The sequence below is a fragment of the Vibrio sp. CCB-PB317 genome (genome assembly GCF_022808245.1).
Taxonomy (GTDB): Bacteria; Pseudomonadota; Gammaproteobacteria; order Enterobacterales; family Vibrionaceae; genus Vibrio; species Vibrio diabolicus.
The window spans coordinates 1-56,704 of the sequence record NZ_JALGNU010000002.1 but is presented as its reverse complement, the minus strand read 5'-3'; the positions used below and the strand labels follow the sequence as shown (position 1 = coordinate 56,704).

Annotated in this window: 56 protein-coding genes and 1 riboswitch (1 of these 57 cut by a window edge); of the genes, 25 read left to right on the top strand and 31 right to left on the bottom strand. The window is 47.0% G+C overall.

The genetic code is table 11. The features are described 5' to 3' along the window. The 4 genes from MTR11_RS09430 to MTR11_RS09415 all read left to right on the top strand — a co-directional run. On the top strand, positions 1-510 hold the 3' portion of the coding sequence (locus MTR11_RS09430; RefSeq protein ID WP_005482845.1) for an oligogalacturonate-specific porin KdgM family protein. Its footprint begins 168 nt before the window's first position; the window shows 510 of its 678 coding nt (coding positions 169-678); the start codon falls outside the window, past its left edge; it ends in the stop codon at positions 508-510. A 15-nt stretch (positions 511-525) separates the two neighbouring features. Continuing rightward, positions 526-2,754, top strand: a complete 2,229-nt coding sequence (locus tag MTR11_RS09425) for a right-handed parallel beta-helix repeat-containing protein (protein ID WP_243327385.1) — start codon at positions 526-528, stop codon at positions 2,752-2,754. A 300-nt stretch (positions 2,755-3,054) separates the two neighbouring features. After that, positions 3,055-4,827 (top strand): sodium:solute symporter family protein, encoded by a 1,773-nt coding sequence (locus tag MTR11_RS09420; RefSeq protein ID WP_005487072.1) that lies wholly within the window; start codon positions 3,055-3,057, stop codon positions 4,825-4,827. 56 nt (positions 4,828-4,883) lie between these two features. Then, on the top strand, positions 4,884-6,050 hold the full coding sequence (locus MTR11_RS09415; protein ID WP_005460795.1) for an oligogalacturonate lyase family protein: 1,167 nt from the start codon (positions 4,884-4,886) through the stop codon (positions 6,048-6,050). 86 nt (positions 6,051-6,136) lie between these two features. On the opposite strand, the gene MTR11_RS09410 is transcribed toward MTR11_RS09415, so the two are convergent. Further along, complete coding sequence (locus MTR11_RS09410) at positions 6,137-6,910, bottom strand: siderophore-interacting protein (protein ID WP_140085477.1); 774 nt, start codon at positions 6,908-6,910, stop codon at positions 6,137-6,139. A gap of 179 nt (positions 6,911-7,089) precedes the next feature. Beyond that, positions 7,090-7,674 carry a LysE family translocator gene (locus MTR11_RS09405; RefSeq protein WP_005482872.1) on the bottom strand — a complete coding sequence of 195 codons (585 nt, stop codon included), beginning with the start codon at positions 7,672-7,674 and terminating at the stop codon, positions 7,090-7,092. 114 nt (positions 7,675-7,788) lie between these two features. Between MTR11_RS09405 and MTR11_RS09400 the strand changes: the two genes are divergently transcribed. Together MTR11_RS09400 and MTR11_RS09395 are read left to right on the top strand one after the other, a co-directional pair. Continuing rightward, on the top strand, positions 7,789-8,229 hold the full coding sequence (locus MTR11_RS09400) for an Lrp/AsnC family transcriptional regulator (RefSeq protein WP_005482841.1): 441 nt from the start codon (positions 7,789-7,791) through the stop codon (positions 8,227-8,229). Between the two features lie 214 nt (positions 8,230-8,443). Then, positions 8,444-9,622 carry a lytic polysaccharide monooxygenase gene (locus tag MTR11_RS09395; protein ID WP_243327384.1) on the top strand — a complete coding sequence of 393 codons (1,179 nt, stop codon included), beginning with the start codon at positions 8,444-8,446 and terminating at the stop codon, positions 9,620-9,622. Between the two features lie 116 nt (positions 9,623-9,738). Here MTR11_RS09395 and MTR11_RS09390 read toward each other — a convergent pair whose 3' ends face one another. From MTR11_RS09390 to MTR11_RS09380, 3 genes are read right to left on the bottom strand one after another with little or no spacing between them, the layout of a single operon-like run. Then, complete coding sequence (locus tag MTR11_RS09390; RefSeq protein WP_046875594.1) at positions 9,739-10,359, bottom strand: HAD-IB family hydrolase; 621 nt, start codon at positions 10,357-10,359, stop codon at positions 9,739-9,741. Positions 10,360-10,397: 38 nt separating this feature from the next. Then, positions 10,398-10,709, bottom strand: a complete 312-nt coding sequence (locus MTR11_RS09385) for a cupin domain-containing protein (protein WP_243327383.1) — start codon at positions 10,707-10,709, stop codon at positions 10,398-10,400. Positions 10,710-10,718: 9 nt separating this feature from the next. Next, positions 10,719-11,369 carry a Qnr family pentapeptide repeat protein gene (locus MTR11_RS09380; RefSeq protein WP_047009754.1) on the bottom strand — a complete coding sequence of 217 codons (651 nt, stop codon included), beginning with the start codon at positions 11,367-11,369 and terminating at the stop codon, positions 10,719-10,721. Positions 11,370-11,865: 496 nt separating this feature from the next. Here MTR11_RS09380 and ompW point away from each other — a divergent pair, with 496 nt between their 5' ends. The 3 genes from ompW to MTR11_RS09365 all read left to right on the top strand — a co-directional run bounded on the left by ompW (position 11,866) and on the right by MTR11_RS09365 (position 15,234). Next, complete coding sequence (gene ompW, locus MTR11_RS09375; protein WP_243327382.1) at positions 11,866-12,507, top strand: outer membrane protein OmpW; 642 nt, start codon at positions 11,866-11,868, stop codon at positions 12,505-12,507. A 214-nt stretch (positions 12,508-12,721) separates the two neighbouring features. Then, positions 12,722-13,747 (top strand): HlyD family secretion protein, encoded by a 1,026-nt coding sequence (locus MTR11_RS09370; protein WP_243327381.1) that lies wholly within the window; start codon positions 12,722-12,724, stop codon positions 13,745-13,747. After that, positions 13,744-15,234 (top strand): MDR family MFS transporter, encoded by a 1,491-nt coding sequence (locus MTR11_RS09365; protein ID WP_243327380.1) that lies wholly within the window; start codon positions 13,744-13,746, stop codon positions 15,232-15,234. The genes MTR11_RS09370 and MTR11_RS09365 overlap by 4 nt, the downstream gene beginning before the upstream one ends. Before the next feature lie 96 nt (positions 15,235-15,330). Here MTR11_RS09365 and MTR11_RS09360 read toward each other — a convergent pair whose 3' ends face one another. Further along, the gene (locus MTR11_RS09360; protein ID WP_005460845.1) at positions 15,331-15,576 is read right to left on the bottom strand and encodes a Rho-binding antiterminator; all 246 of its coding nucleotides are present in this window, start codon (positions 15,574-15,576) and stop codon (positions 15,331-15,333) included. A gap of 180 nt (positions 15,577-15,756) precedes the next feature. Here MTR11_RS09360 and MTR11_RS09355 point away from each other — a divergent pair, with 180 nt between their 5' ends. From MTR11_RS09355 to ygjK, 3 genes are all read left to right on the top strand, one after another. Further along, entirely contained in the window at positions 15,757-16,893 is a 1,137-nt protein-coding gene (locus tag MTR11_RS09355; protein ID WP_243328107.1) for an MBL fold metallo-hydrolase, read from the top strand. 456 nt (positions 16,894-17,349) lie between these two features. After that, complete coding sequence (locus MTR11_RS09350; RefSeq protein WP_085344594.1) at positions 17,350-18,117, top strand: transcriptional regulator; 768 nt, start codon at positions 17,350-17,352, stop codon at positions 18,115-18,117. 115 nt (positions 18,118-18,232) lie between these two features. Continuing rightward, positions 18,233-20,923, top strand: coding sequence for an alpha-glucosidase (ygjK, locus tag MTR11_RS09345; RefSeq protein ID WP_243327379.1), 2,691 nt, complete (start codon positions 18,233-18,235; stop codon positions 20,921-20,923). A gap of 133 nt (positions 20,924-21,056) precedes the next feature. Here the strand turns inward: ygjK and MTR11_RS09340 are convergent, their stop codons facing one another. From MTR11_RS09340 to MTR11_RS09325, 4 genes are all read right to left on the bottom strand, one after another. Beyond that, the gene (locus tag MTR11_RS09340) at positions 21,057-21,569 is read right to left on the bottom strand and encodes a macro domain-containing protein (RefSeq protein WP_243327378.1); all 513 of its coding nucleotides are present in this window, start codon (positions 21,567-21,569) and stop codon (positions 21,057-21,059) included. Positions 21,570-21,628: 59 nt separating this feature from the next. Next, complete coding sequence (locus tag MTR11_RS09335) at positions 21,629-22,054, bottom strand: VOC family protein (protein ID WP_164666022.1); 426 nt, start codon at positions 22,052-22,054, stop codon at positions 21,629-21,631. A gap of 154 nt (positions 22,055-22,208) precedes the next feature. Continuing rightward, a complete protein-coding gene (locus tag MTR11_RS09330) occupies positions 22,209-23,051 on the bottom strand; it encodes a LysR family transcriptional regulator (RefSeq protein ID WP_243327377.1) in 843 nt (280 codons plus the stop codon). A gap of 151 nt (positions 23,052-23,202) precedes the next feature. Next, positions 23,203-24,510 (bottom strand): DUF1254 domain-containing protein, encoded by a 1,308-nt coding sequence (locus MTR11_RS09325; protein WP_243327376.1) that lies wholly within the window; start codon positions 24,508-24,510, stop codon positions 23,203-23,205. Positions 24,511-24,651: 141 nt separating this feature from the next. On the opposite strand from MTR11_RS09325, the gene MTR11_RS09320 reads away from it, so the two are divergent. Beyond that, positions 24,652-25,566 carry a LysR family transcriptional regulator gene (locus MTR11_RS09320; RefSeq protein WP_006740978.1) on the top strand — a complete coding sequence of 305 codons (915 nt, stop codon included), beginning with the start codon at positions 24,652-24,654 and terminating at the stop codon, positions 25,564-25,566. A 72-nt stretch (positions 25,567-25,638) separates the two neighbouring features. On the opposite strand, the gene MTR11_RS09315 is transcribed toward MTR11_RS09320, so the two are convergent. From MTR11_RS09315 to MTR11_RS09295, 5 genes are all read right to left on the bottom strand, one after another. Next, complete coding sequence (locus MTR11_RS09315; RefSeq protein WP_029846111.1) at positions 25,639-26,124, bottom strand: VOC family protein; 486 nt, start codon at positions 26,122-26,124, stop codon at positions 25,639-25,641. Between the two features lie 138 nt (positions 26,125-26,262). Further along, on the bottom strand, positions 26,263-26,580 hold the full coding sequence (locus tag MTR11_RS09310; protein ID WP_046875586.1) for a DUF4144 domain-containing protein: 318 nt from the start codon (positions 26,578-26,580) through the stop codon (positions 26,263-26,265). A gap of 96 nt (positions 26,581-26,676) precedes the next feature. Further along, on the bottom strand, positions 26,677-27,387 hold the full coding sequence (locus MTR11_RS09305) for an HAD family hydrolase (RefSeq protein WP_243327375.1): 711 nt from the start codon (positions 27,385-27,387) through the stop codon (positions 26,677-26,679). A gap of 25 nt (positions 27,388-27,412) precedes the next feature. After that, the gene (locus MTR11_RS09300) at positions 27,413-27,949 is read right to left on the bottom strand and encodes a DUF924 family protein (protein WP_145472523.1); all 537 of its coding nucleotides are present in this window, start codon (positions 27,947-27,949) and stop codon (positions 27,413-27,415) included. A 65-nt stretch (positions 27,950-28,014) separates the two neighbouring features. Next, positions 28,015-29,862, bottom strand: coding sequence for a M3 family metallopeptidase (locus MTR11_RS09295; protein ID WP_243327374.1), 1,848 nt, complete (start codon positions 29,860-29,862; stop codon positions 28,015-28,017). Positions 29,863-30,145: 283 nt separating this feature from the next. Here MTR11_RS09295 and MTR11_RS09290 point away from each other — a divergent pair, with 283 nt between their 5' ends. Then, entirely contained in the window at positions 30,146-30,508 is a 363-nt protein-coding gene (locus MTR11_RS09290) for a hypothetical protein (protein ID WP_006740983.1), read from the top strand. A 69-nt stretch (positions 30,509-30,577) separates the two neighbouring features. Here the strand turns inward: MTR11_RS09290 and MTR11_RS09285 are convergent, their stop codons facing one another. Then, a complete protein-coding gene (locus tag MTR11_RS09285; protein ID WP_005391896.1) occupies positions 30,578-30,751 on the bottom strand; it encodes a hypothetical protein in 174 nt (57 codons plus the stop codon). A gap of 234 nt (positions 30,752-30,985) precedes the next feature. On the opposite strand from MTR11_RS09285, the gene MTR11_RS09280 reads away from it, so the two are divergent. The 3 genes from MTR11_RS09280 to MTR11_RS09270 all read left to right on the top strand — a co-directional run bounded on the left by MTR11_RS09280 (position 30,986) and on the right by MTR11_RS09270 (position 34,792). Further along, a complete protein-coding gene (locus tag MTR11_RS09280; protein WP_139060502.1) occupies positions 30,986-32,128 on the top strand; it encodes a sugar diacid recognition domain-containing protein in 1,143 nt (380 codons plus the stop codon). A gap of 158 nt (positions 32,129-32,286) precedes the next feature. Next, entirely contained in the window at positions 32,287-33,639 is a 1,353-nt protein-coding gene (locus MTR11_RS09275; RefSeq protein WP_005391886.1) for a GntP family permease, read from the top strand. Positions 33,640-33,655: 16 nt separating this feature from the next. Beyond that, positions 33,656-34,792, top strand: coding sequence for a glycerate kinase (locus tag MTR11_RS09270; RefSeq protein WP_048625545.1), 1,137 nt, complete (start codon positions 33,656-33,658; stop codon positions 34,790-34,792). A 96-nt stretch (positions 34,793-34,888) separates the two neighbouring features. Here the strand turns inward: MTR11_RS09270 and MTR11_RS09265 are convergent, their stop codons facing one another. Further along, positions 34,889-36,325 carry a PLP-dependent aminotransferase family protein gene (locus MTR11_RS09265; protein WP_186437921.1) on the bottom strand — a complete coding sequence of 479 codons (1,437 nt, stop codon included), beginning with the start codon at positions 36,323-36,325 and terminating at the stop codon, positions 34,889-34,891. Between the two features lie 92 nt (positions 36,326-36,417). Between MTR11_RS09265 and MTR11_RS09260 the strand changes: the two genes are divergently transcribed. From MTR11_RS09260 to MTR11_RS09250, 3 genes are all read left to right on the top strand, one after another. After that, positions 36,418-37,317, top strand: coding sequence for a DMT family transporter (locus tag MTR11_RS09260; protein WP_150917253.1), 900 nt, complete (start codon positions 36,418-36,420; stop codon positions 37,315-37,317). 67 nt (positions 37,318-37,384) lie between these two features. Continuing rightward, entirely contained in the window at positions 37,385-37,672 is a 288-nt protein-coding gene (locus MTR11_RS09255) for a hypothetical protein (protein WP_243327373.1), read from the top strand. Between the two features lie 153 nt (positions 37,673-37,825). Then, positions 37,826-38,416, top strand: a complete 591-nt coding sequence (locus MTR11_RS09250) for a type II secretion system protein (protein WP_413777595.1) — start codon at positions 37,826-37,828, stop codon at positions 38,414-38,416. On the opposite strand, the gene MTR11_RS09245 is transcribed toward MTR11_RS09250, so the two are convergent. The 5 genes from MTR11_RS09245 to MTR11_RS09225 all read right to left on the bottom strand — a co-directional run bounded on the left by MTR11_RS09245 (position 38,400) and on the right by MTR11_RS09225 (position 41,260). Next, positions 38,400-38,912, bottom strand: a complete 513-nt coding sequence (locus MTR11_RS09245; RefSeq protein ID WP_074190229.1) for a GNAT family N-acetyltransferase — start codon at positions 38,910-38,912, stop codon at positions 38,400-38,402. The genes MTR11_RS09250 and MTR11_RS09245 overlap by 17 nt on opposite strands. Positions 38,913-38,945: 33 nt before the next feature. Further along, positions 38,946-39,413: an HAD family hydrolase gene (locus tag MTR11_RS09240; protein ID WP_243327372.1), complete on the bottom strand. Its 468-nt coding sequence runs from the start codon at positions 39,411-39,413 to the stop codon at positions 38,946-38,948. 118 nt (positions 39,414-39,531) lie between these two features. Continuing rightward, positions 39,532-40,002 (bottom strand): GNAT family N-acetyltransferase, encoded by a 471-nt coding sequence (locus tag MTR11_RS09235; protein WP_065645278.1) that lies wholly within the window; start codon positions 40,000-40,002, stop codon positions 39,532-39,534. Between the two features lies 1 nt (position 40,003). After that, a complete protein-coding gene (locus MTR11_RS09230) occupies positions 40,004-40,735 on the bottom strand; it encodes a glucose 1-dehydrogenase (protein ID WP_243327371.1) in 732 nt (243 codons plus the stop codon). Positions 40,736-40,744: 9 nt separating this feature from the next. Next, positions 40,745-41,260 (bottom strand): GNAT family N-acetyltransferase, encoded by a 516-nt coding sequence (locus tag MTR11_RS09225; protein ID WP_243327370.1) that lies wholly within the window; start codon positions 41,258-41,260, stop codon positions 40,745-40,747. Positions 41,261-41,530: 270 nt separating this feature from the next. Here MTR11_RS09225 and MTR11_RS09220 point away from each other — a divergent pair, with 270 nt between their 5' ends. Next, positions 41,531-42,625 (top strand): NapC/NirT family cytochrome c, encoded by a 1,095-nt coding sequence (locus tag MTR11_RS09220; RefSeq protein ID WP_005391870.1) that lies wholly within the window; start codon positions 41,531-41,533, stop codon positions 42,623-42,625. Between the two features lie 22 nt (positions 42,626-42,647). After that, positions 42,648-45,095, top strand: a complete 2,448-nt coding sequence (locus MTR11_RS09215) for a trimethylamine-N-oxide reductase 2 (RefSeq protein ID WP_104972195.1) — start codon at positions 42,648-42,650, stop codon at positions 45,093-45,095. A 70-nt stretch (positions 45,096-45,165) separates the two neighbouring features. On the opposite strand, the gene MTR11_RS09210 is transcribed toward MTR11_RS09215, so the two are convergent. The 8 genes from MTR11_RS09210 to thiD form a co-directional block, all read right to left on the bottom strand. Continuing rightward, complete coding sequence (locus MTR11_RS09210) at positions 45,166-45,891, bottom strand: phosphatase PAP2 family protein (protein ID WP_170902862.1); 726 nt, start codon at positions 45,889-45,891, stop codon at positions 45,166-45,168. Between the two features lie 182 nt (positions 45,892-46,073). Further along, positions 46,074-46,688: a thiamine phosphate synthase gene (gene thiE, locus MTR11_RS09205; RefSeq protein ID WP_243327369.1), complete on the bottom strand. Its 615-nt coding sequence runs from the start codon at positions 46,686-46,688 to the stop codon at positions 46,074-46,076. 63 nt (positions 46,689-46,751) lie between these two features. Then, the gene (gene thiM / locus MTR11_RS09200) at positions 46,752-47,543 is read right to left on the bottom strand and encodes a hydroxyethylthiazole kinase (protein ID WP_243327368.1); all 792 of its coding nucleotides are present in this window, start codon (positions 47,541-47,543) and stop codon (positions 46,752-46,754) included. 18 nt (positions 47,544-47,561) lie between these two features. Further along, positions 47,562-48,224 (bottom strand): thiaminase II, encoded by a 663-nt coding sequence (gene tenA, locus MTR11_RS09195; RefSeq protein WP_006740999.1) that lies wholly within the window; start codon positions 48,222-48,224, stop codon positions 47,562-47,564. 54 nt (positions 48,225-48,278) lie between these two features. Further along, positions 48,279-49,229: an ABC transporter substrate-binding protein gene (locus MTR11_RS09190; RefSeq protein ID WP_243327367.1), complete on the bottom strand. Its 951-nt coding sequence runs from the start codon at positions 49,227-49,229 to the stop codon at positions 48,279-48,281. Positions 49,230-49,251: 22 nt separating this feature from the next. After that, a complete protein-coding gene (locus MTR11_RS09185; RefSeq protein ID WP_243327366.1) occupies positions 49,252-50,052 on the bottom strand; it encodes an ABC transporter permease in 801 nt (266 codons plus the stop codon). Further along, the gene (locus tag MTR11_RS09180) at positions 50,045-50,803 is read right to left on the bottom strand and encodes an ABC transporter ATP-binding protein (protein WP_243327365.1); all 759 of its coding nucleotides are present in this window, start codon (positions 50,801-50,803) and stop codon (positions 50,045-50,047) included. Before MTR11_RS09180 ends, MTR11_RS09185 begins: the two co-directional genes overlap by 8 nt. Then, a complete protein-coding gene (thiD, locus tag MTR11_RS09175) occupies positions 50,793-51,650 on the bottom strand; it encodes a bifunctional hydroxymethylpyrimidine kinase/phosphomethylpyrimidine kinase (RefSeq protein WP_243327364.1) in 858 nt (285 codons plus the stop codon). The genes MTR11_RS09180 and thiD overlap by 11 nt, the downstream gene beginning before the upstream one ends. Positions 51,651-51,747: 97 nt before the next feature. Further along, positions 51,748-51,855: riboswitch (TPP riboswitch) on the bottom strand. A 311-nt stretch (positions 51,856-52,166) separates the two neighbouring features. Between thiD and MTR11_RS09170 the strand changes: the two genes are divergently transcribed. Next, positions 52,167-53,552 carry a TldD/PmbA family protein gene (locus MTR11_RS09170; RefSeq protein ID WP_243327363.1) on the top strand — a complete coding sequence of 462 codons (1,386 nt, stop codon included), beginning with the start codon at positions 52,167-52,169 and terminating at the stop codon, positions 53,550-53,552. Continuing rightward, entirely contained in the window at positions 53,552-54,895 is a 1,344-nt protein-coding gene (locus tag MTR11_RS09165; RefSeq protein ID WP_243327362.1) for a TldD/PmbA family protein, read from the top strand. The genes MTR11_RS09170 and MTR11_RS09165 overlap by 1 nt, the downstream gene beginning before the upstream one ends. Positions 54,896-54,976: 81 nt before the next feature. Here the strand turns inward: MTR11_RS09165 and trmY are convergent, their stop codons facing one another. Continuing rightward, positions 54,977-55,576, bottom strand: coding sequence for a tRNA (pseudouridine(54)-N(1))-methyltransferase TrmY (gene trmY / locus MTR11_RS09160; protein ID WP_053809662.1), 600 nt, complete (start codon positions 55,574-55,576; stop codon positions 54,977-54,979). 160 nt (positions 55,577-55,736) lie between these two features. On the opposite strand from trmY, the gene MTR11_RS09155 reads away from it, so the two are divergent. Further along, positions 55,737-56,261, top strand: a complete 525-nt coding sequence (locus tag MTR11_RS09155; protein ID WP_053809661.1) for a DUF3087 domain-containing protein — start codon at positions 55,737-55,739, stop codon at positions 56,259-56,261. Positions 56,262-56,704 lie beyond the last annotated feature (443 nt).

The window sequence follows — 56,704 nt, the reverse complement described above, 5'->3', positions numbered from 1 at the left end:
GTGGAAGCAAAATGGAACTATAAAGATGGTCATATGGGTAATGCAGGCCATGAAACTGGCGTGAGCTACCGTTGGAAAGCGACCGACAATTTCTCTCTAACGCCGGGCATTAACATTGATGCCAGCCCATCGGGTGCGTCAGTGTTCAAGTACAACTTGACGGGCGCGTACAAAATCAATGACGAGTGGGATGTCGCTGCGCGTATTCGTCATGGGTACAAAAACACGGACGACTCGCGTTACAACCAGCTCAACCTTTACGCAAACCGTAAGTTTGAATGGGGCAAGCTTGGCGTAGAAGCGGAGTACAAAGATATTCATGGCGGTGAAGGTGGCTGGAAAGACAAAGGTCATGATCAGCTTATCGACTTTAAAGGCGAATACACCAAGCTGGAAAGTGGCGTGATTCCATTCTTCGCTATCGCGGCTATCACGCACAAGGGTGACGGCTCAGAGTTTAAAGATGAATATGTTCCTCGTTTCCGTGTCGGTTTGAAATACAACTTCTAACAAGGAAAAGTGACCATGAAAAAACACACTTTAGCCTTGTGTCTGGCGGCCATATTGGCCCCAGCCGCACACGCTGCTGAGATTAAGGTCGAAGACCTGACTTGGAAAGCGATCACTTTTGGTCAATCGACCGACATGAACTTTGGCTCAACCATTTTGCCGGAAAAAGTCGGCGTGAACCAAGTGACGGTCAATGGTGATGCTGTCGCTGCTGGCAAGTTAGCGTCCACATTTACCATTGAAAGCCGCGGTGGCAAGTTAGCCAACTCGCATGAAGGACTCACCTTTTACTACACCGAGCTACCAACCGATGTGAACTTTACCCTCAGTGCGGATGTGGTGCTTGAACAGCTTGGCCCGGAAACAGGCGCGACACCAAACCGCCAAGAAGGCGCAGGTTTGATGGTGCGCGACATTCTAGGTGCCGAGCGTTTAGTGCCGCAACCAGAGGGCCATGAAGAGTTTCCGTCTGCATCGAACATGGTGATGAACCTAATGCGTTCTCACACCCGCACGAACGATGGCATGACCAACATCAACGCATCATTTCGTGAAGGCGTTTATCAACCTTGGGGAACGCCGGGTAACCGTTTAAGCCGTGTCGATTATGTGGAAGGGGTGCCTTACGGCACGGCTGAAACCTACCGCATGACGCTGACACGCACCAATGATGGTTTCAAAGTCAGCTACCGTAATGGCGAAAAATTCGTTGAGCAAGCGGTAAAAGGCGCGAATGCCAATATCGTTGAAATGCAAAACTCAGACTCGCAATACGTCGGCTTCTTTGCGTCACGCAATGCAAAAATGACGGTGAGCAATGTCGATTTGCAGCTTGCTGCGGCGGATACCGTGGACGCTCCAAAATACGCGGCCAAGCAGGGAGAATTGGTATTCCAAATCGCTTCTTCACCTCGCTCTGCAACCAAGGAGTATCCGGTTCAAGCTCGTGCCAACTACTCGGGCGAATTTGAAGTTCTGCACAATGGCAAAGTGGTAGCGAAGCAAACCGTGACGGCGGGTGAGCTGTTCAGCCAGTGGCTGACACTTGATAGCGGCGCGAATCAAATGGAAGTGAGATTCACCGCCATTGACGGCCCAAACAAAGAGACACAAGCGCACCGTTACAGCGTTGACGTTGTTTCTCTGCCAGACCCAATGACGCTGTATGTTGCACCAAACGGCAGTGACAAAGGCAACGGATCTCAAGCGCAACCGCTTGATTTAGCTACCGCAGTAGAACTGCTTCCTGCTGGCGGTACCATCATTTTGAAAGATGGCGACTACCAAGGGATGGAAATCCCGCTGACAGCGAGTGGCAGTGTCGACAAGCTCAAGCACCTACGTGCGGAAGGAGACAATGTTCGCTTTGTTTCGGAACTTCGTCACGAGGCAAATTACTGGCATTACCAAGGTATTGAAGTTGCGGGTGCGCAGTTCATTGTTCATGGTAGCCACAACACCTTCGAAAAAATGGTGACACACGGCGCGCCAGATACTGGTTTCGTGATCACCTCTCCTGAAAACATTGGCCGCGCACTATGGGCAAGTTACAACCAAGTGATTGAAAGCGAAAGCTACAACAACATGGATCCTTCGCAGATCAACGCAGACGGTTTTGCGGCCAAGATGCGCATCGGCGATGGCAACACTTTCATCCGTTGTTTGTCTCACCACAACATTGATGACGGTTGGGACTTGTTCAACAAAGTGGAAGATGGCGCAAACGGTGCGGTGACCATTTTGGATTCCATCTCGTTCAGCAACGGTCGCACACTCGATGTTGCCAACAAGGGTGGCACGATTGGTAACGGCTTCAAGCTAGGCGGCGAGGGGATTCCGGTTCCACATGTGGTGAAAAACAGCTTGTCTTTCAATAACAATATGGACGGATTCACGGACAACTTTAACCCTGGTGCACTGGTATTGAGCGACAACGTGTCGATTGATAACAAGCGCTTCAACTACTTGTTCCGTAAGAGCCCATATTCCGGCGAGATTGAGCAAGGCACGTTCACCAATAACCGTTCTTACCGATTCCATGTCAGCAGCAAATATGACGACGTGATCAACAGTGCGAAATCGACTGGCAATGCGTTGGTCGAAAATGGCACGACTTACACCAGTGATGGCAAAGCGGTCGATAGCAAAACGCTCGCGCCATTAAAGCAAGCGTCGGTGATTGATACCCAACAAGCCATTCCGGGTAAGCAAGAGGCGATGCAGCTTAAGCAACTTATTCACTAACGAGTAACCACGGGCTCTCAGGAGCCCTTTTTTTCGTCAAAACTCACCTTACAACGGTCGCATTTTTACGCTTTTCGACTTGTCAGTGACAATCTCTTTTTGGTTCTAAGATTAACTAAGGGAATGCAGCAACGACGAGTATGGATCCGCAATTATTTACAAGACGCTCACTATTGATCTTCATCACGTTTGAGCGCAAAAAATAAAAAATGAACCGTTGTTTTGATTTTTGTCTCAGTTAGTTTTGTTTTTTGAAAATATAATTTATCTAAATTAAAACAGCGTTTCGAGGTTTCTATTATGGAATACGATTACTTAGTAATAGCAGGCTACTTTGCCCTAATGGTGGCAATCAGCTTGCTGTTCAAAAAAATGGCAAGCAATAGTACCAGCGACTATTTCCGCGGGGGCGGTAAGATGCTTTGGTGGATGGTTGGTGCCACAGCATTTATGACTCAGTTCTCTGCATGGACGTTTACCGGTGCAGCGGGTAAAGCGTTTAACGATGGCTTCGCGGTATTGGCCGTGTTTGTTGGCAACATGGTGGCGTACGTTTTCGCTTACTTCTACTTTGCTCGCCGCTTCCGCCAAATGCGAGTCGATACACCAACTGAAGGGGTAAAACGCCGCTTTGGTAACACTAACGAGCAGTTTTTCACTTGGGTAATCATTCCGTTAAGTGTGATTAACGCGGGTGTTTGGCTAAATGGTTTGGGTGTGTTTGCTTCTGCGGTATTTAATGCCGACATCGTGACTACCATTTGGGTGACGGGCCTTGCGGTATTGGCTATCTCATTGCTGAGTGGTGCGTGGGGCGTAGTGGCGTCGGACTTTATTCAAACGCTGGTTGTTGCGGTTATCTCCATTGCTTGTGCGGCAGTTGCATTGTACGTCGTTGGTGGCCCTGGCGAGATCGTTGAGAACTTCCCTGGTGGCTTCATCATGGGCCCAGATATGAACTACCCACTACTGTTAGTTTGTACGTTCATCTTCTTCGTAGTGAAACAGCTGCAAAGTATCAACAACATGCAGGAGTCTTACCGTTTCCTTAACGCGAAAGATTCGAAAAACGCAAGCAAAGCTGCGCTGATGGCGCTTGTGATGATGCTATTTGGCGCGGTAATTTGGTTCATCCCACCTTGGGCTTCAGCAATCCTGTACCCAGATGCAGCAACGCAATACTCATCATTGGGTGCGAAAGCAAGCGATGCGGTTTACCTTGTCTTCGCTCGTGAAACAATGCCTCTAGGCACCGTTGGTCTGCTCATGGCAGGTCTGTTTGCGGCGACCATGTCTTCGATGGACTCTGCACTAAACCGTAACTCAGGTATTTTCGTTCGCAGCTTCTACTCAAACATCGTGCGTAAAGGCCAAGCTTCGGATAAAGAGCTACTGCGTGCTGGTCAAATCGCATGTTTGGTGAACGGCATCCTCGTTATCATGATGGCTCAGTTCTTCAACTCATTGAAGCACCTAAGCTTGTTTGACCTAATGATGCAAGTGGCGACGCTACTTCAATCACCAATCCTAGTTCCATTGTTCCTTGGCATCATCATTCGTAGAACGCCGAAATGGGCACCATGGGCAACAGTTGTGGTTGGTATGTTTGTCTCTTGGTCAGTGGTGAAAATCTTCACTCCAGAATTTGTTGGTAGCTGGTTCGGTATGGATGAGCTAACACGCCGCGAAGCAGGTGAAATGCGCACAATGATCACCATTGCTGCTCACCTTGTCTTTACTGCTGGTTTCTTCTGCCTATCGACTCTGTTCTACAAAGAAGAAACAGACACGCACAAAGAGACAACGGCGGAATTCTTTAAAGATGTGGACACCGAGTGTGTTGCAGAAGAAGGCCAAGACATTGTTGACCGCATGCAACGCGCGAAATTGGGTACGCTGGTTATCTACATGGCCGCAGGTTTAACACTGATGGTGTTGATTCCAAACCCACTATGGGGCCGCTTATTGTTCCTTGCCTGTGCAGCGTCAGTCTTTGCTGTGGGCTACGGCTTGAAGAAGAGTGCCAAGCTAGACACGCAGCCCTCTAAAGTAGCCGCGACAACGACCCAATAATCTGAATTTTTGTTTTGGCTGCCCTCGCTTGGGCAGCCCTTTTGTGGAGATATATTATGGCTAAAGGTGATGTGATTACTCTCAACTTCGAAACGTTTGTTGATAGTGATACCCAAGTGAAAGTGACGCGATTAACGCCAACGGACGTGATTTGTCACCGTAACTACTTTTACCAGAAGTGCTTTACTCAGGATGGAAAAAAGCTGCTGTTTGCAGGTGATTTCGACGGAAATCGCAACTATTACCTGCTTGACCTTGAAACGCAACAAGCAGTCCAACTGACGGAAGGTAAAGGTGACAACACCTTTGGCGGTTTCATTTCGACGGATGAGCGTGCATTTTTCTACGTGAAAAACGAACTGAATTTGATGAAAGTCGATTTAGAAACGCTGGAAGAACAAGTCATTTATACGGTCGATGAAGAGTGGAAAGGCTACGGTACTTGGGTGGCAAATTCTGACTGTACCAAGTTAGTCGGCATCGAGATTTTAAAACGTGATTGGCAACCGCTGACATCTTGGGAAAAGTTTGCCGAGTTCTACCACACCAATCCAACTTGTCGCCTAATTAAAGTGGATATCGAAACCGGTGAGCTGGAGGTGATCCATCAAGACACTGCGTGGCTAGGTCACCCGATTTACCGTCCGTTTGATGACTCAACGGTTGGTTTCTGTCATGAAGGTCCACATGATTTGGTGGATGCGCGCATGTGGCTGGTCAATGAAGATGGCAGCAACGTTCGTAAAATCAAAGAGCACGCAGAAGGTGAATCGTGCACGCACGAGTTCTGGATTCCAGATGGCAGCGCAATGGCGTACGTTTCTTACTTCAAAGGTCAAACTGATCGCGTGATTTACAAAGCCAACCCAGAGACATTAGAGAATGAAGAAGTGATGGTGATGCCACCTTGTTCTCACCTTATGAGTAACTTCGATGGTTCTTTGATGGTTGGTGATGGTTGCGATGCGCCAGTTGATGTTGCAGACGCGGACAGCTACAACATCGAAAATGACCCGTTCTTGTATGTATTGAACACAAAAGCGAAATCGGCGCAAAAACTGTGTAAGCACAGCACATCTTGGGATGTGTTGGATGGCGATCGCCAAATTACTCACCCGCATCCGTCATTCACACCGAACGATGATGGTGTGTTGTTTACCAGTGACTTTGAAGGCGTTCCTGCGATTTACATTGCGGACGTGCCGGAGTCTTACAAACACTGATTACGTCAAACATGATGATGAAAAACGCCCGGTGATGCCGGGCGTTTTTATTAGGATGAGAGCTGGAATCGAAAAGACATGAACCACTATTGGTTGGATTCCGCGTCTTCACGTTTAATCACTTTGTGCCCATCTTCAGACACGCCTTGCTTCCAATAGCTGCTGATGTAGATATTCTCGCGATCGACTTCTTTCTCATTGCGGAAATATTGGCGCAGTGCACGCATTGAATCGAACTCACACGCACACCATATCGAAGCGTTACCATCTAACCACTTGAGTTCGCGAACGCCATCAGCCAAGGCTTGCCCTTCGGTTAACCAAATCAACTCCATGCCTGCTGGCGCGTGTAGAGGTTGGATGTCGGCTGGAGACATCACGCAGATCACTGCATAGCCTTTGGCCTCTTCTGGCAACGTACGAATTTTCGCAGAAAGCGCTGGAAGTGCGGTCATATCGGCAGCCATGAAGAACCAATCCGCCTCCGTATTTAAGTTGGAGATGCTACCTGGCCCAACAATGCTGATCGTGTCGCCTTTTTGCGCGGCCATTGCCCAACGTGCGGCAAATCCGCATTGCAGATCTTGCGTTACGTGTCGGACGAAATCCACTTCGATTGAGCTGGTTTCTGGATGAAAGCGTCGAATTGTGTAGGTGCGCATTATTGGTCGGTCGTCTTCTGACAGGATGCTCAGATCCGCGCCGCCCATATCGTTAAACAGTAATTTGATGTAACTGCCTTCGCAGTCACGAGGAAAGTGGCTCAGCGCCTCACCTTGCAAGGTAATGCGCTGCATGTTTGGAGTGATGGTTTCTGTGTCTGTGACAACAAGCATTTTAGGTTGAGGCTTCTTTTTCATTGTTACTTTACTCGATAATTATTCTCTTTCTCATTTAAAGATTATCAAGTTCCCTAACAAGAGGGTAGCGTCTTTAAACAAATTTACACTGTGAATTAACGCCAAAGCCTCAAGAAAAATATTACCTTTATCCTTTCTCTAACCGCGTAAAGTGAGTCGTTTTTTAACCATAGATGGACTTATATCATTGGAATCGTAGACAAAAGCAACAGAGCGGCCATGCTGTAGTTGAACCCCTTAACGCGTTTATCGGTGGTCAACCAACGCTGCAATTGCATGCCTGCCGCCGTCCAAAATGTCACCGATGGCAAGTTGGCTAAACAGAAGATACCGGCGATAAAAGTCAGTTCAAGCCAAGAACCGCCGCTGGTGTATACCGTAATCGCCGTCAACGCCATCGACCAACCTTTTGGGTTCACCCACTGGAATGCGACAGCCCCTAAAAAAGACATCGGGCGAAAATCGTGTTTTGCTTCGGTTTTGTCGCTGGTGGCGATTTTGTACGTCAAGTACAGCAAATAACTCAAGCTCAATACTTTCAAAATGGAGTGGGTGAGCGGGTAGGCATGGAACAGGCTCATCAAGCCAATGCCCACCAAAATTAACATGGCACCAAAGCCGAAGGTAATGCCCAACATGTGTGGGATAGTGCGTTTAAAGCCGACATTTGCCCCTGAGGTCATCAACATAATGTTATTGGGACCCGGCGTAAAAGTGGAGACAAAAGCGAACAACGCCAAAGCGCCCAGTTGATGATATTCCATAGATTGTTCCTTGAATCAGTTCTCGATAAGTTGAGAACAACTATAAGTAGAACTGAGGTCAATATTGTGCTTTTATTTGATGATTAGAAACTAAATAAGCAATGAAACATCATCATGGATAGATTTGACGAAAGAATATTGCAAGTACTCAAACGAGACGGAAGAATCTCCAATGTGGAGCTGTCGGAACGCGTTGGTTTATCTCCGTCTGCAACCTTACGCCGAGTGCAAGATTTAGAGCGTAAAGGCGTGATCAAAGGCTACCGAGCGGTACTGGATAATCAGCAACTTGGCGTGGGTTTTGTCGCTTATGTGTCGATTGGTTTGGCCTCGCACTCTAAGCAGGCGCAGTTGGGTTTCGAAGAGCATGTGCGTTTTGTAAACGAGGTGGTGGAATGTCACAACATCACTGGTGCGAACGAGTATTTGCTGCGTGTGGAAACGCAAGATCTCGCCGCTTATAAAGCGTTTCACGCTGATGTGTTGGGTGAGTGCGAACACGTCAAGTCGATCACAACCATGGTGGTGATGGACACACCAAAAGACGAGCGCTAGCCAAACGAGAGTGACAGTTTTTGTGGCGCACGAATTTGAAGTGACTCGAAAGAGTCAGTCGAGTATGAGAATGGTTCACAACAAATGCTGGAAAGCAGATGGCACTCTTACAATTTCCATATTTATTCTCACCTTCTAAATAATCCCATCCTGCTAGTTTTGCTTAAACCGCTTGTGTTTCAGAGCGGCGAGTCAGCAAAATTAAGGATGAACGATGAAATCACATGTAACACTTCCTCTTTTGAGCTTAAGCGCTGTTGCCGCATTGAGCTCATTTAACGTCAACGCCCATGGCTGGGTAGAGTTTCCAAGTGCTCGTCAAAATACGTGTTATTTAGACGGTGGTTTTTGGACCAACGAGATCCCTAACCAAGCGTGTAAAGCGGCTTTTGAAGAATCCGGCGCGTACCCGTTTGTGCAACGCAGCGAAATTGCGGCGAACGTACCAAACTACCGCGACATGGCACACGTTCAGGCGGTGGTTCGTGACGGTGAACTGTGTTCTGCCGGCGATGCGGCTAAGAAAGGCTTGAACATTCCTTCTCCAAACTGGCAGCGCACCAATGTTACGCCAGATGCAAACAACCAGATTGAATTGGTGTTTTACGGCAAGGCGCCGCACAACCCATCGTACTGGGAATTCTATCTCACCAAGCCGACTTATGATGATTCAAAACCGCTTACTTGGAGTGATTTAGAGCTGATCGACACCGCAGGTGACGTGTATGTTGATGCGGAAAAACGCTACCGTATTCAGGTGACTTTCCCTGCTGATCGTTCCGGCGATGCAGTGCTTTATACTCGTTGGCAGCGCATTGATGTGGCTGGTGAAGGTTTCTACAACTGTAGTGACATTACGTTAAACGGAACAGGTACGACGCCGCCGACTGACCCCGTTGATCCAACCGAACCGGGTAATAATCTGACATCTCTGGGCTACTTTGTTCAGCAAGGTTTTGGACCAGTAGAAGCGGGTGACACCATCCGTTTCCGTACGTTTAATGCGACAGGCAATGAAATTGTTGATATTTCACTGCCAATCAGCGCAAACAATACGACGACTTGGGCGGCAGAAATTGCGGATCAATTTAACGCGCAGCAAACGGGCGATTGGTATGTAGGCATTTGGCATCAAGAGATGAACCACTACATGTTCGATAATAATAACGTGAATGCGAACCAAGTATTAGCGCCAAGCGCAGACTTCAGTTATGCGTTGTCACTGATCAAAGCGGATGTACCGCCACCAGTTGAACCAACCAACTTGTGGGACAAGACGGCCGTTTACGACCAAGGTGATGTGGTGACGCACAACGGTAAAGAATGGACTGCCCAGTGGTGGACGTCTGGTGAGGAACCAGGCACAACGGGTCAATGGGGGGTATGGCGTTAAGCCAGTTATTCGGGCCCTGATCAATAAAACCCTTCTCATGTGAGAAGGGTTTGTTTTTTCAGTCTAAAACGACCACTTTGGTGGAGTGGTTGTCTTGAAAATCAGAGCACATATCGTTATTCGCTTGCTCTCCACTCGATCCAGTTGAGCATCGCATAGTCTGCCAGTTTGAGCATCGGAATGTCTTCGTGTGTATCACCGTAGGCATAAATAGACTCAAACTCGTCGAGCGAAAACGCCGCCTTAACGCGCGAGACTTTTCTTTCTAAACTGCAATCACCTTGCTGGTAAAAGCCACTCAGTTTTGGCTGTTCTGAGATCAGTTCACTGCACAGCAAGCGGTAACCGTTCGCTTCACACCAAGGCTTGAGATACGCATTGAGTGATGCCGACACCACCACAATGGTATCGCCTCTGTGTTGATGCCACGCCAACCTTTCCATCGCTTCTGGCCGTAAGTACAGCGGGATCACTTCATGGGCAAACTGAGCGCCAATCGCTTCAATTTGCTGCTTTTCTTTCCCTGAAAATGCAATAAAACTGCTGAGCGGACGCATAAGACGAGCGGGTAACACTCCGAGTTTGTACAGCGCATAAAATGGCATGATAGCGACCTTTCCTACTCGCTTGCGCAGGCCATAAGCAGAATAGTGGAGGAAAAGGCTAAACATATCCTCTCGGGTAATGGTGCCATCAAAATCAAACAGTGCCAGTGACGGCTTGGTAGTATCGAGCAAATTCAGCGCCTATTTTTCGATTTAAGATCGTTTTGTGTTTATTGATAAAACACTGCCAACCAAATGGTTTCTTGCGTTGGGTCAGTCCAGCTCACTTTGTGTTTGGTATGAGCTGGAATCGTAACGTGATCGCCTGCCTCAAGTCGTTTCACTACACCTGATTCAAAAGTCAGCTCTCCAGTTCCTTTAAGAACCAATACCCATTCATGTTCTTCTTGATCGTACCAGCCACTTTGGGGCGAGGTTTGCCCTGTTGAGACAATGCGTTCTATACGCAGGTTTTTGTGGGTCAGCAGGTCTTCGAACACTTCCTCGTCGAGGTTATTCGGTAAGTCTTTAAACAGGTTCATGGCCTTTCCTTAGATAATGATCAGTCCAAAAGGCGCAAGCAATTGTTCTTGTTGCCAATCACAAATTTTAACACCAAACAGAGAAACGCGGCGAACATCTAGCCCGTCTAGTTCGACATGAGTCAGATCACACTGCTCAACGTTAAAGGTTCCCCATTGTTCTGGCGAGAATTCGCAACGAGATAAATCCGAGCCTTTGAGGCTTGCCCCTGCGAGGTTTGCACCGTTCCAACGGTTTTCAAAGAGGTCACATTTTTCTAGTAACGCTCGCTCGAAGTTACAGTAGGTAAGGTTGCAGCCAGTAATAAAAGCAGAACAGAAAAACATGGTGTTACTGACGCGATTAGCAAAGTTCGCACCTTGGAAGTTTGCCCCTTTGAGATCGCACTTACGCAGCTCCAAGCCCATACAATTTGCGCCGTTAAACAGGCTCATCGCCAACATACAGTTCGTAAAGCTGGCGTCTTTTAAGTTTGCGAAGCGAAAACTACACCCTTCTAGCGCTTTGGATTCGATAAAGCGACAGTCGATGAACTTAGCATCGCGCAGATCGGCATGGTCGAAACTGCACATATAAAAGTGGCAGTTTTTAAAGGTGGCATTCTGAAAATCGTGATGAGAAAAGTTTTCTCGTTCAAAAATGAGATCGGTTTTTAACATGTCTTCTCCTTAGCTGCGAGCAGACTAGCATTCCAAGTGACTGATTTTCCAGAAAAATAACCTCTTGTATTTCAGTGTTTTACAAACCCCTCAAATCGCGATTTTAAGGGGGCAAACGAGCGTTTTAAGTGGGTTATTTTTTGAAAATAGAAGACGTAGAGGAAGAAAAAAGTTTTTGCTGGCTACGGACCTTAGCGAGAGGATTCGTGTTTTTGAGCATGCATAGCTTCTCACACGCACAGTTTGCATTACAAAATTGTATCCGATTTGCATAATTTGTTGATCGGTATGGCGTTTCTCTATACGAAAAACCTATATTTTTCACAAATTGATTTCCATCAAAATAGTAGGGTTTCTATGTGCTAGATTGCGCGCAGCTCAAAAAAATATAGATGCCCGTGTGCTTCAAGGCGCTGAGTTTACTTGAAATCTAAGGCCAGTCAGCAGGCACACCTTTGGGTACGACATAACGAAGCCCTATAAAAGGAAATAAAAAATGAAAAAAACAATCTGCAGTCTAGCAGTGGTTGCTGCACTCGTGTCACCAAGTGTTTTCGCTCATAAACAAGGTGACTTCGTTCTTCGTGTTGGTGCGGCGTCTGTTGTTCCAAATGACAGCAGCGATAAGATTCTTAGTTCTCAAGAAGAGTTAGAAGTTGACTCAAATACGCAGCTTGGTTTGACGTTTGGCTACATGTTCACAGATAACATCAGCCTAGAGCTTCTAGCAGCAACACCATTCAGCCACGATATTTCGACAGATTTGGTTGGTAGTGATATCGCGAAAACCAAACATTTACCACCAACGCTAATGGTGCAGTACTACTTTGGCGATTCTCAAAGTAAGTTCCGTCCATACGTTGGTGCAGGTCTCAACTACACCATGTTCTTTGATGAGGGGTTCAATAGCACGGGTAAAGGCGCTGGCCTTTCAGATCTTAAGTTGGATGACTCATTCGGTCTAGCAGCGAATATTGGTGTGGACTACATGATCAACGATCAATGGTTCCTCAACGCTGCTGCGTGGTACGCAAACATTGAAACAGAAGCAACTTACAAAGCAGGTGGAGCGAAGCAAAAAACCGACGTCAAAATTAACCCTTGGGTATTTATGATCAGCGGCGGTTACAAGTTCTAAGAAAAACCAGTAGTTACACGCACATTACTATTATTGGCATGACTTTGGGGGCGGTTACGGGGACTGCCCCTCTTTTTTATCCTCGTTTTGATTGCACATCATTTACTCAACTTAGCAACATGCAAAATTGGATCTTTACCTTGCAAATCATTTTATTGTCCGAAGATCGAAAAGTCCTACACTGATCACATAATTGAACAAGTGGACAATATAAATGAGCGGCGACATCGCGAAGCATTCTTCCTCCAGATCTAAGCTGGTAAAAACTGTTTTCTTTACTCTCTGTGTTATCGCATTTGGTGCGATGTATTGGTCTTGGCAGTATTCAGACAGTCATCCAAGCACGGAAGATGCCTACGTTAGGGCAAAAATTTTGTCGGTAGCGCCTCAGGTAAAAGGCCAAGTGGTTTCTGTGGATGTCAAAGATTTCCAATCTGTTAATAAAGGTGACCTACTGCTGAAGATAGATTCACGCCCATATTTGTTGGCAGTGAAGCAAGCAAAAGCGGCATACCAATTGGCGGTCCAGCAACATGACGTTGCCGATAAGCAGGTAACTGAAGCCGTTGCGGGCTTAGATGCGGCGCGCTCTAACCTGACAGAAGCGCAAGTGGAGTACAAACGTACGGATTCTCTAGTGAAACGCAAACTGGCGTCGGACCAAGATTTAGATACGGCGAAAAATAAACTAGCCAATGCTCAAGCGAGCCTAGAGCAAGCGCGCGCGACGGTAGAAAAAGCCATTGCGAACCGTGGTGAAGAAGGCGTAGAGGCTGCGGTCGTTCAACAAGCGGCAGCACAGTTAGCGCAAGCGGAGCTGAACTTGAGCTACACCGACATTACGTCACCAGTGGATGGCATTGCCGGTGAAATCAATACGCACGTAGGCTCGGTCGTTAGCGTGGGTCAAACGCTGTTCCCTGTGATTTTAAAAGACAGCTATTGGGTACGCGCGAATTTTAAAGAAACCGATCTTACTCATATTAAACCTGGCATGCATGCGGATGTGGTGATTGATATGTACCCAGACGTGGTGTGGAAAGCAACGGTAGAACAGCTGTCGCCTGCGAGTGGTACATCGTTCTCCTTGATGCCACCAGAAAACGCAACGGGTAACTGGGTTAAAATCAAACAGCGTTTCCCTGTACGTTTGGCATTAGAAGTACCGGTCGATGCGCCGCAACTTCGCGTGGGTGCGAGCTCAGAAGTCACTATTGATTTGCAAAGTAGCGTGCAATGAACCATCAAATTACGGCAGACAAACGGGGGATTGCCACCGTCGCCGTGATGCTTTCTGCCATCATGGTGTTAATCGATATGACCGTTGCGAACGTGTCGCTATCGCACATGATGGGCGCGTTGGGCGCAACGGCAGACCAAATTACTTGGGTGCTGACGGGTTACAGCATGGCGGAAGCGATCTTCATTCCGATGACCAGTTTCTGGGTGTCTCGCTTTGGTGAACGCAAAGTCATGCTGGTTGCTGTGATCGGTTTTGTGGTTGCCAGTGCGCTTTGTGGGCAAGCACAGTCTCTTGAAGAGATGGTGCTATTTCGCATTATCCAAGGCGCTTTCGGCGCGTCGGTGATTCCATTGGCGCAGTCGACGTTAGTGCAGATTTATCCGTACGAACAAAAAGGCAAAGCGATGGCGATTTTCTCCATCGGCATTTTGCTTGGTCCTATTTTGGGCCCAGTCGTGGGTGGCGTGATCACCGACAACATCAATTGGCGCTGGATTTTTTACATCAACTTGCCATTCGGTTTGATTTGTACCTCTTTGATTTATCGCTATATCCACATCGACAACAAATCCAAACCTAACTTTGACTGGTGGATCATCGGTTACATGGCGTTAGGTGTTGGCGCGTTGCAGTTTGTGTTGGATAAAGGTAACGAAGAAGACTGGCTCAACTCACGCATGATCCAGACGGCGATATTGCTCGCAGTAATGGGATTGGTGATGTGGATCTATCGCAGTTGGAAAACAAAAAGTCCAATAGCGCCATTGTGGCTACTGAAAGACCGAAACCTTATGGTCTCGTCATTGATGATTGCCGTGGTGTCGATGGCGATGTTTGGTCTGACGACTCAACAGCCGATGCTGTTGGAAAGCTTGCTGGATTATCCGGTCTCAACCACTGGCTTATTAATGGCACCGCGTGGATTGGCGTCAGCGGCGATGTTGATTTTGGTGATTAAACTCAATCCGCAATTCGATCCCAGAATCAAAATAGTCTTTGGCTTGAGCTGCATCGGGATTGGTAGTTATTTGATGACGCAATACTCACTGCAGATCGATACATTTTGGATTGTGATGCCGAGTATGATTCAGGGCATGGGGCTTGGTTTAACCTTCTCGACGCTGTCCACCTTGGCGTATTTAACGATTCCGAAAGAGCAATCTGTCGCGGCGGCGAGCATTTACAATCTGTTCCGTACCATTGGTAGTTCGTTTGGTATCTCTATCGCCACCACGTTCCAATATCGTGATAGTCAGCAGCAATGGCATGCGCTGGGAGAGGGTATTAATCCTTATAATCCTAACTTGCATGACTGGGCGGCCAATCAGGGGCTTTCTATTACCGATCCGGTTGCGTTAGACCAATACCAACAGATGTTGCAGCAGCAATCGCAAATGGTCGCGTTTGTGCACACCTTCCAGCTTGTGGGAGTGATGTTCGTGATCATGATGCCGATGCTGGTTTTCATCAGGTCGCGTGAATAACAACAAGTTCCGGTGAATCGTGTCAGAGAACGCCTCTCAAGTTGTATTTGCTTGAGAGGTGTTTTTTATTGGACGGTGTCAATGAAAGACGGACGTTTACTCAAACGTCACTTCGTCAAAATGCGGATTGGCTTTGAGCGCGCGCATTGCGACTAATTGTTCAGTCGGGAAGGCGGTGTGCTCACCATCCATATCTAAAAACAAGCACTCTTGTCGCTGCATGTCGTAGCCTGTGTCGAACGCGTTGCCCTGATGAGTTTCACCATTTTTTAGTGTGATCTCGATCGGGAGCTTAAACATACAGGCGATTTCAATAAAATCGTATTGGCTGCAAGTCACCATAGTTTTCTCCTTTCAAACCGACGCAGTATTCAGAAGGTTTGAGAACCGTTTCCTTAAATAGAAGACGTTTGATTGAAACTGAATCTTCATCTTACACCTCATTTTGGTCACGAAATAGACATACACGCACGTTTTAATAAACCTACTGTTGAGCGTTCACAAGCGAGACAAAATAACGATATGTCTGAGACGACACTTAAGCGCACATACCTAACGAGTGAACAAAAGACACAAAAGTCAGATTCACTGATTCCGCCTCAAACCTACCATGCGCAGTTGGCGCACCGTGTTCACCATTCGCCTCAATTTGAAAACGGCCGCGTTAAAAACGAGATGCCAAATGTCCCTAGCCCGCAATCATTCTGGCAGGTGTGTTGGAGTTATCTTGGTGGTAGAACGCCGTTGAGTCCTAACGAACATCTGCCACATTCCCCAATTCAACCTACGCAGTTTGCGCAGCGAAGTGAATCGATGCGCCTTACTTGGCTGGGCCATTCCACTATGCTGGTGGAGGTCGATGGTATTCGAATTCTGACCGACCCGGTATTTGATTACGCTTCTCCGTTCATCGCAAAAGGGTGGTTTGAACGCAATATTCCCAATACCCATGCCAGAGATTGTTTGCCGATTCCTGAAATTATCGTGATTTCGCACGATCATTACGACCATTTAGAAGCATCGACCATACGTTTCTACGCCGATAAACCCGTGACGTTTTATGTGCCCTTAGGGGTTGGCAAGCATCTGATAAAGTGGGGTGTTTGCGCAGACAACATCGTGGAATTCGATTGGTGGGACAGCGTGCACTATGCCGGAATCGAACTGATTTGTACGCCTGCTAACCATAATTCGGGTCGTACTTATTTCGATAAAAACTCGACCTTGTGGGCTTCTTGGGTCATCAAAGGCAAAGAAGAGACGCTCTATTTTAGTGGCGATTCAGCTTACGACTCGCACTTTTCCGAGATCGCACAGCGATGTGGACCAATCGACATTGCCTGTTTGGAAGTGGCTGCCGATGTGAAAGGCCAAGGTTATCCTGTCGAAAACTGGGGGCACATGCAGGCTCATCATACCGTGCAAGCGTTTCGCGATTTAAATGCGAAAAAACTGTTGCCAGTACATTGGGCTACATACGAACTGTTTACTCACCGCTGGGACGAACCGATTTTAGATTTGCTTGCCCATTGTCAAAAAGAACATATAACGCTGCTGACGCCAATGCCGGGGGAGAGTTTTTACGTTCATCAAGAACATATAAATAAACAGTGGTGGCGAGAAAAAGAAATATGTGAGCCAGCTAGAATTTTGACTTAATAATATGATCTTACTTCAATAATTATTTTAGAAATTAACCTTGTTATTTTCAGAATATAACAAGGATTTTACTGGTCATTGAAATTAAAAATTTCCATAGATTCACTTTCCAATTGTGATCTCACGCTTTTATAAATCGATTGGTGTCATTTTTTGATACTTTTCATCTGAAAATTTGCGCTCTTATCAGAAAAGTTTTAGTAAAAATCTTTGCCATCTTAATTTTACTCTTCAAAACAATTATACTGACTATTATCTTGATAAGCCCATAGAGCAATGGCTATAACTTGTTCTTGATGGGTAAAATGTATCCAGTTAAAGAAAAGTAAAAAATTTTAATGGATAAGATATGTTTTACGCCAACAAGATAGAATATTGAGACCAAAATCACAAGAGTAGGACTCTCTTGAATTTATCATCATGGATGCTGAATAAATAAAATACAGGCATTGTTAGATGAATAATTCTGCAACGTATTTACTTGCTGCTTTACGAGAAAAAATAAAAGAAAAAGGCATTGGATATTCCGAGCTTTCTATTGGACTTGGAATCCCGCTTTCTACTATAAAAAGGCAGCTTCACAATACGTCTCTTGGTTTAGATAAAATCTTGTTGTACGCCACGCACCTTGATACGGATTTGGTTGAGTTATCCATGCGAGGTAAGCAGCTGCAGCAAGAGAGTGAACAGTTTATCACCGACACCAACAGTGAGATTTTTCATCAATATCCTCACTTATTTGATTTTCTTTATCTTTTGCGTCGACCTGAGTGGTCTTTAGAAGAGATCGCTCGGAGATACCAGCTGAGTGATACTTCCGTTGCGCTCTATTTACGTGCACTAGAAATGATGGATTACATTGAACTGAAAGGGGATAAAAACTATCAATTTAAAGATACAGGCCGCTTTATTTTTGAAGAAGGTTCAAATTTAGACACGCTATTTGCACAGCGCTTTCGTGAAGAAGTGTTTAGCCACGATATTCGACCTCCAATTTGTGTTGGACGCATTGCGATTACCGAAGAACAAGAAGAAAAACTGGCAAATGAAGTGTACAACAAATTAATTGAGTTTGATGTTCAAAATAAAACCAGTGAAAACAGTCAACGCCTAAAAAACGTTTTACTCACTTTTACGCCTGGTAATCAGATATTTTTGGCTGACACAATTCCGAATATTAATGGCGATTTATTAAAAGCCATCACTGTCGCTAAAGAAAAATAAAAGAATAATTATCAGAAGCTTGTGCTTATTTAGTGCGAGCCGGGCTTCTGCACACTAAAAACACTCATTTATATAAATGAGAATATAAAAATAACGTAAATAATAGGGAAAAAGTATGTTTAAAAAGAACACACTTGCCATTCTGATCGGGGCTACTATTTCGCTTGTTGGATGTGGTTCTAATGATAAAACTGAAATCCGTTTACCACAGGCGCCAACTTCGGAATTTACTAACGTGATTGATCGTACTGGTAATCCAACTTACCTGCGTGATTACGACAGTTATTCGAACCTGAAGTACAACGCGTTGACGGATAACGGCGCGTGGCATGGCCATTTGCTACCTGAAGATGCGGCGGGTTATGGCGCTTTCGGCGGTATTATGCAAGTGACGCAAGAGTACGCGCATTTTATGTCTGGCCAAACGTTCGACAAGCTCACGTTGACCGACAAAGTTAGTGGCCAAACTTACGACTTATCGAACGCAGAAGCGAAAGTCTATTCCATTCCAGGTGCGTTAGTGCAGGTGTTGGACTTGGAGGATATTCACGTGCAAATGGTGCTGCGCTTCGTGACTGACCGCTCTTCGCTGGTGGAAACGCTAATCACTAACAAAACTGATCGTGATATGAACTTGGCGTTGGAGTGGGACGGCGAGTTGGTGAAATACGCGCTGTCGACGCGCAAAGACCAAACCGTGGCGCAGTACTACCCAGATTACAAGCGCCAGATTTCGACCATCGAGAACGGCATTAAAATTAACTTTAGCGAGATGAAAGACAACTGGGCGATCCGTAATGACCGTGATGCCGAGTTCCGCATTACTCGTTCTCTACCAACGAAGACGTTCACCAACGAAACCTCATTCAGTTCTACCGCGGAGATGAGCCTACCAGCTGAGCAAACATCGGCGGTTTATACGGCGTATTCTAACCTGCACAATGCGAAAGAAGTGCAGTCAGAATCGTTGAAATTGCAAGATGTATTGGCGAATCCAACTCAATACATGGAAGCGTCGAAAGCGCGTTGGGACGGCTATTTAGCGAATGGTCTTATCAACAAAGAAGCGACAGCAGACCAAGCTCGCGTAGCGGTAAAAGCGATGGAGACCCTAAACGGTAACTGGCGCTCTGCGGCGGGCGATATTGAACAAGCGACAGTCACGCCATCGGTCACTGCGCGTTGGTTCTCTGGTAACTTAACGTGGCCGTGGGATTCGTGGAAACAAGCGTACGCGATGGCGCATTTCAACCCAGATGTTGCGATGGACAACATTCGCACGGTATTCCAAGAGCAAGTTCAAGCTGATGACAAGATTCGTCCGCAAGATAAAGGCTACTTGCTGGATGTGTTGACGTACACCAAACCTGTTAGTCGTGGTGGTGCTGGCTCTGAAAACTGGAACGAACGCAATACGAAACCATCGTTGGCGGCATGGTCTGTGATGGAGGTGTATCACGCTCTGGTGAACCAGTTTGATCGCCCAGAAGACGCGCAAAAATTCATTGATGAAATGTATCCGAAGTTGGTGGCATACCACGATTGGTGGCTATCCAACCGCGACCACAACCAAAATGGTGTGCCTGAATACGGCGCGGCAGTGGACCCAGCACACAACACGGAAGAAGGCGTGATGTACGTTTGGGTAGAAACGCGCGATCCTAACTTCACGACCATTATTCCGGCAGAAGACATCATCGAGCAAAACGGCAATTCTTATAAAGTAAAAGGCATGGCGTCTTACAATAAGATTCTCGATGAAGTGGATTACATGACGATTCACGTTGGCGCACAAGAAGCGGCGGGCTGGGAATCGGGCATGGATAACGCGGCTCGTTTTGGCTTTATCTACAACATCCACAACATGAATTCGCAAGCTGAAGACATCAGCAATCCAGACAAAAATATGGATCAACTTGGTCGCTACGCGGCAAGTGCGTACGGCTTTGATAACAGCATCAAGCTGGAAGGCGAAGAGTGGGTGTACAGCAATACGTCAGCGGAAAACTTAGCGAAACTCGATCTAGCGAAGAAAGATTGGGAAGTTCGTTTTGCAGAAAACCGCACCAACAATAACGCTGCGGACGGCGAGCTGCTTGGCTTCTCTATGCTGCAAGAATCGGTGGATCAAGCCTCTTACATGTACTCAGACAACAAATACTTAGCGGAAATGGCGAAGTTGGTGTCCGATGGCGTAGAAGGTAAAGATCGTGCGCAAGAATTCCTTAACGGCGCAGAAAAAATCAAGACGTACATTAACCAATGTATGTTTGATGAAAGCACAGGATTCTTCTACGACATTCACTTAAATGTGGCTGAAGATGGCACTACTCCTGCGCCTCTTGCAAATGGCTGTGCGGGTTTGCCGATTGTAGAGCGTGGAAAAGGCCCTGAAGGTTGGTCGCCGCTGTTTAATGGTGCAGCAACGCAAGAGCATGCCGATAAAGTGATCGCGGTGATGCGTGATCAAGACGAGTTCAACACGCCAGATAAATTCCAAGGAACGGGTGTGCCTTTGCCGACCGCATCGCAAACTAACCCTGCTTACGGTAAAGATGTGTACTGGCGTGGTCGCGTGTGGCTAGACCAAGTGTACTTTGGCTTCCGTGCGATGGAAAACTACGGCTACAAAGAAGAAGCGATTGCGATGGCGAATGAGCTGTTTAACAACGCAGAAGGTATGACGGGTGACATGCCAATCCGTGAAAACTACAACCCTGAGACGGGCGCGGTACAAGGTGCGTCGAACTTCTCTTGGTCTGCTGCGCATTTGTACATGATGTACAACGGATTCTTCAAAAACTAGATCGCACACATTAGGCGCTTTGGATGACCCCCCTAGCATTCGTAGCGCTTAACGAACGATAATTCATTGATAAATAAGACAAACCGGACTGTGTTGGCAGTCCGGTTTTTTTATGTCTCTTATCACACAGATTTCAGTGCTGGGTCAGGGCGTGTTGCCATATCGAAAGCATCTCTTCACTAAACAAGTAAAAGCGCATGTCGAGTGCCGCGTATTCCGGTCTTTGGCAAACGGCCATCGCGACTTCTTCTGCTTCTTGAGGTGGGTAACCATACACTCCGCAAGAAATCGCAGGCAGTGCCACACTTTGGCAATGGTTAGCGAGCGCGAGATCCAGCGAACGTTGATATGCAGATTCCAACACCGCTTTTGGATCGGCGAATTTATCGTAAATCGGGCCAACGGCATGAATGACGTAACGCGCGTTTAAATTGCCAGCCTCAGTAATGCGTGCGTCACCAAACGGGCATCGAATACCGTCGACATCATCAACGGCATAACACGCATTGATAAGCGCAGGCCCTGCTGCGCGATGAATGGCACCATCGACGCCACCTCCGCCGAGCATTCTCGGGTTTGCTGCATTCACGATGGCATCGACATGTGCGGTGGTAATGTCGCCTTGGACTAACGAGATCGCGTTCATTTTTTTGAGCCTTCTACAATGATGAGAAACAAATGGTCAGTAACACAGTTAAGTGTAGCTTACTCATCAATCACTTGAGGTTTTAACTCGACGACATTTCCTTCCGGATCATGTATATAGAGTGATCTACCGAACCCTTGTGCGCCATACCGCTGCGCAAACTCTTCGGTTTCAATGCCGTTCGAACGCAGATATTCCAGTATTTCATTTTCGGAAAAAGGCGCTAGTTGCAGGCAAAAATGGTCAATATTACGACCATTTTGAACTGGTGGCTTTCCGCCAAGTTGCCCTAACTCGCTGTCCACCGTCACCACATCAATCAATGCGTTACCAGCCCTGAGCTGGGTTAAACCAAGCTCCATTACTTCGCGCTCGACAGGGCAGCCCAAAATATCTCGATAGAAATGCAACATGGCGTCGAGGTTGCACGTTCTTAGCACAACATGATCAAGTGCTTGGATTGCGATTGGGTTGTTGGTGGGCATGCTTCACTCCTTTTGTGCGGTTATGGAAAAGTATACGACCTGAACGTCCATATTGATCGTTAAACCATTTTTAACATATGCGCACTTAGTCATAAACAGTGCGTTTAAGAAGAGAGAAAGAGTTTTTGGCGAAACGCCTTGATGTGCGACCGAGTCAGGCGTTTAGGCCTGTAGCAAATTGGTCACGCGCCCAAGCTCGCAAACATTGATGGGAAGTGCTGGATTCATCTCGTTTATGGAAAATCAGTTTATAGCTGACTGGCTCGGAAAACATTGGAGTTTGAATGACTTGCAGATTCAAAGCCGATTGCCATTTCTGCGCCAAAGACAGGGGAAGCACGCCTAAGCAATCGTGTTTCGCTACATAGAGCATCATGCCAGAGAGCGATGTTGCCATCATTTCCACATCACGCTCTTGCAGCCCTGGCTGGTGAACTTCGGTGTCGCTAACTGGGAAGTCTTCGTCTCCGACAAACCGACAGTGCTTTTCAGAATAAAACTGTTCTTGTTCGATTTTTCTTGCGATACGTGGGTGATCTTGACGACAAATCACCACCATTGGCTCTTCAAAAATTGATTCACTGATAAACGATGGGTCATGAATGGTCGTTGGGCTAATAATCAAATCGATCTGTTTAAGTCGTAGATCATTCAATAACGAAGGTAAATCCGTATCGGCGCAAATGCTGATCGTGTTGGTTGGTGTGATGCGGTGGATCAGCGCTTCGTTACAGCTCAGGCGGAAAGTACTTTGATCGGAAATGGCATCATTAATCATCGCAAACGCCTGATGAAATTTAGGTAGCAACTGATGCGCTACAGAAGTGAGTTTGATTTGTCGCCCATCCTTCACAAATAACGATTTGTTGGTTTCTTTTTCCAAACGCTTCATGGATGCGCTAATCGCAGGCTGAGTTAGCCCTAGGTGCTCTGCGGCGCGAGAGTAAGATTGATATTCAGCAACAATTAAAAAGGTTTGGATTAGATTAAAATCCATACGATACCTAAATAAAAATAATCACTAGATTCAGTGGGCGTCTCTTTGATTTTTGGGCTAGATGTTCGCCCTAGGCACCCACCTTGAAATAAGCCTCCTTAACGCACTTACGAGCTAAGGAGGCTACAGAGTAGTGGTTCGTTAAAACGAATTATTTAACTACTTTGATTTCAGGCATTTGATACTCACCACTTTGGATTGCATCGTCTGCGCCGTAAAAACGCATGATGGCGTAGAACGGTTTTTCAGGTACTGGCAAGAAGTTTGGATCGTCTGCTCGGCCTTTCTCGTTCGCACTCATGTAAATGGTGTAGTAACCGTCTTTGTCCACTTTCATGGTTCGGTCGCCACGGCTGTGACGGTTTAGGTCGTTTTTCGCCATCAAACGGTTGTCGTTGCCGTAAATAGTAACAGACCAGAATTCGCTGACGTTCGGCGCTTTAAAGCGCATCACGTAATCATGCTTCGAACCATCCAGTTTTTGACCAGTGCTGTCGAAATCTGATTTACGGTAAGACGCTTCGATAGGTGGTAAGCCCCACTGACCAAGGTAAGTACCTTCTGCAAAAATATCGCGTGGCGCATCACCCAAGGTATCGCGTGTACCAAGCAACGTACGAGCATCTGTCATTTTAGGCGCAAGTTCGACGAGGTGTTCCATGCCTTTCTTCTCACCAATTTTTGCCAGTTTTAGCTGCTCAGGTGTGAAGTCAGTTTTGCATGGTTCAACGCCGATAGATTGGTATTTGTCCAACCACTGTTTGTCTGCATTACCCATCGAGCCATCACATAGCACGAAGTTCACGCGTTCAAGCCATGTTGAACTTTTTGGATCTGGGTACGTTCTTTGTACTGGTTTTGGCCCGTTCTTACCTAAATATTCCGATAGGGTACGAATGTTCCATTGGTCCATGTAGTTAAGCGCGACTTTCGCATCTTCGTCATTCACTGCCATGATGCGACCCATCAGCTTCACAAGGTTGCTGTCTACGCGAACCACTTCGTCGACAGAAGCTGGCACTTCACCTTGCCAATCTTGTGCTGCAAACATGAACTGGCCGCCTTTTGTGCCGCGAGTACGAGAACTGAACGCTGCGTTGGTGTAGTGGCCCATGTCCATTGTATGCAAGATCCAGTAACGGCCTTCATCCATATCAGGCACGCTCACAATGACAGGTTCTGCAGCAACATCTAACCAGCCCATAAGGTGAAGCGTATCGTTATTAATGGTTGGGTGAGCGGTGTAAGAGTCATCAGCTAGAGCACGAATATTCTGAAAGCGGTTGAGCGGATAGTTGTTTTCTACCGCCGTGTGATAGAAAAACTTGTACGCTTCATCAATAGAGTAGCCGTAGATATAAGCATCTTCTGCAAGATCAACATTGGTGTTAGCCGCAAATACAGGGCTGGCTCCTAGCGCTGATAATCCCAATAGAGTAACGAGTAATTTTTGTTTCATGGCTGGTTTCATCCATTTGGTTGTGAGGATATGTTTCCAGCTAAGCTTAGTCGTTAACCCGTTTATTACAGAAATGAATTGTGAGTATTTAGTCTATATCAAAAGTGATATGCTTTGAGGAAAGCTAAAGAGATAATGTTGATGAACTTTGATTACAATTTGCTCAAGGTGCTTGCAGTGATTCTTGAAACACGCAACACCACAACGGCTGCGGAGCGTTTGTGCACCAGCCAGCCTGCTGTGAGCCGAAGCTTGCGTAAAATTCGGGATTTGTTTAACGACGACATTTTAGTGCGTAAGGGCACTAATATGGAGCTCACGCCGAAAGCCGAAGAGATCAAAGCGCAGCTTTCTGGGATCATCAACGACATCGACAAGCTAGTGAATGTTTCTCATAGTTTTGATCCCGCGACCGAAAGCAGTGTTCTGCGTGTTGCGATCAACTCGTCCATTGCACAATGGTTTTCTGCCGCGTTTACTCAGCTGCTAGCCAAGGAAGCGCCGTTTATGAACTTGGTGATCGAAGACTGGACGGAAACCACGCCAGACAAAATCGATGCGGGTGAAATCGCTTTTGGCATCAACTATTTCCCTATGGAATTGCCGAAGCATCTGGTTCAGAAAAAAGGCGGGCGGGACGACTTTGCTCTGGCCTGTCGCGCGACGCATCCGCATGGTGGCAAACGCATGTATTTGGATGACATTTCAGAGTACGCGTACGCGGTTCACATCATCCAACATTGGAATGAAAAAGAAGATCACATCTCGCGCTTATTACAGCCTTTTTCAGTTGTCCCAAGAATTCAACTGCGTACCACGCACATCAACACCATTTTGAATTTGGTTGCGGATAGCGATGTGCTGTTTCCTTGTTCGCGTCACTTGATCAATCAGTTAGATAAGCGTTTTTCTTTTATCGAATTTGATGACGCGCTGCCGAAATTAGAGGGTAACTTCGGTTACGTTTACAGCGTAAAGCGCCGTAATGATCCGTTGATATTGTGGGTTAACAATACCGTTGAATCGTTGATGAAGTCGTTAGGCATTGAGTCGTAACAATGGTTGGTGAAACGGTTTGAACAACCGGGTTCAGTAACGCACTGATCCCGGTTGTGTTGCATGATGTAATTACTCGTATTCAGAAGCGTAAGTTTCTTCATAAGTGTGCGAGTAAAGCTCGAACAGGTTGCCGAATGGGTCTTCTAGATAAACCATTTTCGCAGGCTTGTTATCGTCTTCTGGGTGGTAACGCATGATGTCCATACGAACTTTGCCACCAAACGCTTCAGTGCGCTTGATTGCACCTTCAAAGTCGTCCGTCTGCAAACAGAAATGGAAGATACCGATGCGAGAAAAATCCACTTCATGGCGCTCTTGACGCTCTTTCATTTCAAATAACTCAAGTCCGATGCCATCGCTTGTCACTAGATGCGCAATGTTGAAGCCTTTAAAGCCCTTACCAAAGACCGCAATACACATTCTGCCAATTGCGGTTTCGCGTTCTTCAATCACTTTCGTGTTACCCATAACGACTTTTAGACCAAGCGCTTGTGTGTAAAACTCAACCGCTTTATCCATATCTCCAACCATAATACCGACATGATTCATTTTCATTTGTTTGCTCCCAACATGTGTGCTTAAACGTTGTTTTGTTTCGATGTGGGAGAGTATATGGCGCGGTTTTAATTACATGAAATTATCATAAATTATAAAAATAATAATTTTGTGTAATCATCATGAGCGGGGTTCGAGCTAATTGGCTAATGCCTCAACAGCTTGCTGTACCGAGGTGAAGTGAATTTTGATGATGCATCTTTGTGCGAGACTAAACTCATGCGACTGGATGAGTGACGTAACTTCCTCGACGGACAGAGTGCGTTCTTCCGGTTGTAAAACGGTGGCGTTCGAATCGTTGTATTGCAACCCGAACGTGCTGCCATTTGAGTCAATTACGTAATCATCTGGCCCCCAAATGAGCGCTTCGCATTCGGAATCAAGATCGGCATGAGAACGCAAATAGATAAGTTCATCGTCGCCATCGAGTTTCAATAAACATGGCCATGTAACCATGGGGCCTCCAGTGTAGTGGCTAAAATTGTTTCAATGTCTGAAAGGGCAAGGTGAGCGCTGGCTTTCAAGGTGTTGGCCTTAAACCGCAGTCAAAAATTACGTGTGTTGAGCAATAATCGAAAACAGCTCGTCAACCGTTCTTGCCACGTAATCTGGTTGCACGCTCCAATGCTCTGGCATCGCGCCGCTGTACGCTGCTGCAACGGCAATCACTTTACTTTGGCCACCCAACTGCTGTTCGATGTTGCGTGCGAATTGCGTGTCGGCTTCATGGTCACCGATGTACATCAGCTGTCGATTTTCTGCGTGACCAAAAATCGACTCAACGCATTTGATGCCACTGTACGCATCGGGCTTTTGGTGTCCGTTCGAGACGTCATCATACCCGACGATGGATTTAAACGGCGCACTGATGCCGTTGTCGGACAGCACTCGACGAATATTGCTTTGTGAGTTTTGAGAGCAAATGCCGTGAGGCAGCTGCGTAAACTCTTTAATAACGCCATCAATGCCTTCAAACAGGGTTACTGGTGTTTGGTTTTTCTCTTGATATTCTGCCCATAAACCACCAGCTTGTAGCATTTCATCATGGGACATGCCGTAGTAATCCACGTAGAGCTCTTGCCAGTTTTTCGCCGCGTGGTTTGCGTAGTGATAGTTGGCTTCTGAATGGAGATATTTCGGTAAATTATTGCCAGTTAAATGCGGGGCTACGATGGATAAGATCGCTTTGGTGATGTCGATGTTTTTCGGTACAGAGTTTACGAGTGTCCCATCGTAATCCCACAATATGGCGTCTAATTTCATTCAACGTTCTCGTTGTTATTGATGGTTAAAAGCTGGAACCGGGTTGCTGCAAAAATGCGAACTCTTCAGGTGTGCTTTCTCTACCCAAGATGGCGTTGCGATGTGGGTAACGTCCAAATTGGTCGATGATGGCTTTGTGTTTTAGCTCAAAATCGTAGTTATTTTCAAGCCCTGATGCGCGAAACAATTTCTCAGCTTCGACATGAATGAGGCGAGATTCGCTGTGCATAAAAGGCATGTACAAAAAGCTTAGCTGCTCAGGCACTAATTCTTGATCGTGTCCTAACCGAATTGCTTCTTGAGCCAATGCTAATGCGAGCGGGTCTTGCGCAAACGCTTTTGGGGTGTTGCGATACACATTACGTGAAAACTGGTCGAGGACGATGATTTCGGCCAATCGTCCTTGTGCGCTGTCACGCCAATTAAACAGTTCACAGCGAGCGGCTTGTTCTAGTACCGAGGCAAATCGTGACGCAATATGTTTGTCCAGTTCTGGGTCGTTTTCAAACCAGTTTTGAGGCGTTAGCTCTTCGAACCAGAACTTGATGATTTGTTGATGCATGGCGCTTCCTTTTTTTGTGCCTTAATAGTAAAAAGCCAGAAGCGTGGCTTCTGGCTCTTGGCGTGTTATCGACCGTAAGTCTCTACGATGTAACGTTCAAAATCGTCACACATTTGTTCGTCAGAGATGGTGTTGCTTGCCAGTTCTTTACTGCCGTCGACGACTTTAATCGTCGCGTTCAGTGAAGCGACTGGTGCTCGTTCTCGCGTCGCAAGTGAGTCGATTTTCTTCTGCTGTACTTCCCACGCTTGCTCTGGCGATAGATTACATACATCTGCCAAGTACTTAGCATTGAACCCCTCGCCAGTCAGGCTGAAAATGGTTTCGTTGTGCGACAAATGATTGCCTGCGTGCCAGTAGTGTTTTGCCAGCAGTGGGCCAATTTCTGGGTTATCCGTCAGATAGCCAAACTTCTCAAGGAAGTATGCACGGGTCTGGTACACCGCCATGTGCGCGAGTAGGTAACCTTGATACGCGCAAGCCGCTTCGTCGGATAGCAAATGTGGAATCGCCATCAGTGGGCGAGGGCTGCATTCCAAACCAAGGATCTGTTTTTCACAATCGCGAGCCAGCTTAGTGATGCGTTCTGGCGTTAACTCATCATCGCTCAGTTGATATAACGCGCGCTCAAAGTACGGCACAACCAAGATGCTACGTTCTTCATAAGCTTTGAATGGCTGACGACTGTTGATCATCGCTTGAATGATCTCATCAGGAACCGAATTCCCTTCATCATCCAGTGCGTACTGTTTTAGCCAATCGGCATCGGTTAACAGGCTGTCACAGAACATCGACTGAGTTTCTGCATAAGCCATCGACGTCGGCGCAAACTCCTGCGAAAAACAAGGCGCGTTCATTTTTACGTTCGCAAAGTGTGCTGCGTGACCACCTTCGTGGAACAGCGTGTTTATGCCATCGTAGCCGCTGCCCACTTGGTCTGGTTTGGCATTGCTGGTGAAGTTCACCTGTGCTGCGACCCATTCGCCTTGATTGTAGAATGAAGGGATAGGGCCGTGGCAGAACCCGTTCGGGTACTTACCTTTGCGGTCTAACAAATCCAGCGTTAGCGTCGCGCCAGAGTAATCAATATTCAGACGACCAAACGATTCTACCCAGCGTCTCAGAGATTTTGAGAACGGTACGTATGGGTCAAGGTCACGCATGACGTCACCCGCGAACGAGTAAACAAAGTTGAAGCCAGTGAGTGCGCTTGTGCCTTTCTCTTTCGCCAAGTTTTCTAAGCTGTTTAGGTGCGCATCTCGCGTGCGTTGTTCGAAATCTTCCAAAATCTCGAATAGCTGCTCAGAGCTCATCTTTTCCGTTTTTTGCACGGAGTAATCAAAGAAGGTCGTATAACCAAGTGAGCGAGCGAACTGGTTGCGCAGTTTGATCAGTTCTATAAAGCCGTTTTGCAGTAGCCATTGTTCAAGGTTCAGCAACGCTTGATGAGCCGATTGGCGAACTTCTTCATGATTGTTGGTGCGAATGGTTGAGCTCAATACTGGCAGTGAACCTTCCACTTGCTCGCCGTTTTCATCGGTAAACGTTTGTACGTGGTTCTGTTTTTTCTCGAACAGCTCAGCTTCAAAGGCAATGAGCTGATTTTTCAACGCTTGTGCCTTTTTGCCCTCGATTGCGTGAGATTCAAACATCGCCAGCCAACCAGAAAGACCCGTAATGGTTTGCTGTTTCTCTTGTGGGTCGGTAATTGAGTCCGCAGCTTCAAGCTGTTGTTTGATGGCAGTAATTTGCTCGGCGTTGCTTAAAAAGCTTGTCCATGCGGTTTGTGCTTTCGTCGAGCCATCATGGTCATCGCTGATCCCCATGTAAGTTTCCCAAAAGAAATCTTCTTTGGTGCGGTGAATCGCGAGGTAACGTTGATTGAGGTCGTTGAGATAATCCGTTGCGGTCATTTTGATCCTTCAAATGGTTGGGAGTAGACCCCTAATTATTGCACGCCTATTGATAATAAAGGAGGGACAAATTAATTTGCTGGTAGCGTACTGCGTAAACGTGATTTTACTATTTGTTTACATTTTAATGAGTTAGCAAGAGTTGTTACGAGTTCGGAGTGCGCAGTGTTAAGACTGGCACGGATTTTACAGTTCATCAGTTAATTAATCTGCGAGGCGCTCTCGATGATCTTTGTCATGTGTAATAATATTTCTATATCGCGGCAGTACATATGGAAACGATATGATAAATAAGACAAAAGTTACGCTATTGGCGCTAGGTACTATTTTGGTTGGATGTTCTTCAGTCACGCCGCCAAGAAATGATGCGGTTGAGAACATTCAACAAAAGTGCTCTGTAATTTTAAGCAGTGATGTTTCAGGTGAACAGCGTTGGCAGACATACAACGGCTTGCTTGTAGAATATGCTGTGCATGGCATTAAAACTCAGGCGCAGTTCGAACGTTTTGAAGCGTTTGTGCAGCGAGTACAAAATGATGAATCTGGACAGTTAGTTACCGAGCTGATTGAAGTCACCGATTGGGGATGCTCAAACGGCAATTATCTTGAAGAGATGGGCTTGTTTATTCAAGAAGTTCAAAAGTAAAAAACCGAGCGTTAAGTCGCTCGGTTTTTCTGTTTATGGAGCACTTCGTGCGCTGGCCCGTTAGGACGTTTACTCCTCTGGGTACTCGCCCATACCTTGCGTTTTACCTTCCGCTTTCCAATGCTCACCGGGGTCAAATGCTTCATCGCATAAATCTACGGTGTAGCCCATTTCTGTGATTTCCTTTAATGTGAGGTTATCTGCAATTTTTGCGACTTCACCCGATTTATTACGTAATTCCATGTTGTTTCCTCCTCTGTAGGTAGACGAGCGGTATCGATGCACAGTGATGAATGCATCGGTGACCTTTGTTCTAAGTATATAACTCTCAGCTCAAAATGAGGGTTTAATCCATTTTTATCGTGTGGTTAATTGAGTAATGCTTTGAGCTGCTTCAGTTATTTTTAACTGCATCATCGCGACAGTTGGCTATTTGTGATTTATTGAATGATTAAATTGTCAATCTGGAAAATCGAAATGGTTATTCTCGACCACTCTCTAGCACAGCAAATTGTCGATCGAACCATGTCCATCATTGGTCACAACGTAAATGTGATGAACTCAGCGGGCATCATCATTGGCAGTGGCGATCCCAAACGCGTTGGGCAAGTGCATGATGGCGCGGTATTGGCGTTGAATCACGGCGATTCACTAGAGCTGAATGAGCAGCAATGTTTGACGTTGCAGGGTGTCAAACCCGGAATCAATATGCTGTTGAAATTGCATGGAGACGTGGTCGGTATTGTTGGTGTGACAGGCGAGCCCGAGAAAATTCGAGATTTCGCCAAACTGGTCAAAATGACCGCTGAATTGACAATCGAGCAAGCCGCGCTGGTGGAAAAATTTCAGTGGGACAGACGTCATCGCGAAGAGTTTATTCTGGCTTGGATCAATGGCAAATTGACCGATGAAGAGCTGAAAGATTGGGCGATGCGTCTTTCTATCGATATTACTCAACCACGGGTGGCAACGGTGATTGAAGTCTCGACGCCGTCCGCCTCAAAAAGCATGAAGAGTGTGCGCAATATTGTTGAGCTGCTTGAATACCCAGAGCGTAACAACCTGGTTGCGATTGTCTCGGTGAATGAAATTGTGGTGTTGAAACCGTGTCATTCCGCCAAGCAGTGGGATAGCCAAGTTGAAAGTGAGCGCATTGATAAGTTGATGTCGCGTTTAAGCGATCACGATTCGCATACGTTTCACATTGCGCTAGGGCAGTTGTTTAATGAGCCTAAAGATGTCGCGTTGTCATACCAAAGTGCGAAGCAAGTATTAGCCATTGGCAAGCAGTTCTACCCAGAGAAACGTAAGTACCTGTTCGACGAACTTCGTTTGCCTGTGCTGTTAGCGCCGTTGGCGGATATTTGGCAAGGTGAACAAATTATTGATGGCGTGAAACGGTTGAAAGAGAAAGACAAATCCGGGCAATTACTGAAAACCCTAGATGCGTTGTTTGAATGCAATGGCAATGTGACGGAATGCTCTAAAATGCTGTTTATTCACCGGAACACTCTGCGTTATCGGTTAGAAAAAATCACCGAGATAACGGGCCTACCAACCACCAATTTTGTGGGGTTAGCGGAGCTTTATATTGCGACTCGGCTCTCAAAAATGTCGTAATATTGTGCATCTGCACAATACGCGTCATTTTTTGACCACATCATTTGTCACTCCGCCTAAAGGAATTCGAAAGCAAACGATTAATAATTCATGCGTCCCTACATGTTGAGTGAGCCAACACGGACTCGCTCAGCAAAATAAGAATAAATGGAGTTATCATGAACCTTATATTAATCCTGCTTGGGGTGATCGCATTTATTGTGCTCACGACCACCAAATTCAAATTACATCCCTTTTTAGCGCTGATCATCGCAGCGTTCCTTGCGGCATTTGCTTACGGCTTACCGGCAGATAGCATTGCCAAAACCATTGCTTCTGGCTTTGGCGGCATCCTTGGTTACATCGGCTTGGTTATCGTTTTAGGTACCATCATCGGTGTTATTTTGGAAAAAAGTGGTGCGGCGATCACCATGGCCGATACGGTTATTAAAGTGTTGGGTGAGCGTTTCCCAACATTGACTATGAGCATCATCGGTTACATCGTTTCTGTTCCGGTATTTTGTGATTCAGGCTTTGTCATTCTGAACTCGCTCAAAGAATCACTCGCGAAGCGTTTAAAAACCTCAAGCGTTGCGATGAGTGTAGCGTTGGCTACTGGCCTATACGCGACGCACACGTTTGTGCCGCCAACTCCTGGCCCGATTGCCGCTGCGGGTAACTTAGGCCTGGAATCTAACCTTGGTTTAGTGATTGGTGTGGGTGTGTTTGTTGCAGCGGTTGCGGCGTTAGCGGGTATGCTGTGGGCGAACCGATTCCAACATGTTGAACCAGATGGCATTGAAGCCGTAGAAGAAATTCAGCAAGACTGGCAAGCACTCAAAGCGTCTTACGGCAAATTGCCAACGGCGAGCCAAGCATTCGCTCCTATTTTTGTTCCTATCTTATTGATCTGTTTTGGCTCTATCGCGAAATTCCCAAGCTTACCGTTGGGCGAAGGTTTTGTGTTTGATGTTCTGACTTTCTTAGGACAGCCACTAACGGCATTGGTGATTGGCCTGTTCCTTTCTGTTCGCCTACTCAAGTCAGACAACAAGATTGAAGAATTTGGCGAGCGAATCAGCCAAGGTATTACGGCTGCTGCGCCTATTCTTTTGATTACCGGTGCGGGTGGTGCATTTGGCGCGGTATTAAAAGCCACGCCGCTAGGTGAATACTTAGGTACGACGCTATCGGCGCTGGGCGTGGGTATTTTCATGCCATTTATCGTTGCGGCTGCGCTAAAGTCGGCGCAAGGGTCATCAACGGTTGCATTGGTGACCACATCGGCTTTGGTTGCGCCTATGCTTACGCAATTGGGGCTCGATTCAGAAATGGGCCGCGTATTAACGGTGATGGCGATCGGTGCAGGTGCGATGACGGTTTCTCATGCAAACGACAGTTTCTTCTGGGTAGTTTCGCAGTTTAGTCGCATGTCGGTGGGCTTAGCGTACCGCGCGCAAACCATGGCTACGCTCGTTCAAGGTGTCACGGCAATGGCATTGGTGTACATTTTGAGCCTCGTTCTCTTATAAGTCTCTGGAAATACGTATGAAAGTGGTAATTGCACCTGATTCATTTAAAGAAAGCTTAACCGCCAAACAAGTGAGCGAGGCGATCAAAACAGGTCTTGCTCGCGTATGGCATGATGCTGAGTTTGTTACGGTTCCGGTCGCAGACGGTGGCGAAGGCACGGTTCAATCTTTGATTGATGCAACTCAAGGCGAACAAGTCTTCACAACGGTGACCGCGCCATTAGGGAATGATGTTGAAGCGTTTTATGGCATCCTCGGCGACGGCGAAACCGCGGTTATTGAAATGGCGGAGGCCAGTGGGCTGCACCTTGTGCCGAGTGATGCTCGCGACCCAAAACTGACCAGCAGCATTGGTACCGGACAGCTGATCAAACACGCGCTAGACAGAGGTATTCAACGCTTAATCATTGGTTTGGGTGGCAGCGCTACCAATGATGGTGGCGTGGGCATGTTGACCGCGTTGGGGGTGGCGTTTCTTGATGAATCTGGTCATGCAATTACCCCAAATGGAGACGGGTTAGCGGCGCTTGCGTCCATCGATATTTCTGGTCTTGACCCTCGTTTAGCAACTTGCGAAGTGTTGGTAGCGTGCGATGTTGATAACCCACTCTGTGGTGACAAAGGCGCGTCGGCTATCTTTGGCCCACAAAAGGGAGCGACGGCGTCAGACGTCACTCTGCTCGATAACGCATTGCGCAAGTTTGGCGAGTTGACGGAACAAGCGACGGGTAAGCACGTACTGACTCGTGAAGGGGCGGGTGCTGCTGGTGGTATGGGAGCGGCCTTGCTTGGGTACACGCCAGCACGTTTGCAACCGGGAATTGAGATTGTGCTTGAAACGGTCAAACTTGCTCAGCATGTTGCGGATGCGGATATCGTATTTACAGGCGAGGGTCGAATCGATCATCAAACCGCACATGGCAAAACGCCGATGGGCGTTGCTCAGGTGGCTAAGCAGTGTAATTTACCAGTCATTGCATTAGCAGGCTGTGTGGGCGACAACTATCAGGCGGTTTATGAGTGCGGCATTGATGCGGTGTTTGCTTGTGTACCAAGGGCGATGAGCTTACCTGAGGCCATGAAAGAGGCCGACGTCAACGTTGCCAATTTAGCCGAAAACGTCGCGAGAATGTGGCAAATTAAGTCGCACTGAGGGCGATAACGATACGAAAAAACTCCACCTTTGCGTGGAGTTTTTTGTTGTTACCAGTCTACGTATGCGGGCATAAGTTCATTTAGCAAGAGCGAGTTAACGAACATGCTTTGCTATCAACTTTGCCAGTGTTTGCATCGCGTGAATCCAATCGGTTTCACTACCAAAGTTTGCTACGCTGAGGCGCACGCAATGTCGATATTGTCCTTGAGTGCCAAATACGGTACCGGGAAGTAGGCTGATTCTGTGTTGATTACACGCTTGATACAACGCATAGCTGTCCGTTTCTTTGGGCAGGCGCAACCAAAGCAAGAACGAACCTTGCACGGCGTTGATCTGGTATCGATTTTTTAGAGATTCGTATTCATCTAAGTATTGATGAAGCATCTGGATAAATCGGCGCATGTTGTTTTGATAAACCCGACCCATTCGCGCAGTATGCGTTCGATACTTGCCTGACGTTAGAAACGTTGCCACGGCAGATTGCATCAGATTCAAACTGCCCATGTTCTCACACAGTAGATATTGCTCAATTTGATCTCGATATCGCCCCGCCAACATCCAACCAATTCTCAAACGCGAATCGAGCGTTTTGGATAACGAATTCACGTAAATTACGCGTTGCTTGTCATCGAGCAACCTCAAGCTTGGCAAAGGCTTGTTATAACTTAACCCGCCAAACACATCGTCTTCGATAATAGGAATATTGCCAGACGCCAATAGCAATTGCTGGCGCTTTTCTAGCGGCATCATGGCACCAGTTGGGTTGGTGAAGTTTGGCGTTACGATGATCGCTTTTATGTCCCATGTCGCCATTGCTTTTGCTAAGGCTTCGGGGCACATACCGTCTCGTGGGCAACTCGGAATTTCCACCACTTTGAGGCCGAGTGATTCGAGCATCAATAAATTACCAAAATAGCAAGGGGACTCCACCGCGACGATATCGCCTTTTTGTGTCGTTGCGCGCAGCGCTAGGCTAATTGCTTGCTGCGCGCCGTGCGTCACCATGATCTCATCCAACTTGGTTGGCGTGCCCAAATCTTGTGTGATTTTCGCCAGTTGTTTGATTAAGAGGTGATCACCGGGTGGCAATTGGTAATGGCTCGGTACATGCGTTTGCTGGCGGCTGTGGCGGCCAATCTCGGCGTACAAGCTTTTGATCGCGGGGGAGTCAATGTTTGGGTGGGCAGAGCCTGCGGGCAAACGCTCTTGGTATTCAGGGTACGTGAGGATTTCTTTGCAGATCGAGAGCAAATCCACGCGAGTCGGATCCGGAATTGAGCGAGAGGTCGGCAAGGCGATTTTTACTCGATAACCCGACTTGGGAACCGAGTACACCAAGTTTTGCGCTTCCAGCTCTTGATACGCACGAATCACGGTGTTTTTACTGACGCTTAATTCTTGGCTCAATGAGCGAATGGAGGGCAGTCGATCATCCACTTGGTAAACGCCACCATTGATGGCTTGTTTAAGGTGCTTTTCCACCACGAGGTACTTATTCCCTTCACCGCTTTCCAATAAATCTGTACCCATAAAAACACTTCCATCTGTCACTTTTTGAAAACACTGTACCTAATTACATTAACAGTATCTCAAAACATAAAACAAGCGTGAGTGAGGCGATCATGTTAATCCGAGCCATCCCTTTTGTATTTGTCATCCTTTGGGCTTCTGGATTTGTTGGTGCGCGTTTTGGTTTGCAGTATGCCGAGCCAGCGACACTACTTTCTATCCGTATGGCATTCAATGTCTTACTGTTTTTGGTTCTTGTGGCGATGTTGCGTAGAAGGTTGCCAACAGGAAGCGATTTCTGGCACAGCTGTGTGGTGGGTGTGTTGATCCATGGCTTCTATTTAGGCGGCACTTATTTCGCTATTGATTTGGGTATGCCTGCGGGGTTGAGTTCGTTGCTGGTGGGCATTCAGCCGATTTTAACCGCGGCTTTGCTGGTGGTGTTTGTTCGTGAGGAATTTAAACCCTCGCAATGGCTGGGTTTGGCTCTTGGCTTTGTCGGCATCGCTATGGTGCTGATGGGAAACATGGAGTGGCAGTCTGAGCAACATAAGTTCTTAGCCATTGGAGTCTGTTTACTGTCTTTGGTTGGTATAACGTTAGGGACGCTGTATCAGAAAAAACATTGCCAACAGGTGGATATGGTTGGTGGTGCGACGGTGCAATATTTGGCCGCACTCATCATGTTTCTGCCTGTTGCGATGCAGTTTGAAACCATGCAAGTTCAGTGGGAACTGGAGTTTATTTTGACCGTGCTGTGGTTGGTCGTCGTGCTCTCTTGTGTGGCCATCCTGCTGCTGCTGTACATGGTGAGAAATGGCGCGTCTTCGAGTGTGGCGTCTGTGTTTTACCTAGTGCCGCCAACAACCGCGATTCAAGCTTGGCTCGCGTTTGGTGAGTCGTTTGATTGGATGGGCATTTCTGGCTTTGCATTGGCGGCCACTGCGGTCTATCTAGTGGTTAAAAAGCCAGAGCTGACGATAAAAAAATCGGTTCAAACAGAATATACCTAAATTGGGTAGGGACATTCACGTGCCAGTGAGTACAATTCTGCTTCATCTTAATCCGTGGAGCAGAGTGATGACGTTAAAGCCAGATCGAATGACCGCGATGCGTAATATCATCGAGCAAGTAAAAGCTGAGCTACCGATTTACGAACCGGAAACTTTTGTGTGTGGGCCGGAAGGGCAGTGCATCGGTTGTCCGAAGAAGTTACTGGAAATGGTGGATTCAGAGCTGAGCTATTGGGAATCGGCTATGGAGCGCGGCATTGTTCCGCAATTCGATGAAATTCGTCGTTTTGGCAAAATGTGCACGAATGTTCGTCGTGGTCTGGTGCGAAATAATGTGCCTTTACTCAATAGCTAGAGAGTGAAAATCGTCTAATATCTGATACATAGCGTCGTTTTGTTGCACCGCTCTTTGGCTGCTGTTCTCAAGTTTGAGTGGTGTTTGTCTCTTCTTACCCCTTGGGCCTTTAATCGTAAGAAATTGGCGATATATTGGCTCGGTCTCACATGGATGTGGGGCTATTGTCTTGGGCTAGTTGAGATAGGAAACGTGAAATCAAAGGGATTTACGCTGATGGAAATCACCATAGTGCTCGCCACTTTGGCTTTCATCGCTTTGGCTGCGTTGCCAACACTACTCCACATTCATCGCCAAGCCTATGCGTCGATGTTACACAGTTCCAATTCGTCATTGGGTACCGCGCTTAAATTTTTTAACGCCCGAGTGGTGATAGACAATGCTGCCGAGCAAAACCAAGTCCACTATATTGATAGGAACGTAAAAACCTTAAGTGGTATGCCAGAAGCGAGCGCCAATAGCATTGGCGCGTTATTAGAAATCGATTTGCCGCAGAGTGGCGTGTCCAAAATTGATGTTCCCTGCAAAGGCAGTGACTTTTGTATTATTGGTCAGCAACACCCAAATAGTACCCACTTTGTGTCTATTCCCGATTATCAATTTGTCGACCAGTCAGGTCTTGATCGGGTGGTGTACATTTGGCCGCAAGGGTATACCTTGGCAGAAGAGGCATGCTATTTCTATTATGTAAATCAAGCATCCACAGAGTCTATCGTCCGAGGGCACGTTACTGAGGGTTGTTAGGCGCGCTTAACATCATCTTCTGACTCATCAACACTTCGCCATTGGGGAGAGTGACTTCTCCTAGTTCACCATGGTGCTCAAATCCAAATCGTTCGTACAACGCTATCGCGGCAAGGTTGTCCTTATAAACATTAAGTACAATGGTGTCGTAACCATATTCCCAGGCACTTTTAAGTGCGACAGACAATAGCTGCTTACCTAGCCCTTTTCCTCTGAATGTTCTATCGATATGAATACCTAAAATGCCTGTGCTAGTGAGTTGACCGCCTTCATAACCGCACAGTTCGGCAGGAAAAATCTCTACACTACCAATCAGAACGTGATGGTCCAAAGCAACAAATTGAGGAATCGATTCAAGTTCTACGCGACGTAAAATATTGGTCAGGGTGTCTTTATCTGGAGCCGGACTGCGCAGGTATTTACCTTCGGCATAGACTCGGTTCCACAGTTCGGTAAAGCGCTCGATATCGCTTACCTGGATGGGTCTGATTTGCATTCATCTTCCTTGATTAGTGCAGGTTAGTGATGGTTAAGGTACGAGTTCAGATAAACAGCGAATTTGATTCGGAATGGGATCGGCTGGCGCATTGGCTCCTGTTGGATTAAACCAAATCGTATTTACGCCAGCTTGCATTGCAGGGTAAATGTCTTTATGAGGCAAGTCGCCAACCATAGTTAACTCACTCACGTTAACCCCTAGCTGTTTTGCGATAGCAAGATAAAACTCAGGTTGTTTTTTAGCGATGCCGAGATTGGCAAAACAAAAGTAGCCATTTAAGTGCTGGTCTAAGTCGACGCGGACGAACGTACGCTGAACCTCTTCCATGTTGGAATCAGACGCACTGGTCGCGATGTAAATAGCATGATTTTGGGAAAGTGTTGCCAGTGTTTCTTTGGCCAGAGGAATCGTTTCTACGTGTTCCCAATCGCACATTTTTCCTTGTGCGTGAGGGAAATCCACCATTAAGGTGTTCCCCCAATCGAAAAGATAAATCATGTTCGAATCTCCTTTATCCGCACATCATATCGTCTTTTCTAAAATCAGGGGATAAATTGCATCGATAAATGCGATTTAGGTGGCTTTAGTCGTGAAAAGCGCTTAATTGTCGTTATCGTTACAAATGTTTCAGCATAATGCGTGAGTTAGTTTTAAAACCTTGCTTGTCGTAAAACCGCTGTGCTGGTTGATTGAATTCCATCACTTCTAATCGAACTTGTGTAGCATTGGCATCGCGCGCCCATTGCTCACAGGCCTCAAGCAGTTGGCGACCGATGCCCTGCTGCTTCTGCTCCTCATCGACAACAATCGTTCCTACTCGACAAATTGGATCTTTGATCAGAAAGCTGACGGTTTCATTCTGAGTGATCATCGCGGTTAAAAAGCCGACTACCTCCTTTTCATGTTCTGCGACTAAAAACAAGCGTTCATCATTCTCGAGAGCCTGAGTGAGGAACGCTCGGTCGTCTTCCGAAGGTGCTACAAAAGCTTCAGGCGCGTTGGCAAAATGCAGTGCGTTGATTTGTAGGTTTAATTCAAAAATTGCATCCAAATCGTCAGGAGTTGCTTGTCGAATGTTGACTTCCATTTTACTTACCGCCTGAAAGATCGATAAAAGAGCCTGTAACATAAGAAGCTTCATCACTGAGTAGCCAAGCGATCGCATTCGCCACTTCTTCTACCGTACCGCCCCGTTTCAGTGGAATTTGAGGGCTGAGCCTATCCACTCGGTTTGGTTCTCCACCATCGGCGTGCATATCGGTATAAATGAAACCAGGTCGAACGCCATTGACGCGAATATTTCGGTCTGCCAATTCAAGCGATAGCCCTTTGGTTAAGGTATCCATTGCGCCTTTTGATGTGGCGTAATCGACATATTCGAATGGCGCGCCTGAGCGTGATGCCCCAGAAGAAACATTCACAATTGCGCCACCAGTACTGAATCGCTTCGCCGCTTCTCTACAACAGAGAAAGCAGCTATTCACATTAGTGTTCATTACTTTCTGAAAGCGTTCCAAGCTGATTTCCGCCAACGGTGACTGAGTAAATAGAATGCCAACGTTGTTGACCAAGTGCGTCACTGCACCAAATTCACGTTCTGTTTCATCAAACAAGGAGAGCACTTGTTGCTCGTCAGATACATCTGCTTGAACGGCGATCGCTTTTCCGCCATTTGCTTGTATGTCTCTGACCACTTGGTGAGCTGCTTCACTTTGCGCACGGTAATTAACACACACGGCATAGCCTTGCTCGGCCAGTTTTTTCGCTGTTGCGGCTCCAATGCCTCGGCTTGCGCCAGTAACGATGACTACTTTATTCAAAATACATCCTTATTTTTGTAGCGAGTAGATTTTATCGGCGTAACGCTTGTCGCCAATTTGGTATGCGTCAGGAATGACTTCAGATAGCTCGAATCCGCACTTCATGAGAACACGCTCTGAAGCAATATTCCCTTCAGTGACCGTAGCGGAAAAGCGGTCGATGTCATGTGTTGCTCTAGCCCAATTTAGAAGCGCTTGAAGGGTTTCTGTTCCAAACTGTAGGCCATGAAATTCAGGCAAAAGTAAGTACCCCACCTCTGCGTTACCTTCTTCAATGGCAAGGCCAGTGACGCCAATCGGTTGTTCAGATTGCTTATCGAGTATGACGAGGCAAAGCCAGTGCTGACTGTCTGGTGTCCATGGTAATAATCGCGAAGCAAATTTTTCTTTTATTTGTTTTTCGCTCGGGCGATCAAAACAGAGCTCAATGATCTCTGGTTCGGAATGTAATCGCTGAAATAGTTCCCAATCGCTGGCTTCGATAGGTCTTAATTGGCTTCGGTGAGTCTCAATATAAACTGACATGCGTGTCCTTACAGCATTTATGTAGAGAGCCAGTTTCTCATCCTCTTATCTCTTTAATCAAACGGTTGCACTTACAAAAGTGATTTGTGTGGTGAATGTCTAGTTGGGGAATGAATTCTTACTGAATATTCATTTGTGGGATGAAAATAACGAAATTTCATACTTGAGACACATAGAGCAACACGGAAATGATGTGGATCAAGAGAAAGCTACCCATAAAGTAGTATTTTGCGATCTATAATTACATTTTATTTGGAAGTGTTGCTAATTATGTCAATAAAAAAACGATATGTTGCACTGCTGGTTGCTGCCGGCATTGGTGTGGGCTGGTTAACATTAGGTGGTACTGCAGCGGTGATGCATTACACCTCTGATACTGAGTTCTGTCTCTCGTGCCACTCTATGGAAATCCCTTACAAAGAGTACCAAGGCTCAGTGCACTTCAGTAATGCGAAAGGCATTCGTGCCGAGTGTTCTGATTGCCACATCCCACAAGAACCGATGGACTACCTGATCACGAAGATTCGTGCATCGAAAGACATCTACCATGAGTTCGTGACTGGCAAGATCGACACGCCAGAAAAATACGAAGCGCACCGCAAAGAGCTTGCGGAGATGGTGTGGGAGCAGTTCCGTGAAAACGACTCTGCAACGTGCCGTTCTTGCCACGACTTTGACGCGATGGAAGAATTTGAGCAATCTCGCGATGCAGCGAAAATGCACGAGTACGCAAAAGCGAACGATCAAACGTGTATCGATTGTCACAAAGGCGTTGCTCACTTTGCACCAGAAGCTGAGCTAGACAGCAAGGCATTTGAAACGTTGATGAGCTTCACCACAAAAACATCACCTGGTGCCAAAGTCGTTTACCCTGTGACTGAAATCGCAATGGGTGAGATGGGTAAAATTAACCCAACGACGAAGTTAGAAGTAATCAGCTCTGAAGGTGATGAGCGTACTGTTAAGTTGGACGCATTCCAAATGAAAGGCGCAGAGCAAGTGCTGTACATGGGTGAAGGTCAACGTGCCATCGTAGCAACGCTAACCGAGCAAGGTCAGCAAGCTCTTGAGGGCGGTGAGTTTAAGGCCGACGTTTACGGCAACGAATGGCGCGCAGTGTCACTAACAGGCACGATCGATTCTCCTGTTGTGGATACGCTTGACCCAGTTTGGTCATACGCAGAAGAGCTAGACAACGTTTATTGTGCAACTTGTCACGCGAAAATTCCTTCAAATCACTTCACGGTGAACGCATGGGGACCAGTGGCGAAGAGTATGGGTGATCGAACAGACATCACTGCCGAAAACCTAGAAATTCTTACTAAGTTCTTCCAGCACCACGCGAAAGATGTGGTTGGTCACTAACGATAAATAGAAGGATAAGATTATGACTAATTTAACCCGTCGTGGATTTCTAAAAGGCACAGGTATGGCGGCTGGCGCCATGGCATTTACTTCTTTTGCACCTATGTCTGTTGCGTCTTCAAACCAGCGTGGCAAGGGCATTTTGACAGCGGGCCGCATGGGCCCAATGTTATGTGAAGTGAAAGATGGTAAGTTGGTTTCGACTACTAATGCTCTGCCACAAACTGTACCAAATAGTCTACAAACTACTGGGCCTGACCAAGTGCATACCAAGGCGCGAGTGAAGTACCCAATGGTACGTAAAGGCTACTTGGCAAACCCATCGTCGCCAGAAGGTGTGCGCGGTAGTGATGAGTTTGTGCGTGTGTCTTGGGATGAGGCTTACAAGCTGATCCACGAGCAGCACATGCGAATTCGCAAAGAATATGGCCCAGCTTCTGTGTTTGCTGGTTCTTACGGCTGGCGTTCAAGTGGCGTGTTGCACAAAGCACAAACCTTGCTGCAACGTTACATGAGCATGGCGGGTGGCTATTCAGGCCACTTGGGTGACTACTCAACGGGTGCTGCGCAGATCATCATGCCGCACGTTGTGGGCTCTATCGAAGTGTACGAGCAACAAACCACGTACCCAGTGGTACTAGAGCACAGCGACGTGGTTGTACTTTGGGGCTTAAACCCGATCAACACCCTAAAAATCGCGTGGAGCTCAACAGACTGTGCTGGTCTTGAGTTCTTCCATCAATTAAAAAAATCAGGCAAGACGGTTATTGCGATTGACCCTATTCGTTCTGAAACCATCGAGTTCTTTGGCGAGAATGCGGAGTGGATTGCTCCTCACCCAATGACCGACGTAGCGATGATGATGGGTATCGCACACACCTTGGTGAAACAAGGTAAGCACGATAAAGCCTTCCTCGATAAATACACCGCTGGTTACGACAAATTTGAAGCGTACCTGATGGGCGAAGAAGACGGCGTAGAAAAATCAGCGGAGTGGGCATCGCAAATCTGTGGCGTACCTGCGAAGCAACTTGAGCTCTTAGCTGACATCTTCAGTAAAAACCGCACCATGCTGATGGCGGGTTGGGGCATGCAGCGCCAACAATACGGTGAACAGCGTCACTGGATGCTGGTTACACTGGCAACGATGTTGGGTCAAATCGGCTTACCGGGCGGTGGTTTTGGTTTCTCTTACCACTACTCAAACGGTGGTAACCCTGCTCGTGACGCTGGCGTGCTTCCTGCGATTTCAGCATCACTGGGTGGCGGCTCTTCTGCGGGTAACGACTGGGCGGTATCTGGCGCGGTGCAAAGCTTCCCTGTGGCGCGTATTGTCGAGGCGTTGGAAAACCCAGGTCAATCCTACCATCACAACGGCCATGAACTGACGTTCCCAGATATCAAGATGATTTGGTGGGCAGGTGGTGCGAACTTTACTCACCACCAAGACACCAACCGCTTGATTAAAGCATGGCAAAAGCCTGAACTGATCGTGATTTCAGAACCTTACTGGACAGCGGCTGCGAAGCACGCGGACATCGTCCTACCAATCACCACATCGTTCGAGCGCAACGACTTAACGATGACGGGTGACTACAGTAACCAACACTTGGTGCCAATGAAGCAAGTGGTTGAGCCGCAAGGTGAAGCGCGTAATGACTTCGATGTATTCGCGGACATGGCGGAGATGCTAGCACCGGGTGGACGTGATGTGTACACCGAAGGTAAAACTGAAATGGAATGGCTGTACGGCTTCTACAAGGTGGCGCAACAAGGTGGCCGTGGCTCTCGCGTAGCAATGCCGAACTTCAGCAAGTTCTGGGAAGATAACCAACTGATCGAGATGAAGTGGAACGAGAAGAACGCACAGTTTGTTCGTTACGCGGATTTCCGTGAAGACCCGATCATGAACCCGCTAGGTACGCCAAGTGGTAAGATTGAAATCTTCTCGAAAACGATTGAAGGTTACCAGTTGGAAGACTGTCCTCCACACCCAACGTGGATGGCACCAACCGAGTACACCGGCAATGCAAAAGATGGCGAGTTGCAGCTGATGACCGCGCACGCAGCGCATCGTCTACACAGCCAGTTTAACTACGCGAAGATTCGCGAAGAGTACGCAATTGCAAACCGTGAACCTATTTGGATTCACCCTGAAGATGCGAAAGCGCGTGGTATTAAAACGGGCGATCTAGTTCGTGCGTTTAACAACCGTGGCCAAGTATTGGTTGGTGCAGAAGTGACTGACCGAATCAAGCAAGGTTCAGTGTGTATTCATGAAGGCGGTTGGCCGGATTTGGATCCGAAAACCGGCATTTGTAAGAACGGCGGTTGTAACGTGTTAACGTTGGATATTCCGACCTCTCGACTTGCAAACGGCTGTGCGGCGAACTCGGCACTGGTTCGTATTGAAAAATACACTGGCCCAGAATTAGAACTAACGGCGTTTGAACCACCAAAAAATGGCTAGAAAAAAGTAGCGCTTGAAAGCAAGAAGCCAGCGAATCGCTGGCTTCTTTTTTATCTAGTCATCGTTCACATTAGCGCGAAGCGAGAGAAACAAATGGCATCTGTTTCTTAATTTGAAATGTCGGGAGTAAAGTAAATACAATCGCGACAAACAAGACCGAGCCTATTAAATCTTCAGGGCGATGCATGCCCAGCCATAAGCGGCTATATGCGATGCTCATTCCCCACATCCATAATGACAGTGCAGAAATATAGCACTTGTTCTGTAAGAACAACCCACCAAAGAAAGCCAAACAAATCGAAACGAAAATCGTATGGCCGGATGGGAAAGAATAGTCTTTCTCGCCTTGCCAATGGCGTGTCCGCCAATCACTGACTTGTTCAGAAATCTGGTTAATTACGTTGGCTTGTTGCTTTGTCTCCAACTGATAAAACGTTTCTGGTGTTTCAATCAATTGTTCTGCTGCGAGCAATTCCGTGTACGGGCGCGGGCTTTCTGTCATCAGTTTTAGCCCCGTTTTGCTGGCAAAGCCAATCACAAGTAACAGCCCTAACATTGAGAGTTTTTGCATCCACTCAGTGCGACTTGGTTTAAAGCGAAATAAAGAAAGCAGTAGCAGTGTTAAGGTAATTAAAAAGCCTTTGCTGCCAGCAGAATCAGTGAGCAAAGTAAAAGTAATACCCAGACTTTCAGGCACCTGTGAGGTGAGATCATGATAAGAGCCAAACAGCGACATTGGGATGATGCCAAGAACAAACAAGGCGAGCATCATCAATCCATATTTTTTGGTTTTCATTGAGAGCGTTTTGTTTTTATTGAGGGTTATTCAACCACGTGAAAATAAGGGGCTTATCTTACGTTATCTGGCGTGAAAAACTTATCAACGCTTTGTCAATTTGACGAGAGAATGAAGGCTGAGTGATGAATTGATGACATTTATCCGAAGGGTAAAGGCGCTCATCCTTAAGCGTTGGGGTCTTAATCCATCAGAGAAAGTAAGTATTCTGCTGCTTTGGTTGGATTTTCTGCATGACAAATGGCAGAAACCAAAGCCAAACCATGAACACCAGTGGCGCTAAGCTGCGGAATGTTACTCTCGTTAATGCCGCCAATGGCAACAATCGGTAGTGAAGTCGTCTCTAACGCCATCTTCAAACCATCAATACCCCAATGTTTTTTGGTGTTGGTTTTGGTTGGCGTCACGAAGATCGCGCTCAAACCGATGTAATCAATCGGAAGAGAGTCCGCTTCTGCAAGCTGCTCTTCATTTTCGATGGATAAACCGAGAATTTTGTTTGGTCCAATCAACTCGCGAGCGATAGTTGCGGGCATATCTGATTGCCCCAAGTGGACACCATCAGCATCAACAGCAAGGGCAACATCAACACGATCATTGATGATTAACGGGACTCCAGTGCCTTCAAGGATCGTCTTGACGGCTTGAACTCGTTCAATAAATGCACGAACGTCACCATGTTTTTCACGCACCTGCACCATGGTGACCCCACCTTCTACCGCCTTTCTTACAACGTGTTTGAGAGTGGATAAATCTTGTTGGTCGTCGGTGACCAAATACAAACGATAGGCGTTCATTGTGTTTCCTTTTACCTCTGACTCACCTAGGAGTGAGAGGCGTTTAAAGCATTGAGAAGAGATTTATCTCACCTGTAATTTAAGACGTGTTGCCAATGTTTCTTCATCCAGTTGGTAAAGCTCATCCAAAAGATGCATTTGCAAGCTACCTGGCCCTCGCGCTTGCTCAGCCGCAATTTCACCCACAACGCCAAGCACCGCTGCCGCAGCAAGGCCCGTTTCGTCGCCGATTGCTGCGAAAGCGCCAGTCAGTGCCGTTAGTGTGCAGCCCATGCCCGTTACGTATGGCATCATCTCGTGACCATTATTCAGCTGGACGGTTTGCTCTTTTGTCACGATGTAGTCAGTTTCGCCGGAGATCACCACGCTCGCTCCGTATTCTTCAACTAAGAAGTGAGCCGCCCCAAGGGCTGCACCACTACTGTCGAGTGCATCTACACCTTTGCTTTGCGCTTGCTCACCAGCGAGAGCAATGATTTCCGACGCATTACCACGAATGATTAACTTGTTTGCAAGGCGGGCGATTTCGCGCGAGGTTTCGGTGCGCAGTGAACTTGCACCGCAACCGACAGGGTCGAGCACAACGATTTTGCCGTTCGAGTTGGCTTGCTCTACGGCGTAGCTCATGCGCGGTGTCCAAACGCTGTCTAGGGTGCCGATGTTGATCACCAAAGCGCCAGCAAACGACATCATTTCTGCCATTTCTTGCTTTGAATGCGCCATGATAGGCGAAGCACCGATAGCCAATAAAGCGTTCGCCGTGTTGTTCATCACCACGTAGTTGGTAATGTTCACGACTAAAGGCTTTTGCTGACGCACTGCGGTTAATGCTTGAGTGATTTGTTCTATTAACATGAGATTCTCCAATTAACCTTATTGCGCGTTTAGACCTTGTTGCCAAAACGCCACTTCCATACGCGTTGCGGTTTTGAAGACCTGAATTAGGTTTTGACCGCGCTGGCTGTGGATGTCGATTTCAGCCAGCAGCTGGTTAAAGTGTTCGGCCCCACTTGCCACGCCTGATTGGAATTCTTCACCGCCGTACAAGTTAATCCAACTTGCGTAAGGATTGCCTTCGAATACCGTGTTTTCATCTTCAATCAGCATTTTACCAATGACGGCGTAGCCGATGGAGCAAGGGGCGAGCGCGGCATACAAGTCAACTAAGTCGCCCGTCATGCCCGCATCCAATACGTAGCGCGTGTAAGCCACCGTACCAAAATCTTCCGGCTCGTTTTCGAGATCAGATTCCGTCAATCCCCACTGACCGCAGTAGGTAACATGGTGGGCAATCTCTGAATCTAAAAGCGCATGTACGCTTGGTAGTGCGCGGCGCATGTCATCTAACGTACGTGCTTTGTAGATTGCCAGCGCATAAGCTCGCGCGTACTGTTTTAGGAATAAGAAATCTTGCTTCAAGTAATGCAGAAAACAAGGTTGAGCCAGTGTGCCTTTGGCTAATTGCTGCACGAAGGCATGCTCGGTGTATTCTTGCCAATCTTGGCGGCAAGCGTCGATCAAATCTTGGTATTTCATTATGGGTATCTCGTTATCAAAAGACCCTAGGCTTAGATCCTAAGGTCAGTAGAATTAGTCAAAGTTCGGTACGTAATCTTTCGCTTTTGGCAGTGTTTCGATGATGTTTTGTGAATACATGAATTCGGCATAATCATCGTAGCGTTTCAGATCTACTGCAGATGGACGAAGAGCGAAACGAGTTAGCGTGTCGTTCCAAGCGCGTTGGTTGAGCTCGTTGTTGAGCGTGTCTGGTGAATAAGCCACAAACTCTTTCCACGACTCTTTTGGATGGTTAACGATGTAAGTGGTTGCTTGTTCTAGTGCTTTGTTGAATGCCTTGATGGCTTCTTTGTCGTAGGTTTTCGCATTGGCTACGAAGACTAACTCGTCATACGCTGGCACGCCGTGTTCTTCAGGGAAGAAGGCCTTAGCTTTATAACCTTCTAATGCAAGTTGGTTGGTTTCGAAGTTACGTAGACCGCCCCAAATCGCATCCACCTTGCCAGACGCAAGAGACGAAGACAGCGCCCAACCGACGTTGATGATTTGCACGTCAGAAAACTTCACGTTCTCCTGCGCAAGCATGGTGCCGATTGTCGCCTCTTCGTTACCTGCGATAGCAATACCGATTTTCTTGCCTTTAAGGTCGCCAAGGTTATCGTTCTTACCGTTATCCAACACCATCAACGTGTTGAGGGGAGTTGCAATTAAGGTCGCAGAGCGAATTAATGGCAAGCCAGCCGCTACGTCGATGGTCAGGCTAGGTTGGTATGAAATCGCCATATCGACTTTGCCAGCTGCAACTAGTTTAGGTGGTGTGCTTGGGTCGGCGGGTTCTTGGATATCTACCTTCAAACCTTGCTGTTTAAAGTAGCCTCGTTCTTGTGCAATCACTATAGGGCCATGGTTCGGGTTAACGAACCAATCCAGCATTAAAGTAAGCTCTTTTTCGGCAGCAAGTACGTTAGTTGAAACAATTGATGCGAGCAGAGTTACAGCGCTCATGAGTTTGTTTTTATTCACGGGGTTCTTCCTTTTTATTTCCCTATTTGTTTTCCCAGGGAATGGCTTTTTTCAGTAATTTGTCAGTGGTGAAATAGAGTGTGATAGACAGTGCGGCGAGAATAAACAGCGCCGCGAACATTTCATTGATGATCATGCGAGCGTTGGCTTGCAGCATCAGATAGCCTAGGCCCTCACTTGAACCAACCCATTCACCTACCACGGCACCAATCGGCGCAATAACCACGGCAACACGAATACCAGACGCTAACGTTGGCAGGGCGGCAGGTAGTTGAATATGGCGCAGTAATTGCCATTTCGATGCGCCCATGGTTTTGGCAAGATCGAGGTAACCAGTTGGTGTATTGCGTAAACCGTCGTAGCAACATGTCGTGACGGGGAAAAAGATGATGATCGCCGCCATTACTACTTTCGATGCAATGCCGTAACCCAGCCAAAGCATGAGCACTGGCGCGATAGCAAACACAGGAATCGCTTGGCTAGCGATAAGAATCGGCAATAGCCAGCGTTTGAGCGGCTCGAACATCAGCATTTGCAAAGCGAATAGCAAACCCATCGATAATCCAAGCGCCAAGCCAAGTAGGATCTCTTGTGCTGTTACCCAAGTGTGTTTGAGTAGCACGTCGTATCGAGTCACTAATCTATTCAATACTTCAATTGGCGAAGGCAAGATGAAGCTTGGCATGTCAAACACCACTACAATGAGTTGCCACAAACCTAAGATCACGGCTGCGCTGATCAGCAGACGCAACGCCGGATGAGTTACGCGTTCCTTTTTACTAATACGCGCCGAAACGGAGTTGTACTGAGTCATATCACTCATAGTCTTTCTCCAACTGATCCAAAATCGCTTGCTGCAGAACTGCGCACTCTCCATCGAGAGCTCTTGGTGGCTTGGAGTTTGGAACAACCAAGTGCTGTGCTTGAGCTGGCGTGCCTTGCAACACATAGAGTTGGTGTGCCAATCGCACTGCTTCTTGTGGATCGTGCGTAATCAAGACAACGGTTTTGTCCTTTAGTAACTCGGCAGAGAGAGTTTGCAATTTGTGGCGAGTCACGGCGTCCAATGCCGAGAAAGGTTCATCCATTAAAACCAAAGGTTTGTCTTGCATCAGAGTGCGAGCAAGGGCTACGCGCTGTCGCATACCTCCGGAGAGTTGAGCGGGTTCGACGTAAGCGTAATCTGCCAACCCAACGAGCTCTAACAAGTTGAGAGCGCGTTGTTTCTCATCCGCTGAATTTGAGTTGGCGTGAGAAAAGCGCGAGCTGAGGCAGACGTTATCCAGCACGTTAAGCCACGGCAGCAATAAATCCTGCTGAGCCATGTAAGCGATACGGTCATGCAGTGCGGCGCCATCGGTTGTGATGAGTTTGCCATGCCAGTCAACTTGGTTATCCAGTAGGCCAGCTAAGTAACGCAATATCGTGGTTTTTCCGCAGCCACTTCGCCCGAGTAATACCGTCCATTGACCGATAGGAATGACCATGTTCACTCCCGCTAAAGTCGGTGTTTGGCTGTCTTTGTATTGCAAACTGGCGTCGGAAAGCTGAATGCCAATCGCGTTAGCGAACATAGGTATGACCCGCAAAGAAGTGATGTACTGGTCCGTGACCTTTCCCCACTTCCAATTCATCCGCATGAGCGATGGCTTGGCTGATGTACTGTTTTCCTAAATGCACGGCTTTGTGCAGGTTGTTGCCTTGACCAAGGTAAGACGCAATAGCGGAAGACAGTGTACAGCCCGTACCGTGGGTGTTTTGGGTTGGGAAACGCTTGGCGCTGATTAACTCGGCACTGTTTTGCATGATCAGCAGATCGTTGCTGTTTTCATCTTCTTCAAGGTGACCGCCTTTGAGCAGAATGGCTTTGGCACCAAGCGCACGAAGGTCGTCAATCATGTCACTCATTTCTGCCTCAGATTGAGGTACAGGCTTACCTGTCAGTGCGGCACCCTCTGGCAGGTTAGGAGTGATGATGTCTGCCAGAGGAATTAGTTCTTCTTTTAATGTGCTGATCGCTGATTGCTCAAGTAGCAAATCGCCGCTGGTGGCGACCATGACGGGATCTATCACAAGATGTTTAGGCTGGTACTGTCTGATCTTGCTTGCCACCACTTTGATGATGTTCGAATCCGCCAGCATGCCGACTTTTACCGCTACAATATTGAGATCGGTAAATACTGCATCAAGTTGGCTCTCTACATGGTCGAGAGGAATGGGGAAAATCGCAGAAACGCCTTGGGTATTTTGCGAAGTAATCGCCGTGATTACCGAGCAAGCAAAACTGCCGGTTGCGGACATCGCTTTGATGTCGGCTTGAATACCTGCACCGCCACCACTGTCTGAGCCCGCGATGGTCAATACGATAGGGGTAGGCAAGGCTGGCGTGTGATGTGAATGAGGTTGTGATTGCTGCGTCATGGTCGCTCCTACTACAAGACGTATAGGAACTGACTTTGACCGTTGCAGATAGATCGATTTTTCGATCGCTATCGCTTACCTAAGAGGGGCGACGAAAGGCAAAGTGTGCATAGTTCCCTACGTCAGTGCTAACTGAATCAGGTTCAACGGGTCTCGAATTTCGATCTCAGCCAACACTTGTCGTGTGGCCCCCCGACTATTTCGTTCGGATGATAGCAGGACCATTGCGGAAGGGATACGTTTTTTGAGCGTAATTATAATGAGTATTCAATTATGCGAGGTGAGTGATAAAGTAAGCCCCTAAATGGTTTGCTGTGTGGAATTTACTAGTGCAACGCTCTGGTGAATGAGCAGAACCTGGAATATTTAATAAATAATCGTGGTCTCGTTAAGCAAGGATTAGCACAAAACAAGGTTAAAAAACTGTTAAAATTTAACGTGTTGCCAATTTAACTTTGTTGAACTTTTTCACAGTTAATTAGGAAGGCTAAGACGATCATCGAGCAAGGAGACTTCATGCTTAATTCTGTAACAGCGAAGTCAGTGATCGATCATGCACTCTTTTTGGGGGCTGATTTCGCTGAACTATTCGTTGAACATCACCAAACCAACACTGTCCAGATCGCATCTGGTGAAGTGGATAAGGTTAACTCGGGTATCGATTTTGGTATCGGTATTCGTCTTTTTTTCGGTCATAAGGTGCTTTACGGTTACACCAACAGCACTGATGAAACTGAACTAAAGCGCGTAACCTCGCTGCTTGCTGCAAAAGACAAGCGTGAGCAAATCGCGTCAGCGGGTTCTTTGAATTTGAACCGCTACCCAATCCAACATGGTTGCCGCATGCCGCTAACTAAGGATGCTAACCTAGATTCAAAAATCGCGTTTCTATTGAAAGTTGACCAAGCAGCACGTGCAGAGAGTGAACATATCAGCCAGTTCATTGGCAGTGTGCTTCAGCGCGAACAGCAAGTGTCTATCTTCAACTCAGAAGGTCTACACGTTGACGATACGCGTCATTACATTCGTGTGGCGGGTAACACCGTTGCTCAAAAAGGTAATGAGCAGTCTTCTGGTATGGAAGGTCCTGGCGCTCTTGCCGGTTGGGAGTTCAGTGAGCAGATAGATGCGAAAGAGCTGGGCCAAACTATCGCGCAGCAAGCGTTAGTGAAACTTGGCGCGGATGCTTGTCCATCGGGTGAAATGCCAGTGGTAATTGGTAACGGCTTTGGCGGCGTTATCTTCCATGAAGCGTGTGGTCACTTACTCGAAACTACTTCGGTTGCGAAGAAAGCGTCCGTATTCCACGACAAGGTGGGCGAAATGGTTGCTCACACCGTAGTGAATGCAGTTGATGATGGCACCATGACCAACGAATGGGGCTCGATTCATGTTGATGACGAAGGCATGAAGACTCAGCGCACTCAATTGATCAAAGACGGTAAGCTAACCAGCTTTATGGTCGATAAAATGGGTGGCATGAAGACAGGTTATGAGCCTACGGGTTCTGGTCGTCGTCAGAACTACAAGTTCGCACCAACCTCGCGGATGCGTAACACCTTTATCGAAGAAGGCGAGCATTCACTTGACGACATGCTGGCAGGCATCGAACGTGGTATCTATGCGAAGAAGATGGGCGGCGGCTCGGTTCAACCGGGAACGGGCGAGTTTAACTTTGCTGTTCGTGAAGCTTACCTCATTGAAAATGGCAAAATCACCAAACCTCTGAAAACAGCAACGCTGATCAGCACGGGTCCAAAAGTGTTGAAAGAAATCAGCATGGTCGGCAAAGACATGGCGCTTGCGCCGGGCATGTGTGGTTCAGTAAGTGGTTCAGTACCAACAACAGTCGGTCAGCCAACACTGAAAGTAGATAATATTCTGGTAGGAGGCGGTAACTAATGAGCCAAGAACAACAACTTCTTAATGCGGTTGATTACGTCCTATCAGAAGCAAAGCGTCAAGGCGCAGAAGCGGACGTCATTGTAAACCGCAACAGCAGCTTTTCGCTGAAAGCAAACCAAGGCAAGCTGGATGAGTACAAAGTAAGCTCAAGTCAAGTGCTGGGTGTTCGAGTTATTAAAGATGCTCGTGTCGCGACAAGTTATTCTGAATCACTAGAGCAACCAAGTTTAGATTTGATGCTCACAAACGCGCTGCAAAGTGCTCGCTTTTCCAAGCAAGATGAACATCAAACCATCAGCTGCGTAAACAGCAAAATCACCACTGATATTGCAGAAATTGCGCAAGACGATACCACATCGGTCGATGAGAAAATTGAACTGTCCCTTGCGCTTGAGCAAGGTGTTGTGGCTCTGCCTCACGCTTCAAGCTCACCATACAATGGTTACAGTGACGGTGAAACTCAGCTCATCATCGCGAATACTCAAGGTACGTTATGTCAACATTTCGAGCGATCGTTCACTTGTTACGCGTATACCCTGTTTGAAAAAGACGGCAAACAGTCGATGGCGGGAAGAATGTCGCTAGGTCGTCGTTTTGATGAGTTGGATCCAGCTTATTGTATAGAAGGCGGTTACAACCTTGCTCGTGATCTTCTTGAAGGTGTACCGGTTGCGACGGGTAACTACCCCGCTATTTTCCACATCAATGCGCTGGCAAGTTTATTCGGTGCTTTCGGCAGTGCTTTCTCTGGTGTAAGCGCGATGAAAGGCATTACGCCACTGGGTGATAAGCTTGGTCAACGTGTTGCGAGTGACTTGATTACCTTTACCGATGCGGCATACATGCCGAATGGTATGGCTATCGCAGGGTTTGATAGTGAAGGTTTTGCCACCCAAGACAATGTGTTGATCGCCAATGGCCAACTGAATACGCTATTGCACAATAGCCAAACAGCGAGTTATTTGGGTGCAGTGTCGACGGCAAGTGCTGCTCGCGGTGCAAAATCGAGCTTAGACGTGTCAGCGAATCACAAAGTGATTGCGACAGGCAACAGCAATGCGTCAGAAGTCAATGCAGGTGAATACCTAGAATTAGTGGAACTGCAAGGGGTTCACTCTGGTGCAGATGCTGTCAGTGGTGATTTCTCATTTGGTGCGAGTGGTTTCTTGTGCCGTGATGGAGAGCGCGTTCAACCAGTTCGTGGGATCACGGTAGCGGGTAACTTCTACAAGATGCTGCAAGAAGTTGAGGCAGTAGGTGATACTCAGCTAATCAACGATAGCCGCACTTTCTTCTCGCCAGACGTTCGCTTTGCTCGTTTGAGCATTGGTGGTAAATAAGCGTTGCATAGAAAGTCAGAAACAAAAAAAGAGGACTCAATCGAGTCCTCTTTCATCATCTAGCAACGTGTACGCGAATAACTAAAATTCGCGGATGTCCAACTCATTGTGGATCAATACCACACACTGAGAAGCGAAAAGCATCTTAGGACCTAAGCTGATCTTCTCAGTACCTAGGCGCTTCAAGCTGTTGAACGACTTCTTCGGCATCGGGATGTGATCGGTTAGCAAGAAACATGGGTTTTCACCAATTTCTGTGTCACGAACAAATTCGCCTTTCTTGTCCAACATATAAAGCTGGTGATCTTCGGCTAGTTCTTGAACCAAGCGTTCGAAGCTCACTGTACGAACGGTGATACCAGGTTCGACTTCACGAAGCTGCTCTTTACCCATACCAACAGATGCGTCCAACGCACGGGCAACGGCAGCGATCAACGTTGACTCGTGAAAACCACCAATATTGGTAATGTCGTTTGAACGAATGGTAATCGTGCGCGAGTAATCCTTCGTGCTCTCTAATACCAAGTGGACAACCACATCTTCACGGTGAGATTGTGCCACGAACATGGTGTTCATCATGGTATGAGCAAGGATCTCGGTATGCGCCTCGTTACCAACACCTTCTAATAGTGCTTTGCTGGTGGTTGGCGCCGCGCGAGCTCGTAAAACAAAAGAGCGCATGAGTTTAGCCTCTATATAGGAAGAGTGAATGCGCGGAAGTATATACCCAAGCAGGGTAGGGATGCGAGTTTAATAGTAAATGTGAACTTACTTACAAAGCTTCGATTGTCGTGCGGAGTGTGCTGGTTAGAATAGGAGGCAACCCTGTTAGGAGCGGTATATGGAAATCAAAAAGATAAATAAAGACATTTATAAAAAGAAAGTAAACCTGGTGATTGGCGGTTTTGTTGCGTTGCTCGCTATCTCATCTCTTGCCTTTAGTACCTTGCTGATTGTTTTGTTTGGCAACACTGAAGTCGTACCTGAACAATCAACGGGAAACTTCCATTGGAATTTGATTGGTGTCGTTCTCGCAGTCGCAACTTCCCTCTCTTTATTGAATCAAATTAAAACTCGGCCATACATGGAAGAGGTGTTGTACGTTTGGAAGCTAAAGCAACTGCACAACAAAATATTTCGTAAACTAAAAAGCATTAAAGCAGCCGCGAGCAATGACGATGTAAAAGCGCTCACTACGCTTAAGTTCTATTACACAACGCAACAACAAGTGTTTGAGTTAGACAACAACACATTGACGATGAATAGTGTAAATAAAGAATTAGAGGCAATTGAGCAAATCGAAGCGGCGCAATCACTGGATCTTGATATCACCAGCTTTAAAGAGAGCTGGGTAGACACATACTGATTGCCTATTTGCTACTTGAAGTTAACAACTGAGTGCTAAAATTAAGCGTTTGAGTGAGATTTAATCACTCGATGCTTTTTTTTAAGTTTTTTTCTAAAAAGGGGTTGCCAAGAAAAATCATCTCCCTATAATGCGCCTCCGTTGTCAGGGCAAAGCGGAAACGCAAAAGCAATTGGCAATAAGGCGAAAGAAAAGCTTCTAAAAATTAATTTAAAAAAGTGTTTGACACTGAAAGTTAATTCCTTAGAATACGCCTCCGCTTCGATAGCAAAGCTTACGAAGCAAGCTCTTTAACAATATAGACCTATCAATCTGTGTGGGCACTCGTTGATGATAATCCAATTAGAAATTTCTCTTAATAAAGAGCGGTTTCAAATTAGGTTTCAATGATACGAAGTGACCATTGAATCTTCGGATTCAGCACAGTCAATTCAAACATTACG

Excerpts from the sequence above, each read along its gene's own strand:
- MTR11_RS09380 (WP_047009754.1), bottom strand. The coding sequence starts at position 11,369 with ATGTTAAAAACCGATCTCATTTTTGAACGAGAAAACTTTTCTCATCAC.
- MTR11_RS09180 (WP_243327365.1), bottom strand. The coding sequence starts at position 50,803 with ATGTTCGCTAACGCGATTGGCATTCAGCTTTCCGACGCCAGTTTGCAA.
- MTR11_RS09165 (WP_243327362.1), top strand. The coding sequence starts at position 53,552 with ATGAGCCAAGAACAACAACTTCTTAATGCGGTTGATTACGTCCTATCA.
- MTR11_RS09365 (WP_243327380.1), top strand. The coding sequence starts at position 13,744 with ATGAACCATCAAATTACGGCAGACAAACGGGGGATTGCCACCGTCGCC.
- MTR11_RS09295 (WP_243327374.1), bottom strand. The coding sequence starts at position 29,862 with ATGACCGCAACGGATTATCTCAACGACCTCAATCAACGTTACCTCGCG.
- MTR11_RS09240 (WP_243327372.1), bottom strand. The coding sequence starts at position 39,413 with ATGATTTATCTTTTCGATTGGGGGAACACCTTAATGGTGGATTTCCCT.
- MTR11_RS09330 (WP_243327377.1), bottom strand. The coding sequence starts at position 23,051 with ATGGATTTTAATCTAATCCAAACCTTTTTAATTGTTGCTGAATATCAA.
- MTR11_RS09270 (WP_048625545.1), top strand. The coding sequence starts at position 33,656 with ATGAAAGTGGTAATTGCACCTGATTCATTTAAAGAAAGCTTAACCGCC.
- MTR11_RS09370 (WP_243327381.1), top strand. The coding sequence starts at position 12,722 with ATGAGCGGCGACATCGCGAAGCATTCTTCCTCCAGATCTAAGCTGGTA.
- MTR11_RS09335 (WP_164666022.1), bottom strand. The coding sequence starts at position 22,054 with ATGCCCACCAACAACCCAATCGCAATCCAAGCACTTGATCATGTTGTG.
- MTR11_RS09315 (WP_029846111.1), bottom strand. The coding sequence starts at position 26,124 with ATGAAAATGAATCATGTCGGTATTATGGTTGGAGATATGGATAAAGCG.
- MTR11_RS09405 (WP_005482872.1), bottom strand. The coding sequence starts at position 7,674 with ATGGAATATCATCAACTGGGCGCTTTGGCGTTGTTCGCTTTTGTCTCC.
- MTR11_RS09360 (WP_005460845.1), bottom strand. The coding sequence starts at position 15,576 with ATGGTGACTTGCAGCCAATACGATTTTATTGAAATCGCCTGTATGTTT.
- MTR11_RS09155 (WP_053809661.1), top strand. The coding sequence starts at position 55,737 with ATGGAAATCAAAAAGATAAATAAAGACATTTATAAAAAGAAAGTAAAC.
- MTR11_RS09310 (WP_046875586.1), bottom strand. The coding sequence starts at position 26,580 with ATGGTTACATGGCCATGTTTATTGAAACTCGATGGCGACGATGAACTT.
- MTR11_RS09265 (WP_186437921.1), bottom strand. The coding sequence starts at position 36,325 with ATGGGTACAGATTTATTGGAAAGCGGTGAAGGGAATAAGTACCTCGTG.
- MTR11_RS09420 (WP_005487072.1), top strand. The coding sequence starts at position 3,055 with ATGGAATACGATTACTTAGTAATAGCAGGCTACTTTGCCCTAATGGTG.
- thiD (WP_243327364.1), bottom strand. The coding sequence starts at position 51,650 with ATGACGCAGCAATCACAACCTCATTCACATCACACGCCAGCCTTGCCT.
- MTR11_RS09395 (WP_243327384.1), top strand. The coding sequence starts at position 8,444 with ATGAAATCACATGTAACACTTCCTCTTTTGAGCTTAAGCGCTGTTGCC.
- MTR11_RS09355 (WP_243328107.1), top strand. The coding sequence starts at position 15,757 with ATGTCTGAGACGACACTTAAGCGCACATACCTAACGAGTGAACAAAAG.
- MTR11_RS09235 (WP_065645278.1), bottom strand. The coding sequence starts at position 40,002 with ATGGAAGTCAACATTCGACAAGCAACTCCTGACGATTTGGATGCAATT.
- MTR11_RS09185 (WP_243327366.1), bottom strand. The coding sequence starts at position 50,052 with ATGAGTGATATGACTCAGTACAACTCCGTTTCGGCGCGTATTAGTAAA.
- MTR11_RS09255 (WP_243327373.1), top strand. The coding sequence starts at position 37,385 with ATGACGTTAAAGCCAGATCGAATGACCGCGATGCGTAATATCATCGAG.
- MTR11_RS09285 (WP_005391896.1), bottom strand. The coding sequence starts at position 30,751 with ATGGAATTACGTAATAAATCGGGTGAAGTCGCAAAAATTGCAGATAAC.
- MTR11_RS09385 (WP_243327383.1), bottom strand. The coding sequence starts at position 10,709 with ATGAACCTGTTTAAAGACTTACCGAATAACCTCGACGAGGAAGTGTTC.
- MTR11_RS09350 (WP_085344594.1), top strand. The coding sequence starts at position 17,350 with ATGAATAATTCTGCAACGTATTTACTTGCTGCTTTACGAGAAAAAATA.
- MTR11_RS09210 (WP_170902862.1), bottom strand. The coding sequence starts at position 45,891 with ATGAAAACCAAAAAATATGGATTGATGATGCTCGCCTTGTTTGTTCTT.
- MTR11_RS09400 (WP_005482841.1), top strand. The coding sequence starts at position 7,789 with ATGGATAGATTTGACGAAAGAATATTGCAAGTACTCAAACGAGACGGA.
- MTR11_RS09260 (WP_150917253.1), top strand. The coding sequence starts at position 36,418 with ATGTTAATCCGAGCCATCCCTTTTGTATTTGTCATCCTTTGGGCTTCT.
- MTR11_RS09320 (WP_006740978.1), top strand. The coding sequence starts at position 24,652 with ATGAACTTTGATTACAATTTGCTCAAGGTGCTTGCAGTGATTCTTGAA.
- MTR11_RS09245 (WP_074190229.1), bottom strand. The coding sequence starts at position 38,912 with ATGCAAATCAGACCCATCCAGGTAAGCGATATCGAGCGCTTTACCGAA.
- MTR11_RS09305 (WP_243327375.1), bottom strand. The coding sequence starts at position 27,387 with ATGAAATTAGACGCCATATTGTGGGATTACGATGGGACACTCGTAAAC.
- MTR11_RS09415 (WP_005460795.1), top strand. The coding sequence starts at position 4,884 with ATGGCTAAAGGTGATGTGATTACTCTCAACTTCGAAACGTTTGTTGAT.
- MTR11_RS09170 (WP_243327363.1), top strand. The coding sequence starts at position 52,167 with ATGCTTAATTCTGTAACAGCGAAGTCAGTGATCGATCATGCACTCTTT.
- MTR11_RS09325 (WP_243327376.1), bottom strand. The coding sequence starts at position 24,510 with ATGAAACAAAAATTACTCGTTACTCTATTGGGATTATCAGCGCTAGGA.
- MTR11_RS09340 (WP_243327378.1), bottom strand. The coding sequence starts at position 21,569 with ATGAACGCGATCTCGTTAGTCCAAGGCGACATTACCACCGCACATGTC.
- MTR11_RS09250 (WP_413777595.1), top strand. The coding sequence starts at position 37,826 with ATGTGGGGCTATTGTCTTGGGCTAGTTGAGATAGGAAACGTGAAATCA.
- MTR11_RS09300 (WP_145472523.1), bottom strand. The coding sequence starts at position 27,949 with ATGCATCAACAAATCATCAAGTTCTGGTTCGAAGAGCTAACGCCTCAA.
- MTR11_RS09425 (WP_243327385.1), top strand. The coding sequence starts at position 526 with ATGAAAAAACACACTTTAGCCTTGTGTCTGGCGGCCATATTGGCCCCA.
- MTR11_RS09410 (WP_140085477.1), bottom strand. The coding sequence starts at position 6,910 with ATGAAAAAGAAGCCTCAACCTAAAATGCTTGTTGTCACAGACACAGAA.
- tenA (WP_006740999.1), bottom strand. The coding sequence starts at position 48,224 with ATGAAATACCAAGATTTGATCGACGCTTGCCGCCAAGATTGGCAAGAA.
- thiE (WP_243327369.1), bottom strand. The coding sequence starts at position 46,688 with ATGAACGCCTATCGTTTGTATTTGGTCACCGACGACCAACAAGATTTA.
- MTR11_RS09220 (WP_005391870.1), top strand. The coding sequence starts at position 41,531 with ATGTCAATAAAAAAACGATATGTTGCACTGCTGGTTGCTGCCGGCATT.
- MTR11_RS09215 (WP_104972195.1), top strand. The coding sequence starts at position 42,648 with ATGACTAATTTAACCCGTCGTGGATTTCTAAAAGGCACAGGTATGGCG.
- trmY (WP_053809662.1), bottom strand. The coding sequence starts at position 55,576 with ATGCGCTCTTTTGTTTTACGAGCTCGCGCGGCGCCAACCACCAGCAAA.
- MTR11_RS09275 (WP_005391886.1), top strand. The coding sequence starts at position 32,287 with ATGAACCTTATATTAATCCTGCTTGGGGTGATCGCATTTATTGTGCTC.
- MTR11_RS09225 (WP_243327370.1), bottom strand. The coding sequence starts at position 41,260 with ATGTCAGTTTATATTGAGACTCACCGAAGCCAATTAAGACCTATCGAA.
- MTR11_RS09280 (WP_139060502.1), top strand. The coding sequence starts at position 30,986 with ATGGTTATTCTCGACCACTCTCTAGCACAGCAAATTGTCGATCGAACC.
- MTR11_RS09290 (WP_006740983.1), top strand. The coding sequence starts at position 30,146 with ATGATAAATAAGACAAAAGTTACGCTATTGGCGCTAGGTACTATTTTG.
- ygjK (WP_243327379.1), top strand. The coding sequence starts at position 18,233 with ATGTTTAAAAAGAACACACTTGCCATTCTGATCGGGGCTACTATTTCG.
- thiM (WP_243327368.1), bottom strand. The coding sequence starts at position 47,543 with ATGTTAATAGAACAAATCACTCAAGCATTAACCGCAGTGCGTCAGCAA.
- ompW (WP_243327382.1), top strand. The coding sequence starts at position 11,866 with ATGAAAAAAACAATCTGCAGTCTAGCAGTGGTTGCTGCACTCGTGTCA.